This is a genomic window from Roseibium aquae (assembly GCF_008711285.1).
Taxonomy (GTDB): domain Bacteria; phylum Pseudomonadota; class Alphaproteobacteria; order Rhizobiales; family Stappiaceae; genus Roseibium; species Roseibium aquae.
Genome location: NZ_VXDC01000006.1, coordinates 285099 through 342769 on the forward strand (window position 1 = coordinate 285099; position 57671 = coordinate 342769).

Consider the following 57671-nt stretch of genomic DNA (forward strand, 5'->3'; position numbering starts at 1 on the left):
AGTTCAAGATCGGCGTAAGAGGGGTGCCCTCTCATCCCCGCGATCCGGACAGCGGCATAAGCGCCATCGATGCCGCCCTTGCTCTGATCGGCGGCCTTCGGCAGCTCGAGGCCCAATGGAACAGCGAAAAGACAAATCATCGGGGATTCGAGACCCTCAGCAACCCGGCGAGCTTGAACATCGGCACCATTTCCGGCGGAGAATGGCCCGCCTCTATTCCCTTCGGCTGCGAGTTCGAAGGCCGCATAGGCTTTTATCCCGGCGATGATCCTTGGCAACGCGCCAAGGCCTTCGAACAGCATATTGCCCTGCTGACGGATGCCGATCCCCGCCTCAAGCGGGCACATCCGAACATAGAATGGGTGGGTGTGATGCAGTCCGGGTACCGGCTCGATGGGGCGAGCAGCGCTGAAACCGCCCTCGCCCGGGCGCAAGAACAAGCCACGGGAACAGGTTTGGAGCGCTCGGTCATGGCCTGCTACCTTGACGCTGCCCTGTTCGTCAATCATGCAGGCGTTCCGGCTCTGACCTACGGTCCCGTTTCCGAAAACATTCACGGGATCGACGAGCGGGTGTCCCTATCCTCCCTGAAGCGGGTAACCAAGACCATCGCCCTGTTCGCGGCGGGCTGGTGCGGGCTGTCGGCCTGAGCCCGCGCGGCGGGCATTTCTGGCATGGCCGCTCCGACCCGTCGGTCCGCCGGCGCACACCTTGAAGGCCGTATCGGGAGGCCGCTGTGGCCCGGATGCATCAGGGGGCTCAACCGCTCTTGCCGCACCGCGCAATGCCTGTGGCCTTGTGCCGGCGTTTCATGGTAAGCGACCTCGCAATTCGGCCAAGCCTCTCTTTCGGATCAGGTTCGCCACGTTTTTCACAGTGAGGATTACGCCATGCGCGTCGCAATGATTGGCACTGGCTATGTCGGGCTTGTTTCCGGAGCGTGTTTTGCGGATTTCGGCCATGTCGTGACCTGCATCGACAAGGCGGTGGACAAGATCGACGCGCTGAACCGGGGTGAAATTCCGATTTACGAGCCCGGTCTTCAGCAGCTCGTCGCAAAAAACGTTGAGGAAGAACGCCTGTTCTTTACGACGGACCCGGCGAAGGCCGTGCGCGAAGCCGACGCGGTGTTCATCGCGGTCGGAACCCCCGCGCGGCGCGGCGACGGCCATGCTGATCTGAGCTATGTCTATCAGGCGGCCGAGGAGATCGCCCACCTGATCAATGGCTTCACGGTTGTCGTTACGAAATCGACCGTGCCGGTGGGCACAGGCGATGAGGTTGAGGCGATCATCAACCGGACGAACCCGTCGGCGGACATCGCTGTCGTGTCCAATCCGGAGTTCCTGCGCGAAGGCGCCGCCATCAACGACTTCAAACGCCCGGACCGGGTGGTGGTCGGCACCGAGGACGAGCGCGCCGTGAAAGTCATGCGCGAGCTCTACCGACCGCTCTACCTGAACGAGACGCCCATTCTGGTGACCAAGCGCCGGACATCGGAATTGATCAAATATGCCGCCAACGCGTTTCTCGCGGTCAAGATCACTTTCATCAACGAAATCGCCGACCTGTGCGAGAAGGTCGGCGCCAATGTTCAGGAAGTGTCCCGCGGGATCGGACTGGACAACAGGATCGGGGGCAAGTTCCTGCATGCCGGGCCCGGATATGGGGGCTCCTGCTTTCCCAAGGACACGCTGGCGCTCTCCAAGATCGGGACGGATGCCGGCTCTGAGCTGAAAATCGTCAACTCGGTGATCGAGGTGAACGCCGGGCGCAAGAAACGGATGGCGGAAAAGGTCATTTCCTTCCTGGGCGGCGACGTGACGGGCAAGACAATCGCGCTCTTGGGCCTCGCCTTCAAACCCAATACCGACGACATGCGCGAGGCGCCGTCCATCGACATCGTATCCCGTCTTCAGGAAGCCGGGGCCAAGATCCGCGCGTTCGACCCCGCCAGCATGGGCGAGGCCGGTCACATCATGGCCGATGTCCTGTTCTGCGACGGCCCTTACCATGCGATCGAAAACGCCGATGCCCTGGTGATCGTGACCGAGTGGGACCAGTTTCGCGCGCTCGACCTTGAGCGTGTCAAGTCGCTGCTGAAACAGCCGAATGTGGTGGACCTGCGCAATATCTACGAAACGGAAGACATGTTGCAGCGCGGCTTCCGCTATACCAGCATTGGCCGCGCCTATTAACGCACGCACCGCCGGTCAAGCCGGATCAACTCCGAGAGAAATTCACGGGCAAATTAAAGCGGTACGCGATCCAGTCTTGTGAGGAGATGCCCTACCGGCCGGCCGACAAAAGCCGCGCCATCCGCAGGACCGCCAGCTCGTACCCTTGCGTTCCGCAGCCGACAATCACCCCATCGGCTCTGGCAGACATGTGGGAGTGGTGCCGGAACGGCTCGCGCTGATGAATGTTGGATACATGCACCTCCAGGACTGGGAAGCTGCAGGCGCGCAAGGCATCGAGGATGGCAATCGAGGTGTGGGAATAGGCTGCGGGGTTGATGATGATCCCGGCCGCCGCTTCGCGCGCTTCCTGGATCCAATCGATCAGTTCATGTTCGGCATTGCTTTGAAAGAAACGAAGTTCAAGCTGGTGATGTCTTGCCAGATCCGCGCATGTCCGCTCCACATCCCCAAGGGTCTCATGCCCGTAAATCTCCGGTTCCCGATGTCCGAGAAGATTGAGATTGGGACCGTTGATAACATAAATCGGCTTGGACACGCAGCCTCCGCTGTAACAGACGACATGTTGGTCCGGCAGCTTTCTTTCCGCGCCGGTTAAGGCCGGACTATTGGGGATGGGATCGAGACCTGCAAGCCCATTCACCATCAAAACCGCTCGTCATTGCCATCGCGAGAAATCGGCGTCTTGCGTTTTACACATTCTTTACCGTAATAATTAACTATGGTGCGCAATGAAGCGTGGGGTGTGCCATGGGCAACTACAAAAGATCTCTTGTTTCGATTGACGGCTTTTTCAGAGCGATCGAGGGATATGAGCATGTGGACAGCGAGCTTCTGCTCGACTGGCTGCACGAGCATTTCGCGCTCGACCTTGATCTTGTTCCCGAATTCCGCATCGCGCTCGCGGATCTGCAAACGCTGATGGCGGCCGAAGACCTGGCCGCCTGAGGCGATTGCGCCCTTCCAGGCTGGTGCCCGCCCCGCGTACCTTCATCCCGTTTCGCTTCCCGATCAATCGAATCAGGAAAAGCTGCAGCAACGCTTCAGAAGAACGGGGACCCCGGCTTTCCGCCGCGCATGGTGGCGCGCCGATCCGATTGACATCTTTCCCGAACCGGCTGAGGCGAACGGCTGGCCATGCCGCCGCTTAACCGATCGACGTGACGTCCGCCTTCTCGCCCGGACCGCCCGACCCGCCCTGCCAGATTTTCTGACGGTTGCGGATTTCCCGAGGGGCGGGGCCGAAATAGGTCGCGGTCTTAATGAAATCACGCGGGTGCAAAATGACACTCGAAACGCGTTGGTAAAGCGCCTTGGCCGAAATCGGCTTTGAGAGCAGTTCGTGCACGCCAAGCCGCCGGGCCTCGACGATCCGGCTGCGTTCGGTATGCGCCGTCACCATGATGATGGGGATATAGGCAAACGGATTGTTCGGCGTGCGGATCATGCGCACCATATCCGCGCCGTCCAGGATCGGCATGACCCAATCGAGAATAAGAATGTCCGGATTGGCCCGGTCCATAGCTTCAAGACCCGAGGCGCCGTCCTCGGCCTCGACGATGCGCCGTGCCCCGAAACCCTGAAGCATTGTCCGGATAATCGTTCGCATATATGCGCTGTCTTCGACGAGCAAAAATGTCAGCGAGGCAAGATCTAGGCTCACCTGTCCCTCCATGTCTTGCCGACACCTTTGCAAGAAAGTCTGAAAAGAGAGTTAGAAACGGGCAGATATCCTGATAAATCGCGAGGCAAACTCCCGCAGAGCCCCTTTGCGTCGCGGCAGCCGCGATGCCGGATCCGGTTCCCGCGCCGGCAGAAGACACCTGGCACGGGTGCGTACGTCCGGCGGCAGACTCTGTTTACGTAGAGGAATTATTCCTCCGCGTTAACAGGCTTTCCGGTTTGGGTTTAACTTTCGCTTTAAATTTCATATGCATACGTGATCGCATTCGAAGTGCACGCCCACACCGGCGTTTGAAGAATCGGATGTTGATGAGAAAAAAGAACCTGACACCCGGGTCCGAGGAACCGCTCAATATCGCGCGATCCCCCTTTGCGATGAACGGTCCTCGCTCGCCTTATCGGGAAAACATCTTGCTGGCATCGGGGATCGGATTGGTGCTGATCGCGATCACAATGGTTGTCGCAACGGTCGTTTAAATGCCGCCCACGTTTTCGCTTGGCCAGTCCTGCTGGGACCATCCGGTCCGGTGCTCACACGGCCAAGGCCCTGCCGCGCGGCGTGGTCCGGGGATAGCCCCCTCGCAGCGTCACTTGTCGGGCAAATCGTCATCGTCCAGAATGCGCCACTTGGCCCCTTCCAGATCATCATACTGACCGCTCTTCAACGACCAAAGAAAGGCGGCCAGACCGAGAGCGCCAAGAAAAAGCGCAATCGGGATCAAGAACACCAGGACATCCATTTTTTATCTCCGTTCAGCCCTGTGGCTGAATCTGGTGGAACCGCTTCTTTGCCGAAGATGACATCCGGTCATCACCGAATTCAAGCGCCCGCTTTTCCCCCCACCGCAAACGAAGCGCGTTGGCGGTCACCGCGATGGACGATGCGGACATGGCAGCTGCCGCGATCGAAGGCGTGACAAATCCGGCAACGGCGATCGGAACGGCGATCAGGTTATAGATGGCGGAGATCCAGAGATTTTCCTCGATCGCGCGGCGCGCGCGTTTCGAAATCCGGTACGCATGCAAGACCGGTGCGAGCCGATCGCCCAGAAATATCGCATCCGCGGCCGCTTGGCTCAGGTGAACCGCCGTCACTGGGGACAACGAAACATGCGCTCCGGCAAGCGCGGGCGCGTCATTGAGGCCGTCCCCAACCATCAGCACCTTGCGGCCAGCGGCCTTCAACGCGTCAAGACGGGCGATCTTGTCCGCGGGTTGCATGGCGGCCTGCCAGGCCCCGACCTTCAGTTCCTCGGCGACGGCTGCGACCGCGCCGGGCTGATCGCCGGACAGGATTTCAATCTCCAGCCCAAGTGAGGAAAGGGCGGAAATCGTCTGGGCCGCATCGCAGCGGATTTTCTGGCGGAGCGCCAGCAGGCGAACCGGCTCCCCGCCGAGGCGAACGGCCAGGAGGGACGCACCCGGATGTGCGCGGAGCATGTCGCTGACCCGCGCCGGTTCGGCGCCGCAGAAGGCCGGACTTCCAAGGCGCAGCAGCTGGCCTTCCACATCCGTCTCCACGCCGGCGCCGGAGACTTCCCGCACCTCATCGAACGGCACCAGCGCGCCTGTCGCCCGCAACAAGGCGACGGACAGGGGATGGCGGCTGGACAAGGCCAGGCGCCCGCCGAGAGCCAGGACGGGATCCTTGGGGTCCACGGGATCGCAAAACTCCGGTTCGGCGGTTGTCAGCGTGCCGGTCTTGTCGAAGACGATCATGTCGATATCGGCGAGCCGTTCGATGGCATCCCCGGAATTCAAGAGGACGCCGGACCGGAAAAGCTGACCCGATGCCACGACCTGAACCGCCGGCACGGCAAGTCCGAGCGCGCAGGGACAGGTGATGATCAAGACGGAGATCGCGATGACGAGAGAGGGCTGCCAACCCAGTCCCCACAAGGTCCAGGCGGCGAAGGTCAGCGCCGCGGCCGTATGGACAACCGGCGCGTAGAGCCGGGCCGCCCGGTCGGCGATCTGGACATAATGCGACTTGGCCTGGGCCGCGGTTTCGAGCAGGCGGTTGACCTCATCCAGCAGCGTGGCACCGGAGGCCGCAGACACCCGGACCTTCAAGGCACCATCCCCGTTCAGTGTTCCGGCATAGACCCGGGCGCCGCCCGCGACCGGCACCAGAACGCTCTCGCCCGTCACGAGGCTCTGATCGATTTCGGAGACGCCCTCTTCAATCACGCCGTCGACGGGCACACGGTCCCCGGCCGGGACCAGGACCAGATCGCCCGGTTCGATTTTTGACAGCGGAACCTCGCGGATCAGTCCGTCCTCGCCGATCCGGGCAGCGACTTCCGCCTTCAGCGCCGCGATGTTTTCCGCGAACGAGCGGGTGCGTCCGCGCATGTTGTGGTCCAGATAGCGGCCGATCAGCAGGAAAAACAGCAGCATCACGGCCGATTCAAAATAGGCATGATGCTGATGCTGCATCGTCTGAACGATGGACAGTCCGATCGCCAGCGAAATGCCAATGGAAATCGGGACATCCATGTTCAACCGGCCGCTCCGGATAGCGGCAAAAGCACTGGCAAAGAAAACGCGTCCGGAATAGGCAACGGTCGGCAGCGCGATCAGGGCCGATATCCAGTGAAACAGGTCCCGTGTTTCCGGCGTGATGTCCGTCGCGTTTCCCGACCAGACGGAAATCGACAGCAGCATGATGTTCATGCTGGCGAAACCGGCAACCGCCATCGATCGCAGGAGTTCCTTGCCGATCGTATCCTGCCGCTCCTTCTGGCTCGCCGGATCGAAAGGATGCGCCTTGTAACCAAGCCGTCTCAGTTCACCCACGATGTCGTCGGCCCGGGTTGCCTCCCGGTCCCAATCGACGGCGAGCCGGTGAGAGGTGAGGTTGACCCGCGCCCGCTTCACACCGGGCAGACGCGAGAGGCCGCGCTCGATTTCCCCCATGCAGGCGGCGCAGGTGATGCCTTCAACCGCCAGATCCATGTGGACGGCTCCGTCGTCCGCCGGTGTGATGAAGGCATCCCAGTCACGCATATGCACGGTCATGTCAGTGCCCTAATCCGCAAGCCAGACACGGTTCTGGGAGCGGAAGACCGTCTCCCCATTGGAGGTTTCGCCATGCAAGACCAGGTTCCAGTTGCCGCTGTGAAGATCGGCAATAGACCCGGTATAGATCCCCGGCGCCGTCTCGCTCAAGACGATCGTGCGATCCAGATCCTCGGTGGTCGGGTGCTTCAGATCGACGGCAAAGACATGCTGAACGATGGGCCGGCCGTTCAGATCCAGCGCGGTGACCGACAACGCGGCTCCGTTGCCCGCGGTCCGTTCGATGGCGGTTTCGACCTGCCAGCCGCGTTCAGCCTGGGCCTTCGCAGCGGCGATTTCCTGATTGTAGGCTTGGCCGGCCTCGTAGGAGCTTTCGACCGCGACGCCCGGAAATGTGCCCAGGGCGAAGTAGAGAAAGACACCATTGACAGCGAAGATCACGCCGAAAAAGCAGAGCAGCCAGATGAGCACCGTCCGGCCCGTCACCGGCTTGGAGTGCTTCAGCTCCGGGTGGGTCATGGTCATGGTATTCTCCCGTTAAAGCGTCCTGCCTGAGCCCCTCGCCAGGTCCTGGGACGAAAATGGTTCCTCCCGCCCGATGCCGTCCGGGGCACCGGGTGGGAGCGTGACGTGGCCGCCTAGGGCGCTTTGAAGAAGTCCTTCGCCGTGATGACTTCGCCCATGACGGATTCGGTGATCCGGAACGTCACCGGCGTGCTTTCCGGCATGTCGACGCCTGGCGGAGACGTGACGATCACCCGGATTTCGCGAGTGGTGTCCGGCCCGACCTCGACAAGCGGACGGTCGGCGAACACCGTCTCCACACCGGTTGCCTGAACCTTCGTACCGTCGGGCATGCCTTCGACATGCAGCATGAAAGTGCGCGGATGCGTACGCTTGTTCGACAGACGGACGGTGTAGCCATTGCGGATCGTGCCATCGGACTGGGTCACGTAGACCGGATTGCGGTCATGCAGAACGCTGATATCGGCAAAGTCGCGGGTCAAGAGCGCGAACAGCATGATGGCTCCGACGATCGCGATAACCGCGGCATAGATCACGGTCCGGGGACGGACGATCTCGTAAACCGGTTCCTTGCCCTCGATCCGGCGCTGGATGTTCTCGTCCGTGTCGTAGCCGATGAGACCCGTTGGCTTGCCCACCTTTGTCATGATGTTGTCGCAGGCGTCGATGCACAGGCCGCACTGGATACAGTCGAGTTGGGTCCCTTTTCGGATGTCGACCCCGGTGGGGCAGACATGCACGCACTGGAAGCAGTCGATACAGTCGCCCGCGGGCATGCCCTTCAGCTCAAGCTCCTTGTTCTGCTTGAGCGATCCGCGCGGCTCGCCCCGGTCCCAGCGATAGGTGACGTTGAGCGCCTTTTCGTCGGTCAAGGCAGCCTGAATCCGCGGCCAGGGGCACATGTAGATGCAGACCTGCTCGCGCATGAACCCGGCCAGAAGATAGGTAGTCGCGGTCAGAATGCCGATCCAGACATAGGCTGCCATGGGCGCCTGGAAGGTCGCCAATTCATAGACAAGCGTCGGGGCGTCGTTGAAATAGAGAACCCATGCGCCACCGGTCCACCAGGCGATCATCAGCCAGAGGAAGTGTTTGGTTGCCCGCTTGGCGACCTTGGATCCGCTCCAAGGCGCCCTGTCGAGCGCCATCCGTTCCCGGCGGTCGCCTTCCACCTTCCGCTCGACGAACATGAACAGGTCGGTCCAGACCGTTTGCGGACACAGATAACCGCACCAGATCCGGCCCGCGATCGCATTCATGAGAAAGAGCGCCAGAGCCGCGATGATCAACAGGCCTGTCAGGTAGTAGACTTCCTGCGGCCAGATCTCGATGAAGAAGAAATAGGCCCGCCGCCCGTCAAGGTCGACAAGCACAGCCTGATCGGGCGCATTGGGACCCCGATCCCAGCGGATGAAGGGAAGGAAATAGTAGATGCCGAGCGTGAAGAAGAGGAGGCCCCACTTGATCCTGCGGAACAGGCCATGGGTGGCCATCGGATAGATCTTCTTTGCCGACGCGAACCACTCCTCGGAGTGGTCGGTCTTTTCGGCTTCGGTTTCGGAAACCATGCCGTCCGTCCTTTTTCCATGAGCGGGTTCTGCCCCAATAGAACCCTTTTTCTTGCCTCCGGCCGGTCTCCTTCTCCAACCGAAAACAATCAAACTATTCATAGAACCAGCGCACCAGCGTGGCTTTGCGCCGGATCAAACCGGAGCCGGGAGAGCAAGTGTCCCGGCTCCGGAAAGTCTCCTACTGCCCACCCCCGAAGGAGTGCACATAGATTGCCAGCGACTTGATCGTGGCCGGCTCCAGACGGTCCTTCCACCCGGGCATCACGCCGTTGCGCGGATTGGCCACCTGGGACGCGATCGCCTCGATGGACTTGCCATAGAGGTAGTTGGCGGAATTGAGGTTCGGCGCACCGACCTCCTGCATTCCGTTCAGATCATCCCCGTGGCAGGCCGCACAGTTGTCGAGATAGAGCTGCTCACCGGCGGCAAGATCGACGCCGGCTTCCGGCTCGAGACCCACCTTCGAGCCAACGTAGTTGGCGACCTGAGCGATCTCCTCCTTGGAGAAGATGTCGGCGTAGGCCGGCATGTCGCCAAAACGGGCTTCATCATTAGCGACCCGGATGCCATGCAGCAGCGTGTAGTGGATATCCTCCAGCGTTCCGCCCCACAGCCAGGTGTCATCCTGGAGGTTGGGATAGCCTTCGAACCCCGTTCCGCCGGCCCCATGACACGCCGCACAGTTGTCACCAAAGGCGGCCTGACCGGCCGCCATGGCGAATTGCTGCAGCTCCTGGTCCGCGTTGATGTCTTCCAGGGTGGCGTCAACGATCCTGTCGCCGAACACCGAACGCGCCGCGATCCCATCTTCATAGGCCGCGACCGCCTCCGCCCGCTGGCTCGATCCCAAAACACCCTTGGTGTAGGTGGAAACCAGCGGCCAGGACGGATAGAGCACCCAGTAGACGACGGCCCAGGCGATGGTCGCGTAGAAGGTATACAACCACCATTTGGGAAGCGGGTTGTTGAGCTCCTTGAGCCCGTCCCACTCATGCCCGGTCGTCTCGATACCGGACAGCTTGTCGACTTCCTTTTTATGTGTGTCAGCCATGGATCAGTCCTCCCGGAACGGGATTTGGGCGGCCTCGTCAAACTTCTTGCCGTTTCTCGGCCAGAGCGCATAGGCGAGGACGATTGCAAACAGCGCCATGAAGTAGAGCAGGCCCCATGTCTGAGCGAAGCCCGCGACGGCGGTATATGTCTCGTTCATAGCCGTTACCTCAGGTTTGCTTTGTCGTCATAGATGGAGAAGTCGACCAGCGTCCCAAGCATCTGGAGATAGGCCACCATGGCGTCCATCTCCGTGACTTTTTCTGGGTTGCCGTCGTAGTCTCGCACGATGGCCGTCGGCCAGCGTTCCACGAACTCGTAGGCCGCATCCGAATCCGGCATGGCCTGGGCCCGGATATCCATCTTCGCCGATGCCAGCTGTTCGTCGGTGTAAGGGACACCAACGAACATGTTGGCCTTCAGCATGTTCTCGATATCCCGGATTTCCAGTTCGTTCTCCGCCAGGAACGGATAGCCAGGCATGATCGACGCCGGCACCAGGGATCTCGGATCGATCAGGTGTTCCACATGCCAGGCATCGGAATACTTGCCGCCGACCCGGGCCAGATCGGGCCCGGTCCGCTTCGATCCCCACTGGAACGGATGGTCGTACATCGACTCGGCCGCCAGCGAATAGTGCCCGTAACGCTCCAGTTCGTCGCGCATAGGACGGACCATCTGCGAGTGACACAGATAGCATCCCTCGCGGATGTAGATCTCCCGCCCCGCCAGTTCCAGCGGGGTATAGGGCCGCATCCCCTCCGTCTTTTCGATGGTGCTCTTCAGATAAAAGAGCGGGGCGATCTCGACCAGGCCACCGATAGAGACCGCGACGAGGATACCGATGAGCAGAACGAAGGAGTTCTTTTCAAAGATTTGGTGTTTTGACCAAATGGACATGTCGTTCTCCCTTATTCCGCGGCCGCAAGGGAGCCGGTCGGTGCGGCTTCGGCTTCTTCAGCCTCGCCATACCGAACCGTCATCCACAGGTTGTAGGCCATGATCAGCGCGCCGATGACGAACAGTGCGCCGCCCAGTGCCCGGACCACATAGAAGGGATGCATGGCTTCCACGGTCTCGATGAAGGAGTACTCCAGGAAACCGAGGCTGTCGTAGGCACGCCACATCAGGCCCTGCATGATGCCGGAGACCCACATCGCCGTGATGTAAAGCACGATGCCGATGGTGGAGACCCAGAAGTGCCAATCCACAAGCTTGAGCGAGTAGAGGCTCTTCTTGTTCCAGAGCCATGGAACCAGGCAGTACAGCGCCCCGAAGGAGATGTAGCCAACCCAGCCCAGCGCACCGGAGTGCACGTGACCGATTGTCCAGTCCGTGTAGTGGGACAGGGAGTTGACCGCCCGCAAGCTCATCAGCGGACCTTCGAAGGTCGACATGCCGTAGAAGGCAACGGACACCACCATCATCCGCAGAACCGGATCGGTGCGCAACTTGTCCCAGGCCCCCGAAAGGGTCATCAGACCGTTGATCATGCCACCCCAGGACGGCATCCACAGAATGATGGAGAAGGTCGCTCCGAGGGTCGATGCCCATTGCGGCAACGCCGTGTAGTGCAGGTGGTGCGGACCGGCCCAGATGTAGATGAAGATCAGCGCCCAGAAGTGCACGATGGACAAGCGGTAGGAATAAACCGGCCGCTCGGCGCGCTTGGGCACGAAGTAATACATGATGGCGAGGAAGCCTGCGGTCAGGAAGAAGCCCACCGCGTTATGGCCGTACCACCATTGGACCATGGCATCCTGCACACCCGACCAGACGATCACCGACTGGGTCGAATAGATCGACACCGGGACGGCCAGGTTGTTCGTGATATGCAGCATCGCGATGGTGACGATGAAGGCAAGATAGAACCAGTTGGCCACATAGATATGCGGCTCCTTGCGCTTCCAGATCGTGCCAAGGAACAGGAGCAGATAAGCGACCCAGACGATGGTCAGCCACAAGTCGGCATACCACTCTGGCTCAGCGTATTCCTTGCTTTGCGTGACACCGAGCAGATACCCGGTTCCGGCGATCAGGATGAACACGTTGTACCCGACGATCACGAACCAAGGCAGGATCTTGCCCGGCATGCGGGCCCGCGATGTGCGCTGAACCACATACATGGAGGTCGCCAGAAGCACGTTGCCCCCAAACGCGAAAATCACCGCCGAGGTGTGCAACGGACGCAAGCGGCCAAAGTTGGTCCAGGGCAGATCGAAGTTCAACGCCGGATAAGCGAGCTGCAGGGCAATGATCAGGCCGACGGTGAAACCGGCAATACCCCAGAACATCGCCGCAACGGCGCCAAACTTGATCGGACCCAGGTTGTAGTTGGGCTTTCCATCGATTTCTTGCGGGATCTGCACCCCGCCGTCATCGAAGTAGTTTTTGAAGATATAGAACACGCCGCCTGCGGCGATAAGCGCGCCCACGCTCGCGTGAAACGCCATCACTTGATCGAATGTTTTTCCTGCCACGATCAGGCAGGCGAATGCCAAGAGCACGAGAAAGAGAGCAAATCCCCCCTCCTCAAGCGAAAGCATTCCGGCCTTTTGCTGTGCCATTTTCAGCGCCCCAGTCTAGAAAATCGTTACAAGGTGCCAACGATAGCCGCGACCATGCGCATGCCGGGGCCTGGGGGGCGTTGATTCAAATCAACAGAGCGCTTTTGACCGCCATTTGAAGGTGGACAGATACGTGGAGATTGTTTCGCAGAGGGAAAATACGTGATGCTCCTTAAGGATATCCCGCAGTGAATCCACTTGAGATGGCCGTTTTGGTGTCCAATTACGCCCCCCGGCGCGGCCCCCTCAACTGGATACCGGTTGTCCAAAAACGCGGGCCGGAATGGATCAGCGTGGCCCCAGCAACCGCCGCCCCCTCCCCTCTGCCCCTGAACTCTTGGCGGCGCGACAGCTGGCTCAACCGGCGGCTCGGGCGCAGGCGGGCGCGCCGGCCGCCCTTCGGCATTCCGGACCACGTGATATTTGCCCGCCAGCGCGCGGCGGATTGAGCGATATCAAAGCGCGCCTTAACCAAACCGGCAAAGCTGCCGGTCATGAACGAGCAAGATCTCTCCTACGCCATGCGGACGGTGCCGCGCTACACCAGTTATCCGACCGCGCCTCATTTCCATGAAGGCGTGACCGGCGACACCTACGCGCGCTGGCTCGACAAGCTTGGGCCCGCAGATACGCTGTCCCTGTATCTCCATGTGCCCTATTGCCGGGAGATCTGTCACTATTGCGGCTGCCACACCAAGGCAACGCGGCAGGATACGCCGCTGGCGGCCTATGCCCGCACGCTCGGCCAGGAGATCGAACTGGCCGGACAGCATTTGAAAGCCGCAGGCCCCGTCAGACATATTCACTGGGGCGGCGGGACACCCAGTCTGCTCAGCGAGGCCTCGTTTCTGGATCTTGCCGGATTGCTGCGCGTCTTGTTCCGGTTCGCCCCGGATCTTGAGCACGCGATCGAACTCGATCCACGCAATGTGACGAGGTCTCTGGCCGAAACCTTGGCGGAAATCGGCGTGAACCGCGCCAGCCTTGGCGTCCAGGACTTCGATCCGGGAGTCCAAGTGGCCATTGGCCGGATCCAAAGCTACGAGGTTGTCGCATCGGCGGCGAGACACCTGCGCGAGGCCGGGATCACGGCGCTCAATTTCGATCTCATGTACGGCCTGCCGGGCCAGTCCGCCAGGACGATCCGCGATACCGTTTCAAAGACGGTCGAGTTGCGCCCGGGACGCGTGGCGCTCTTCGGCTACGCCCATGTTCCCTGGATGCGCAAGCACCAGCGCCTGATCGACGAAAAGCGGTTGCCAAACGCGCAAGACCGGCTGGCGATGGCAGACATTGCCCGCGAGGACCTGATCTCCGCAGGCTATGTGCCGATCGGTCTTGATCACTTCGCGCTGCCCGATGACCTGATGGCGATTGCCCTCCAAGACGGCAGCCTGAAACGGAACTTTCAAGGCTACACGACCGATCAGGGCGATCAACTGATCGGTCTGGGCGTGTCCTCCATCGGCCGGCTCGATCAAGGCTATGTGCAGAACATGCCGGATGTCGGGAACTGGCGCCGGTCCGTCGAAGCCGGGCAGCTTCCGATTTCAAAGGGCTTGGAACTGACGCGGGACGACCTTGTGCGTGGCCGGATCATCGAGCAGTTGATGACCGACTATCGTTGCGATCTGGCGCAAGCCTGCGGCCAGTTCGGACTGGATGTTGCCACCTTGAACGGCTCGCTCGCCGACCTGGAGGATCTCAGACGGGACGGTCTGGTCAATGTCGGCTCAGGCCGAGCGGGCCAAACCGAGATCTGCGTGACCGAACGCGGCCGCCCTTATGTCCGTTTGGTGGCCGCTGCATTCGACGCGTATCTTGCCGAAAGCCTCTCCAGCGGCAAGGCGAAGCACTCGGTCGCAATCTAGCCCACTTCCCTGTCTGGCTGTGAAGCGGCCCGCTCCGATCTGACCGGTAAAGGCGCGCTCCTGTTCGTGCGCGGGTCTCCTTTCCTGGTCCGATTGAACGCGAAGCGATCCAGTCTTGTCAGGAAAGATTCAACGGCTCCGGTGCCATGGGAACAGGGGTTTTGCCATCGGGCATTGGCGCGATCCGGCGCGTGCTGCCCGGACTACCGCAGCAAAAAGCCGGCAAAATTCTGCCGGCCCGTTAAGTTGGGGAGGGTTTGAAGAACCTCAGTGGAAGCCCGTCATCTGACAAAGGCTGCAAACCTTGTGCAAGTGTATCCGGTCGGCCCTGTCGACCCGGATGATACCCCGCCGCTTCAGATCGGAAACCACGCGACTGACCGTTTCGATCGTCAGTCCCAGATAGTCCGCGATTTCCTGGCGCGTCATGTGCAGTTCAATATCGAAGCCGTCATTGGTTTCGTCCGCGGGGCCGACGCATTCGGTCCCGCCCCGGCCCGGCACCAGATACATGAGGAAACTCGCAACGCGCTCGACGGCTGACTTGCGGCCAAGCAGGACCGCATGCTCGTGCAGGACTTTCATCTGATTGGTCAGGCACTTGGTCAGCTTGCGCTGCAGTTCCGCCGAGCCATCGACCAAGCGCAGATCAAGCTCGTGGATCTCGGAAGAGATCAAGGTTTCGGCCGTGCAGTCATATTCATCGGCGGCGGAAAAACCGAAGATGTCCCCCGGCCGCAGCACTTCGACGACCTGACGCCGGCCATCCGGAAGCAGCTTGAACAGCATCACTGTTCCCGATGACAGTTCATACAAGCGGCGCGCGGCATCTCCCTCGAAATAGATCACCGAGTGGCCATCGTACTTGCTGGTCTTTCCGCCAAAGCTGGCAAAGGACGCATAAGCCTTGGGATCGGCCACACCTGCCCCGGCTCCGGGCGAGTTCCGACCGCCGAATTGTGTGCCAAGTTCCCGCTCCAGATAAGCCATAATTCCCTCCTTGGCTGCACGGCAGCCGCCCGGTCTTACCGACCTGATATCTCAGGAGAAGCGATTCGAGCTTTCCGATACGGCTTGGTCCAGCAGCACACCAACAAGCCCGGAAACAAACCCGGATCGACGTTCGCCTGAGCTTGAAAGCTGCCCCGTCCGACAGTTTCCAACGTCATGCGAACTACGTTAGTCCTATGATCTATATCAAGAAATTCGGTCGAATGCGTAAGGTCTACTACATAGGGACTTGCATAGGCACCGGTGATGTAGGTTTCGATAACCGGCTATGGCGAAAGCAAGGAACCCCGCAAACCCTGGTTCAGACCCGCGCTTCCAACGCCGGGCTGCGGCGAAGCGGGACATGCCCAAAATGCTCGGACAATTCAGACAGGCTGAGAGGTTTTCTGAGAACGACGATGCCACTCAGACCCCGGATGCTGTCTTCCAGCAGGACTTTCGGCTTGCCGGAAATTGCAATGATGCGAGGGGGGGCAGCCATCCCCTGGAGCCAATTGATGACCGACCGGCCGTCTACGCCCGGAAGGCCGACGTCCACGATAACAGTGTCTTCCCGTTTGGGAAGCCCAGCCTTGAAGAAGGTTTCGGCATCTTCATAAGCCAAGACGTAATGCCCCAACTCCTGCAAGAACAGGGTCAAGGCATCGCAAACCGCGAAATCGTCTTCTATGATGTGAACTGCCAAACGAGAGATCCAATTATGAAAGGCGTATTACGGCGAAGATACAGGAAACCCGCCGGATCCGATGTACGCACAAACACTTCTAATGAGTCACACGGATGCTGTTTTTATCGCGGATTCCGATGAAGAATCGCGCAAAGGACCACTGCAATCGTTTACCCGTGACCCAGAACAATGCGCACCAGATCCGCCGCATTGCGGGCACCGAGTTTCTCCATGATCCTGGCCCGGTGGACTTCGACCGTTCGGGGGCTGATCCCAAGAATCCGGCCCGCCTCCTTGTTCGAAGCCCCGCCGGTGATCTCATTGAGAACCTCGCGCTCGCGGCGGGTCAACAAGTCGGCTCCTTCGAACCCATTTCCGGTTCCCTTGTCGGCACGGTTCTGCATGGCGGTGATGCCAAGGTTGATCCGCTCAATCACGGAATCCGCATCGAACGGCTTTTCGATGAAATCGAAGGCTCCGCTGCGAATCGCCTCCACCGCCATCGGGATATCGCCCTGCCCCGAAATGATGAAAATCGGCGCCGGATAGTCTTCAGCATTGAGTGATTTGAGGATTTCGATCCCGGAACGGCCCGGCATGTGCACATCAAGAAGGATACAGGCGGGCTGCGTTCTGCTGGCCGAGCGGATGAAGGTGTCACCGTCCGAGAATGTTTCCACCGTGAAGCCCTCGGCCTCAAAAACGACGGACAGCGCATCCCGCACCGCGGGGTCGTCGTCAACGATGTAGACCGCCTTGTTTTGCTTCATCATCGCATCCATTCCTTGGCCCCTCACAAAACGAGAGCTGAACTGCCCTCTTGTTTATTCATCGTCGTCATTGGCAGCGGGAAGAGGCGCGGTCTTGTCGAGCGGTATCCTCAGGACGAAAACCGCTCCCGCCTCCTGGCCGTTATCCTCCAGCAGGAGATCCCCGCCATGGTTCTGTGCGATCGACCGCGAGATGGCCAGGCCCAGACCCAGGCCCTTGCGCTTCTGCCCCCGGAAGGCGCGGAACAGTTCCGAGCGCATTGCTTCCGGCACACCCGGACCGGTGTCGCAAACCCGGAACTCCAGTACTTTATCCACCCGGCGGATCTTGAGCGTGACGCGTTTATTGTCCGAACTGGCGACGGCTTCGCGGCCATTGCGCAGAAGATTGACCAGGATCTGGCGGATCTGCACCGGATCGGCGGACAGGGTCGGGAGGTCCGGGTCAACCTTAAGCCGGAATTCTGTCTTGCCCGTGCCGCTGCCCAATTGTACCAGTTTCAGGCACTCGGCCGCGAATTCGGCTACGGCAATATCCTCGCGTTCCGGTTCCTTTTTTTCAACCAGCTGGCGCATGCGCTGGATGATGTCTCCGGCCCTCTCCACTTCCTTGATCGCCTTGTCGAGGACGCTTCGCACCGCTTCGTCGGAGGACGTTGAATTCAGCCGCCGGGAGGCTGTCTGAAGATAGAGGAGCAGCGCGGTCAACGGTTGATTCAACTCGTGCGCAATGGCCGCGCCCATTTCGTCCATCGCGCTGATGCGGGTCATATGCACCAGCTGCGACTGCGCGTCAGCGAGCTTTTCCTCGACCGCGCGGCGCGGGCGCAGATCCCGCATGATCCCGATAAATTGCCGTCCTTCCGGCGTCTCCGTTTCGCCGACAGACAACTCAATCGGGAACTCGGTGCCATCCTTGTGACGGCCGCGCACTTCCCGCCCAATGCCAATGATGCGTTTTTCACCGGTATCGAGGTAGTTCTGGACGTATGTGTCATGCTCAACGGCATAGTCGGACGGCATGAGCTTGTGCACGTTTTTGCCAATCAACTCCGAGCGCTGATATCCAAAAAGACGTTCACAGGCCTTGTTGAAGGCCAGAACCTGCGCGTTTTCGTTGATCACGACGATCCCGTCTGCCGCCGTGTCCAGAACGCTGGCCAATCGCGCGTCCGACACGGTCAAAGCGCATTCGTCATGATCAGAGCCGACATTATGGTCCATACCTTCACCCGACAAGTCACCGCAGCTTTCGGTTCTAAGGGTATTCACTTAAATCGGCAAGGCTATCAAAAAGCTAATCGCGCTGCATAAAAGCCTGAATCCGACCGACGGCGTCTTCCAGGTGGTCGTGCCGCCGAGCAAAGCACAGCCGCAAGAATCCTTTCCCTGCGTCGCCGAAAGCGCTGCCTGGCGCCAATCCCACGCCCGTTTCCCGCAACAGATCGAGAGCGAAACGGCGCGTATCCGTAACACCCTCGATCCCAAGAAACAGATAGAACGCGCCCACTGGCGGCGCGAAATGAATGCGATTTACCGCCGAAAGGCCATCCATCACGATCCGCCGTCCCTGTTCGGCCCTTGAAATCTGGGCCGACAGGAAGTCCTCGCCTTCCGTAAGGGCCGCAACAGCACCGCGCTGCACGAAAACGGGCACCCCGGAGGTCGAATACTGGATCATGTTTTCAAGCACCTGGCCAAGGACGCGGGGAGCGCGGATCCATCCGATCCGCCAGCCTGTCATTGCCCAATTCTTGGACATGCTGTTCACATAGAGGATCGGATCCTGCGGGCCGCTGACGTCGTGGAAGGACGGTGCCCGGTCCCCGGCGCCGAAATGGAACCGTCCATAAATCTCATCCGCGATGATCCACAGACCGCGCTCGCGGGCGAGAGCCAGGATCCCGTTGAGCGTCTCGAGCGAGGCGACCCAACCGGTCGGATTGCAAGGCGTGTTGAGAAAGATGGCCCGGGTCCGCGGCGTGACCGCATCGCCAAGCCTGGCGAGATCAAGCGACCAGGCACCATCGGCATAATCCATCGGCACGGGAACGGCCTTGGCGCCACGGATTTCAACGGCGGCCGCCATGTTCGGCCAGGCCGGCGTTGGCACGAGGACCTCATCGCCAGCGCTCGCAACGCAAGCCGCGGCAATCTGGATCGCCTGCATGCCCGAGCCGGTCACGAATATCTCCTCCGCCGGAACATCCATGCCATAAACGCGGCTGTGATAGGCGGCCAGCGCCTCACGGAGCGCGGGGATGCCGCGCTGATATGTATAGAAGGTCTCGCCCGCGGCCAAAGAAGCCGACGCAGCGTTCGAAATGAAATCGGGTGTCGGCAGATCCCCCTCCCCAACCCAAAGCGGGATCAGGTTTTCCTGCTCCCGGCCGCAATTGACGAGTTCCACAATGCCGCTTTCCGGGGCGTTGCGGGTTTCCGGTGTCAGAAGGTCGAGCAAATTCAAGACGGTGTTTCCCCAGAAATGGTTTTGGCCGAAGCCGTACATACGACGCCCGGCGCGGGAAAGCTCATCAAAGGATGTGAAGCCTCCATCAGCATTCGTCATGAATGAAAGCAACCTGCCTTGGCCGCAAGGCGAATGGACAGTTGTTCGCACTTATGGTCCCCTGTTGCCGCCGGATGCCTGACCACAAGCAGCACTCAAACCGTGCGCAACAGGCATTGGCCCGGGGAGGAACCGCGAGACGCAATGATGCATGGATGGCTCGTCTTAATCGCGGCGACCGCGTACATCCTGTTGCTGTTTGCCATAGCGAGCTACGGCGACCGCATGTCCCGTGCCATCCGCTCCGGCGGCCGCGGGCGGCCCTTGATCTATGCCCTCTCGCTGTCGGTCTACTGCACGTCCTGGACGTTCTTCGGATCGGTGGGAAATGCCAGCCGGACCGGTATCGAATTCCTGACGATCTACATCGGTCCAATGCTGGTCTTTGCCATCGGCTATCCCTTGATCAGGCGGATCATCCGGATCGCCAAGGCCGAACGGATCACCTCCATTGCCGACTTCATCGGCGCGCGCTACGGCAAAAACCAGTCGGTCGCAGCCGTCGCGACGCTCATCGCCGTCATCGGCATCATTCCCTATATCGCCCTTCAGTTGAAGGCCATGTCCCAGTCGATCGCGGCCATGGTGGGGCCGTTGATCCTGCCAGAGCCATTGACCATGCTGGGCTTTGCCGACATCGGCTTTGTCATTGCCCTGACCATGGCGATGTTCGCATGGGCCTTCGGGACCCGGCACATTGACGCGACCGAGCATCAGGACGGACTGATGCTGGCGATCGCGGCCGAAGCGGTCGTCAAGCTGGTGGCCTTCCTGGCGGTCGGGCTTTGGGTCACCTTCGGCCTGTTCGACGGGCCTTTCGACTTCGTTCTGTCGATCTCCAAGGCACCTGAGGTGGCCGCGGTCTTCGAACAGCCGATCAATACGGGCAACTGGCTTTTGCTGACAATGCTGTCGGCCTTCGCCATCCTGCTGCTGCCGCGCCAGTTCCACGTGACTGTCACCGAGAATACCTCGGAAGCAGAGCTCAAAACGGCGGCATGGCTGTTCCCGCTCTATCTCGTGCTGATCAACCTGTTCGTCGTGCCGATCGCCGCCGCCGGGCTCTTGCGGTTTGGACAGGAGGTCAATCCAGACACCTATGTGCTGGCCCTGCCACTCGACGAAGGGCATCCGGCTCTGGCTTTGCTGGTGTTCCTTGGCGGTCTGTCCGCGGCAACGGCCATGGTGATCGTCGCGACCATCGCTCTGTCCGTGATGATTTCGAACGACATCGTCGTTCCGTTGTTGCTGCGCCGCCGGAAGGGCGGAGAACTGCTGGCCATGAGCAACCGCGACATGAGCGGCGATCTTCTGACCATTCGCCGCCTGTCCATCCTTGCGATCCTGGTGCTTGCCTATGCCTATTACAAGTCGGCCGGAGACACGGCCGCCCTCGTTTCGATCGGACTGCTGTCCTTCGCGGCCATCGCCCAGTTCGCCCCGGCATTTTTCGGTGCCCTGATCTGGCGTCAGGCCAATGCGCGGGGAGCGATAGCCGGAATGACCGCGGGCTTTGCCCTTTGGTGCTACACACTCCTGCTGCCGACCTTCGCCGCCTCCGGCATTTTCCCGCCGTCCATCATCGAGGCGGGCCCGGCCGGCATCGGGATCCTGAAGCCGGAGGCCTTGTTCGGGATCCAGATGGACCCGTTCATGCACGGAACGCTTTGGAGCCTGGGGGCCAACCTGTTCTTTTTCATCATCGGATCGTTGAGCCGCGCCCCCCGCCCGGCGGAGACGCTCCAGGCAAACTTGTTCGTTCCGGCCGGGCTCACGCCCGCACCCAGCATCCGGCTGTGGCGCAGTTCGGTGACGGCTGGCGACCTTCAGGCGACCGTGGCCCGTTACCTTGGCGAAGCCCGGACGGAACGCTCCTTCCGCCGCTATGCCCGCGAGCGGGGGACGGACTTTGCCCAGACCGACCTTGCGGATGCCGGGCTCTTGCGGTTTTCGGAACAGTTGCTGGCCAGCGCCATCGGAGCGGCCTCCTCGCGCCTTGTCCTGTCCCTGATGCTGAAACGGCGGGACCTGTCCACCAAGGGAGCAGTCAAGCTGCTCGACGATGCGTCCGCCGCCCTGCAATACAATCGGGACCTGCTGCAAACGGCCCTGAATCAGGTCAGCCAGGGCATTGGGGTCTTCGACCGCGATCTGCGGCTGATCTGCTGGAACCGGCAATTCCGGGACCTTTTGGGGCTGCCGGCCGAATATGGACAAGTCGGCACGACGCTCGACACCATTTTGCGGTTCAATGCCGAACGGGGCGAACATGGCTCCGGCCCGATCGAGGCCGCGGTCAACGAACGGCTGCACAAGATGGTGGGCGCGAACGAGACCTTCCAGGAGCGGCTTCTTCTCACGGGAACCGTTCTGGAAGTCCGGGTCAGTCCGATGCCGGACGGCGGGATCGTGACCACCTACACCGACATCACCGAACGCGTCATGGCCGAAGAGGCACTGGCGCGGGCCAACGAAACGCTTGAGCGCAGGGTTCGCGAGCGGACCGAAGAACTGACCCGGGTGAACGAGGAACTGCGGAAGGCCAGCCGGGCCGCAGAAGACGCCAATATCGGCAAGACACGGTTTCTTGCGGCGGCCGGCCACGACATCCTCCAGCCGCTGAACGCGGCCCGCCTTTATTCATCGGTCCTGGTCAACAAGCTCCAGGACGGGGACAACAGCGACCTGGTCCACAATATCGACGCGGCACTCGGCTCGGTCGAGGACATTCTCGGCGCGGTTCTCGATATATCGCGACTGGACACCGGCGCCTTGAAGCCGGAATGGACCGTCTTCAATCTCAACGACATCCTCGTGCCGCTGATGCGCGAGTTCGAACCCATTGCCGAGGAAAAGGGGCTCGACCTTCGCTTGGTTCCAACCAGCCTGTCTGTCCGGTCCGACCGGCGGCTGTTGCGGCGCCTGTTGCAGAACCTTGTGTCCAACGCATTGAAATACACGAGCCACGGGCGCGTTCTCTTGGGCTGCCGCCGCCGCGGGGATCGCGTGGTTGTCGAAACCCATGACACCGGGATGGGGGTTCCAGAGGCGCAAAAGACCCGGATTTTCCAGGAATTCCTCCGATTGGACGACGGCGTGCGCATCGCGAAGGGCCTTGGCCTCGGCCTGTCGATCGTCGAGCGGATCAGCAACGTGCTGGACCATCCGATCGACCTGCGCTCTACCGTCGGAAAAGGATCTTGCTTTTCCGTCACTTTGCCGGTGGCGGCCGCCATTCCCGTCACGCCTGCTGGTCCGGCCCCCATGCCGGTCACGTCGCAACTCGACGGACTGTGCGTCGTTGCAATCGACAACGAACCGGACATTCTCGATGCGATGCAACGCCTGTTGGAAGGCTGGAACTGTATTTCGGTGACCGCGAGCACGGACGCGGAAGCCAGCCGGAAGTTGTCGCAAGCCGGTCTCCGTCCGGACATACTGCTGGCGGACTACCACCTCGACGCCGGCACGGGCATCGAAGCCGTGCTCCGGCTGCGGTGGAAATTCGGCGCCCATTTGCCGGCCATCCTGCTCACCGCGGACCGGAGCCGGGGCGTCGCGGCCGAAGCCAGCGCAAAGGACATCGAGATCCTCAACAAGCCCGTCAAGCCGGCAGCCCTGCGGGCCCAACTCGCCCGGTGCCGTGCCGGCCTGTCCGCGGCCGAATAAGCCCGGAACGCCCGCTTCGAACCCCAGTTGGACAACTCAGGATCCGAACCCGGCCAGCTTGACCGGCGGCGTCCGGCTGATCGCTTCAATCAGCTTGGGATCAACAGTCATGACGGGCTCGGGCTGCGGCCGGCCGAAGTAAAAACCCTGAAGGCTGTCGCAGCCAAGGGTCCGCAAGGCTTCCGCCTGGAACTTCTTCTCGACCCCTTCGGCGGTGACTTCCAACCCGAGATTATGCGCCAGGGCGATAACGGCCGCTATGATCGCCAAACCGTCGCTGGTGATGCCGATCTCATCGACAAAGCATTTGTCGATCTTGATCTTGTCGAAGCGATACTGGCGCAGGTAGCTCAGCGAGGAATAGCCGGTGCCGAAATCGTCCAGCGCGATGCGAACCCCGAGATCGCGAAGGCTTGTCAGCATGTCACGCGCGGCATCCGCATCCCGGATCAGAACGGATTCGGTCACCTCCAGAACAAGTCTGCCCGCATCGAACCCGGTTTCCATCAGCGCGTTGCGAACCAGTTCGGGGAGATTGGCACTCATGAACTGCATGGGCGACAGATTGACAGCCACGCTTTTCAAGTCCGGGTAGCGCGCGGCTGTCTCGCAGGCGCGTTTGAGCACCCATGATCCGAGCGACAGCATCAACCCGGCCTCTTCGGCAATCGGAACGAACTGGGAAGGCGGGATTTCGCCCCGGACGGGATGATACCACCGGACCAAGACCTCGGAGGACACCACCTCGCCGGTTCGCGCATCGATTATCGGCTGAAACTCCAGCCGCAACGCCTCTTCGGCAAGGGCGAGGCGGAGATCGTTCTCGATTTCCCGGCGCGAGCGCACCTCTCTTTCCATGTGAGGCTTGTAGGACAGCGCACCACCGCGATCGATCCGCTTTGCCTCATAAAGCGCAATGTCGGCGTTGCGCAGAAGGTCGTCAACGGTCTGTCCGTGGTCTGGTGAAAGCGCGAATCCCACAGTCGCACTCAACGAAAAGGATCGGCATTGAAGTTCAAAAGGCTCCTGGGCAACCTCGATCAGGCGTTCGGCAAACAGTTGTGCTTGGCCGGGCTTTGCGAAATCCGCCAGCACCGCGAACTCGTCGCCACCGAAGCGCGCCAGTTCAGCTCGTCCGCCCCCAACCGCCTTAAACCGCTCGGCAACATAACGCAGCAGCCTGTCGCCGGCAGGTTGTCCGCAGGTATCATTGACGACTTTGAAATTATCGAGATCGATCAGCATCAAGGCCGTATGCTTGCCGTCCCCGTCCGTCCGCCGCGCAAGATGCTCATGCAGGCGCTGGAGGAACCAGCTTCGGTTCCCCACGCCGGTCAACGAATCGTGCACAGCCAAGTGTGCGACCAGCGCTGCCGACCGCGTGCTGTCGGTTACATCCGACCCAACACCGCGATATCCGCAAAAACGTCCCTGGTCATTGAAGAAGGGCCTGCCGGATACCGACCAATATCGCTGATCGCCGTCGACATCGACCTCGATCACGACATCCCGAAATCCTTCCTTGGCCGCCATCGCCTTGTCGAGAGCCAGAGCGGCGCGTTGGGCTTCATGGGTCTTCACCGACCGGGCCAGGTCGCCGATCCGTTGCGCCTGAAGCTCGTTGGAATGCCGGCCGCTGACCTGCAAGAAGCGCTTCGAAATCCTTTTGAAGAAACCGGATTGATCGGTTTCCCAAAGCCAGTCGCTGGCTGTTTCCTGGAACTCGTTCAACAAGAGCGAGATCAGCTCTCCCCGCTTACCGACCTCGAATTCACCGACAAAATGCGCCACGAAGAGCCACCCGGTCGAAACCGAACACAAGGCCACGATCGCGGAATAGGTGAACAACAAGGCAACCATCGGCCAGACTTGCGGCTCCGGCTGAAGAAACAGCGCAAGCAACGAGCCCAGGGTGAGGATGGCCACCCAGTACAAAGCGGCCTTGGGAAGCGTCGACAAGGCGAATCCACCGGCGCAGATCATGCCGGTCATCAAACAGGCGACCAAAAGGGCGGGTTGCTTTTCCGCCAGACCGAAGGCCGCAAGGGGCACAAGAGCCCAAAGAGCAGAGAGAATGGTTGCGTGCTGGACGGCCCGCTGCATCGCACGCTTTGAAGCCGACCGGATCGGGTTGCGCAGGGCGATCCACCAGGCGCGCGCTCCGCGCATCATCAGATAGCCAATAGCAAGGGCCCATACCGCCAGCACCGGCGCGGCTACACTGCCGGCAAGCGCGAAAACGGTGGCCAGACCTGCAACCGCATTTGCGATCACCGCGAAGGGTGTCATCCGCAAAACGCCGGAAATCTGGGCCGCCCGCACACGTTCCACCAGATCGCGATCGGCCGTTTGGTGTCCGAAAGCCAACTCCAGAACCCGGGATGGATCCACCCTTTTGGCGGGGTTTTCATGAGGGCTCCCGCTGCCGGTTTCGGCAGGTATTGACTTCACCGTAAGATCGGAAAACAGAGTTGCCCGCTCCAAAAGTGTCATGAGGGCGTTCAAACGCATATTATTGCCTTGACACACAGGCCGGCGCACAGATCACGCAGACCAAATTCTGCACAGGCCGAAAGTCTAACTGCGAATGACTAAACGTTAGGTAAAGTATAATCCGGGCTATGGGCCAGCCAAATGCGCGGCATGGCTCTCAGCCTATTCGGCCTGTGGCACGGAATGGAGCTGCATTCATGCGTCCGGTGCATTCATGCGTCCGGCATGAATACCTTGCGATATGTCTCGGATCATGCCCGCGCTATACAGCCTCGTCGGACAAGATACGCCACGCTTCCAGCAGCCAGCCGGGGGCGTCCGGGCGTTCATGCGGCGGTTCGGATGGCCTCTACCCGCGGCAGAGTCAAGCCGTCGGGCTTGCCGCTTCGCCATCGCCGCCGAGCTGCCATTGCCCGGCTTCAATCTTCGAGGCGGCAATCACCGCTTGCGTGCGGCTTTCAACACCGAGTTTCTGAAGGATCGCGGATACATGGGCCTTGACCGTCGCCTCTGAGACCGAAAGCTCGTAAGCGATCTGCTTGTTCAACAAGCCTTCGGACAGCATCATCAGCACCCGCACCTGTTGCGGCGTGAGAGTGGCCAGACGCTTCACCAGATCGCCGCCACCGTCGTCGGCCGAAAGGTCCACTTCCGGCGGGGTCCAAACCTGGCCGTCCATAATCGCGGAGATCGCGGTCTTGATCACTTCAATGCCATGCGACTTCGGGATGAATCCCGAGGCTCCAAACTCCACACAGCGGCGAACCGTCTGCGGATCCTCGCTCGCCGACACGATCACAACCGGAACCGAGCCGTGCTGCGCGCGCAGATACATCAGACCGGAAAACCCGCGCATCCCCGGCATGCTGAGGTCAAGAAGAATCAAGTCAACATCGCCGCCGGCATCCAGTTGGGCCGTGACGTCTTCCAGCGCGCCGGCTTCCTCGATCCGCGCATTCGGATACTGATGCTCAAGCGTTTGCCGCAACGCCCCTCTGAACAACGGGTGGTCGTCGGCAATGATGAAGTGAAAACCGGTCTCTCCCACGACCTTACTCCTCCGTTCCGCCAACGGCGTCATTGCGCTCGGCAATGGTTAAGGCCGCTGGCGTTTATTATTTTGGCGAAAGTATGTGTGCACCGATGGGACGGCGCAAGTCAAACGTTCCATTGCTCCCGCGAGGCCAAGCAGGGTTCACCGCTTGGCAACCTGGACCGCTCGCGACCAAAATCGCCACAAACGTCTCGACATCCCGCGCTTCACACCCGCGCTACCGTCGACCGGACACCTCTCCAAATTCCGTAAAGTCACCGAGATCAGCACTTTTCATATACGTATAAATTACAATAAAAATTGAAAGTTGGAATGGCCGCATGAATATCTATTGGAACTGGAAAAGATCTTGCCCTATCAAACGGACATGCGGCCACACCCCGGGCCGAATCGTCAGAACAATTTTGGATTGCGCACACAAATGAATGCTCTCGAGACGCTGTTTTCTTTTGTAAACCCTTGGGAATGTGACGAAAATAACCACTCGAACGTTCAATTCTATTTCAGCCGGTTCGAAGAGGCGGACCGGCAATTCCAACTCTTGTCCGGTCTTAGCGAAACCCTTGTCGGCAGCCGCCGGGTCCGGCATGTCCGCTACCATCGGGAACTGCGTGTTGCGGACCTGATCACGGTGACCAGTCACATCGCCTTCGACGGGCCGCATATGCTGACGGTCGTCCACGAGATGCGGAACGGCGCGAACGGCACCTTGGCCGCGACGGCAACCGATGGATATGAGCCATCCATATCAGCCCTCAAGACGCTTCAATCCCGGCTCAAGGCCTTTCAGGACCCCATGCCGGAGGAAGCCGCGCCGAGGGGGCTTGCGGTGTCCCCCTATTCCCAGCGTCCGACGCCGGCTGCCCTCGTTGAGGCGGGCGCAAGGGTCTGCTTCCGGGGCACGGTTCTTGCCCGGCATCTGGGTCCGGGCAACAAGGCGGACGACAAATTCGCCATCGCCTGCTTCACCGATGGCGTCGCCCATGTCTGGGAGCGCACACCGATGACCCACGCCTACCTCACCGAAAACGGGTACGGCCGGGTCGCGGTCGAAATGAAGCTGACCTGGATCAGCCCCCTCAAGGCGGGTGATCCCGTGAAGGTCATCAGCGGCCTTACCGGGGTGGCGGACAAGACCTTCACCATGCGCCACCATTTGTTCGAGGCGCGCACCGAGCGTCTGGCGGCGGTATGCGATGTTGTCGCTCTTGTGATGGATCTGAAAAAGCGGGGTGCCGTTGCCTTGCCAGACACCGCAAGAAAGCAGATCTCAGGCCTTCTCATAGACTAAGGCAACCGAGACCGCATCCGCGGACGAGGCGCTTGAGGAAAGGGTCCGCCCGGCCCTCCAATCAGCCCCACAACCCGGCTTCTTACTGGGCGGGATCTGCGCCGTCCAATTCGCCCTGCAGTTCCTTCATCAAGCCGAAAAAGCGGCGCATCGCCATCTCGGTGAAGTCAAGGATTTCCTCCAGTTCCTCTTCGTCCGTTTGGGACAGTTGCGGCTCCGGTGCTCCCTCCCCCGCCTCGGGCCGAGCCGGATCGTCGGCTTGCCCATCGCCTTTTCCAGGCTCGCCAGAGGGAGCCTCACCGGACTGGGCACCGGCTTGCGGCGGAGCGGACGGGGCCGTTTCCGGCGCGCCCTCACCCGATTGAAGACCTGGCGTTCCAGCGGCACCGGGGCCCGATTGCAAAGCCGATGCGAGGTCGGCCTGAAGCGCCGCGATCCGGGCGTTCAAGGCCGAAATTTCCGCGTTCAATGAGTCGATTTCGGCGAGGTAAGCCTGCTCTGCCTGCGGGACAGGCACGCACCGCCAGGCCCCATTGCGGTCTTCACAAACGCTGACGGTTCCAGCTTCCCTGTCGACGCGAAGAATATCCGTACCCAGCTCGACAAGGGCATATCGGCCGGACTGTTCCAGTTCGCGCCTGGCCGGTTCGCGGTTGCCGGCAACATCCGGGCCCGCGTCGGCCACGTCTGCCGTTTCGCTTGTCTCCGCCGTCCCTGCCTCGGGCGCCCGTACTTCTGCCGTCTCCGCTTCCGCCGTTTTCGCTTCTGGCACTTTCGCTTCTGGCACTTTCGCTTCTGGCGCGACATCCGCCTGCCCGGCCGCCTGCGCGTCGGCCTGTGCGACAACCTGCGGGGCGGGTTCGGGTGGCACGGTCGCATCCGCCGCCGGAGTATCGGGGGCGGCGGACATGTTCCGCGGCTTGGGAGACCGAGGTGTCAAGAGTTCGAGCCGTGGCACCGTGCGCGTTTTGGTATAGTCCCCCGCAACGACGGCCCAAACCGCCGTCTCCGGCTTGGACGCACCGGCCGCAAGCACTGGACCACCGGCCATTAGGGCAATGGCCGACAGAGCACCGGCCAAGCCCAAGACTCCCACCAATCGGCTACCTGTCCCCATGTCCCTTCTCCCGGGTTTTCGACTTCAGTCGATCATAACGCTTTGTTAACCGTGTTGCCACACATCGGCGGCCAGCGCACGGGTGGGGGAGCAGGTTTTGCATGTCATGCACAAGGGATCGGGCAACCGCAGGCCAGACCGGCAAGGCTGAGGGGCGGCCGGCGCAACCGGAAATCCAGTCAGGCCTCTGATGATGGCAGGAATGCGTTCAGGGTTTCGATCCAGTCAGCCTCCGATGGCGGCTTGTCCCATCGCAGGCGCGAAATCCGGGGAAACCGCATGGCGAGGCCCGACTTGTGGCGCGGCGAGCGGTTCAGCCCCTCGAAGGCCACCTCCAGAACAAGCCCCGTTTCCGCCGTGTGTTCCACTTCCCGGACCGGACCGAACCGGTTGACCGTGTGGTTGCGCACGAAGCGGTCGATCTGCTGAAGCTCTTCGTCGGTGAACCCGAAATAGGCCTTGCCGACCGGCACGAGTTCCTCACCTCCAGCGCCGCGGCGCCAAACCCCGAATGTGTAATCGGAGTAAAAGGATGACCGTTTGCCGTGACCGCGTTGCGCATACATCAGAACGGCATCGATGAGAAACGGGTCCCGCTTCCACTTGTACCAAAGGCCTTTTGGACGGCCCGGAACATAGACACTGTCCAGACGCTTGAGCATCAGACCTTCCACGGCCTCGGCATCCTCGCGGGGCAAAAAGGTCGCGGGGCTCTTGCGCGCCCGCGCCCAGCCCGCCCAGTCCCCGGCCGGTATTTGCGGCGACAGGTCGATACGCGGCTCGCCAAGTCCGGCCAGGAAATCCTCCAGCATCCGCCGGCGTTCCGCCAAGGGCCGGTCCCGCAGGTCGACACCGTCCAGAGCCAACAGGTCATAGGCACGGATCGCGGCCGGATAGTCCTTCTGCAGTTTTGCACCAACCGTCTTTCGGTTGAGCCGTTTCTGGAGGTCGCCAAACGGGCGCACCGCGCCATCCCGCTTGACAAGGAGCTCGCCATCGATGGCCGCATGAAAATCGAGAACCGCCAAAATGTCGGGAAATGTGCCAGAAATATCCTCGCCGGTGCGCGTGTAGAGCCGCCTGACATGCCCGGCACCGCCGGCGGCTGGTGCGCAGACGGCCTGGACGCGAATACCGTCCCATTTCCATTCCGCCCGAAAGGACGAGGCCGGCAAAACGCCAATATCCTTCTCCTCGTCCAGAGGGTGGGCGAGCATCGCGGGACGGAATGGAACGGGATCGGTTGTCTCCGGCTTGCCCGCTCGGCCTTCCACCCACGCAAACAAGTCTTCATAGGGCGGGGCAAGACCGTGCCAGACCTCCTCCACCTCGTTCGGATCGACCCCGCCGAGTCGGGCAACGGCCGTCTTCGCAAGGCGCGCCGATACGCCAACACGCAGCCCGCCGGTCACCAGTTTCAACAAGGCCCAGCGGCCGGTTTCGTCCAGGCCATCCAGCCACGTTTCCAAAAGCCGTGGCGTCTCGGCCTTCCCGGCACTTGCCAGCCGCTCGACAACAACGCGCAAGGGCGGCGGCGCGGCGGGCGGAGTGTCGTCCACGGCGGCCGAGGGCCACATCAACGCGATGGTTTCCGACAGATCGCCGACGAAATCATAGGACAGCGCGAACAACACCGGATCGGTCCGGTCCGCGATGAGCGTGCGAAGCATGGCCGGCTTGGCATTCTTGAAGGACAGGTTGCCGGTCAAGGTTGCCAGCGCGTAGCCCCGGTCCGGATCAGGAGCCTCGGCGAAATAGGCTTTCAGCAGCGCTTCCTTGGCCAGCCGGCGCGGCTCATAGGACAACCGGTCGAGCAATTGGGCGAAGGCGAGCATGAGGTGCGATAGGGTCCGGGCTGCGAAACATTTGGGCGTGAACAACACTTGCGGCGGCCAGCATGGAATTCAAGCCCCGCTTGCAGCGGCGGGCAGGCATGCGGGATCATGCTGGACGCAAGGGACCGAAAAGCTTATAGAGAAAGAAAATACCGTGCGGGATGCCCGTTTGGCCGGCTTCGAAGCCCTCCCCGCCTTGCATTTTCACGAAAGCGACACATGAACGAATTGACCTCCCTCCCGCAGGCCTTGCAGGCCGCGCTGGAGAAAAAAGGATATGAAACCCTCACCCCCGTGCAGCAGCAAGTGCTGAGCGACGCGCCCGGTGACGCCGACCTTTTGGTCTCGGCGCAAACCGGATCCGGCAAGACGGTCGCCTTTGGGCTTGCGCTGGCCCCGACCCTGCTCGACGAGGCCGATCATTTCGGTCCGGCCGGCGCGCCGGTTGCCCTCGCCATCACGCCGACCCGGGAACTCGCCCTGCAGGTCAAGGAAGAGCTGAGCTGGCTTTATGGCGAGGCGAACGCCCAACTGGCGTCATGTGTCGGCGGCATGGACCCGCGCATGGAGCGGCGTGTTCTGGAGCGGGGCGCGCATATCGTCGTCGGCACACCGGGGCGCTTGCGCGACCATCTGGAACGCGGCGCGCTCGATCTGTCGCAAATCAAGGCCGTCGTTCTCGACGAAGCCGATGAAATGCTCGACATGGGGTTCCGCGAAGATCTCGAATTCATTCTCGATGCCGCGCCCGAAACCCGCAGAACCTTGATGTTCTCGGCAACCGTTCCAAAGCCGATCGCAGATCTCGCACGCCGCTTCCAGAAAGATGCTGTCCGGCTGTCGTCTGTTTCCGGCAAGGACCAGCACGGGGATATCGACTACATCGCCCATCCGGTCGCGCCGAACGAGCGGGAAAACGCGATCATCAACGTCCTGCGCCTGCATGAAGCGGAAAAGTCGATCGTCTTTTGCTCCACCCGGGAGGCTGTCAAACGCTTGACCGGACGGCTGGCGAACCGGGGATTTGCGATCGTCTCGTTGTCCGGCGAACTCAGTCAGGAACAGCGCTCGGCCGCTCTCACCGCCATGAAGACCGGAACCGCCCGCGTGTGCGTGGCGACGGATGTGGCCGCGCGCGGGATCGACCTGCCCAATCTGGATCTTGTGATCCACGCGGATCTTCCCACCGGAAAGGCCGCGCTTTTGCACCGCTCCGGCCGGACCGGACGCGCGGGCCGCAAGGGCACCAGCGTTTTGATGGTGCCGTTTCCGCGCCGCCGGGCCGCTGAGCGCACGCTCCAATTCGCCGGTGTGAAAGCCACCTGGCAAAGCGCCCCCACTGCCGATGACATTCACGCCAAGGACAAGGAACGCCTGTTCAACGCCTCGGTCCTGAGCGAACCGTTGCAGGAGCAGGAACGCGAGCTGGCGCAGGAGCTTCTTGCCCGGCACGACGCTGAATCCCTCGCCGCCGCATTCGTGAAGCTGTACCAGTCCCGCCTGCCGGCGGCCGAAGACGTCACCCCCGCCTCCGAAGACGCGATGCGCGGGCGCGACCCCGGCTCCCGCGGCGGGCGGGTCGAGGAAGTCAAGGGCAAGTTCGAGGATGGCGTCTGGTTCCGCCTTTCCCTTGGCCACAAGCACCGCGCCGATCCGCGCTGGCTCCTGCCGATGATCTGCCGGGCCGGACATGTCACGAAGCGCGAAGTCGGGGCGATCAAGATCTATCAGAACGAAACCCATTTCGAGATTGCCGGGACCCACGGCGAACGCTACGCCTCGACCGTCAAACGGGATGGCACCGGCGAGGACAACGTCAATATTGCCCTGCTGGATGCGCGCGGCGGCAAGCCTCCGGCACCTTCCGCCCCGCGCAAGCCGCGCAACCGGCATGTCGATTATGAAGACATGGGGCGCGAAGACAGGCTCGATGGACAGGAGGCCAAACGGGGCCGTCCGCAAAATGCGGCTCCGCAACGCGGCAAGAAGCGGCGCCGTTTTGACGATGAGGATGTGGCACCGAACCATCCCGCCTACGAACCGCTCGACATGAAGGCCTTGGAGGGCAAGACCGAGCGCATGCTGAAACCGCAGGCCGATGGCGAAAAGCCAGCCAATCGGGGGGCGCCCAAATCTCGAAAAGCGGCTCCCAAGCCAACGGGGAAACCGCCCAAGAAGTCGAAGCCCAAGAACAAACCCTCCCGGGCGGAGCGCAAGGCTGGCCGCACCAAGCCGTAACCACGCACGGCAAGGGAGAAACGATCATCCTGGCCGGTCTGGCCGGACTATTCGTTGACCACCATGGCGATGCCCCAGTCGGCACCGTCCTGCAGAAGATGATAGTGGCAGGTGAAATCGGTAACGATTTCACCATCCCCGTTCGATTGCTGCCAATCCAGCGTCACCATGGCGGACGTACCGCTGATATGGCTGGACGACACATGGAAATCCGACTGGACGATGCCTTCCTTGTCGAGCACGCTCAACAGGGCTTCTATGTTTTCCATCAATTCGTCCGCATCGGCGAAAACATGCCCTTTTTCCTGCTGCCAGATCACCACCGGCAACGTGAAGCAATCGCAGATCCGGTCGGCCTCGTAGTCGTCGAAGCCAGTCTTGTAATCGTCGAACAGCGCCGCGATCGCTTCCTCGGCACCAGTGCCGTTGTCGGGACCCGCGCCGTTTGCCGAACCGTTTTGAGCAGATGAATGATCGTTGTCCTCAGACATCAAAAGGGGTCCCTTCAGGAAGCCGCGTGAGCCTCTCCGCCGGCACTGGGTCCCCCAAACGGTCCCTCGCCCGACTCATCGCCATCGTCATAGCCTATCATATTCAGCGGCTTGGCTCGCCGTCCTTGGGCCATGCACCAATGGACCAGGGCTTCCTCGGCCCCATGGGTGACCCAGATTTCCGCCGCGCCGGTCTCAACGATCGTCCGGCAAAGATCGTCCCAATCGGCGTGATCCGACAGGATGAGCGGCAGTTCCGCCCCGCGCTGGCGCGCGCGGGCGCGCACCTGCATCCAGCCGGACGCCATGCAGGTGACCGGATCGGTGAACCGCCGCGCCCAGCGATCGGCCAGCTGGCCCGGGGGGCACAAAACCAATTCGCCCGCCAGATCCTTACCCCGCCGCCCCACCGGTTCCACCGGGCCAAGGTACACGCCCTGGCTTTCATAGTATCGCGTCAGTTTCTCCAGGGCCCCGTGCAGGTAAATCACGCGGTCATAACCGGCCGCCCGCAGCTCCGCGATCACCCGTTGCGCCTTGCCCAGCGCATAGGCGCCGACCAGATGCGTCCGGTCGGAGAACAGCGACATGGATTTGCGGAGCTTCTCGACTTCCCTGGCCGCAGGCGGATGGCGAAAGACAGGCAGGCCGAAGGTCGCCTCGGTGACAAAGGTATGGCATCGCACCAGTTCGAAGGGCGAACAAGTGGGATCGGCGTGGCGCTTGTAGTCCCCTGAAACCACCGTGCGATGTCCGCCAGCGTTCAGCAAAATCTGCGCCGATCCCAACACATGCCCGGCCGGGTGAAGGGTCACCTCCACCCCGTTCAGGGTCACCGCTTCGCCGTAGCCCACCGCCTGCTGGCATCCGCAAAATCCCCGGCCGTAACGGATCGCCATGATGTCCAGCGTCTGCCGCGTGGCCAGAACCGCGCCGTGGCCGGCCCGGGCGTGGTCGGCATGCCCATGGGTGATTACCGCCCGCTCGACCGGGCGGACCGGGTCGATATGGACTTGGGCCGCCGGGCTGTAGAGGCCTTGCGGGGTCAGCGTGAGAGGCTCGGTCATGGCACCAACTATAGAAACTTGTCCCGGATTGGCCAGAGCGGCCGGCAAGCCATCTCGCCTTGGACGGGAAAGCGCCTTACCTTACCCGGCCATGGACCCCGCTTTGCTGCCTTCCCGATTCCATGACTGGTTTGCCTCCCGCGGTTGGGAACCACGGCCGCATCAGCTTGAACTTGTGCAGAACCTGGCGGCGGGGCGATCCACCCTTCTGATTGCCCCGACAGGGGCGGGCAAGACGCTAGCCGGTTTCCTGCCCAGCCTTGTCGAGCTCGACGGCAGGTCCGGGCGTCCGCCCGGCATGGCGGGCAGCCGAGGATTGCACACGCTCTACATCTCGCCGCTGAAAGCCCTTGCCGTAGATATTGCCCGCAATCTGGAAGCGCCCGTCGCCGAGATGAACCTTCCCGTGCGGATCGAAACCCGCACGGGAGACACACCGGCGCACAAACGGCAAAGACAAAAGACAAAACCGCCCGATATCCTGCTGACCACGCCCGAGCAGATCGCGCTCTTGTTGTCGGACCCGGGCTCCGCCGAGCTGTTCGGGTCCTTGAAGACCGTGATCCTGGACGAACTGCATGCGCTCGTCACGTCCAAGCGCGGGGATCTTCTGGCCTTGGGGCTTGCCCGTCTGCGGCGCCTCAGCCCCGGAATGCGGACCATCGGCCTGTCCGCGACCGTGGCGCAGCCGGAGGATCTTCAAGCCTATCTGGTTGGACAGCCCGACCCGGCGCGTCGGGTCCTGTCCTCTCTCGTCCAGGTGACCGGCGGCGCCAAACCCGACATCACCATCCTGAACACGGAGGAGCGCCTGCCCTGGTCCGGGCACACCTCGCGCTATGCCATGGGCGATGTCTACACGCTGATCAAGCAGCACCGGGTGACGCTGGTGTTCGTCAACACCCGCAGCCAGGCGGAAATGGTGTTTCAGGAGCTTTGGCACATCAACACCGACACCCTGCCGATCGCGCTCCACCACGGCTCGCTGGACGTCGGCCAACGGCGCAAGGTGGAAGCCGCGATGGCCTCTGGGTTGCTGCGCGCGGTTGTGGCCACGTCATCGCTCGACATGGGCATCGACTGGGGCGACATCGATCTGGTCATCAACCTGGGAGCGCCCAAGGGCGCCAGCCGGCTGGCTCAACGGATCGGCCGGGCCAACCACCGCATGGACGAGCCTTCCAAGGCCGTGCTTGTGCCTTCGAACCGCTTCGAGGTGCTCGAGTGCCAGGCCGCGCTTGCCGCCTCGAAACGGGGCGACCAGGACACGCCTCCCTTGCGCAAGGGCGCCCTTGATGTGCTGGCCCAGCATATCCTCGGCCTTGCCTGTGCCGCCCCGCTCGACCTGACGGAGACATTCGACGAGATCCGCTCTGCGGAAACCTACAAATACCTGACCTGGGAGACATTCGAGCGGGTGGTCAGCTTCGTGTCGACCGGCGGCTACGCCCTGAAGAGCTACGAGCAATACGCCAAGCTGAAAAAGGGCCAGGACGGCCTGTGGCGGATCGCCCATCCGAAGATCGCCCAGCAATACCGCCTGAACGTCGGCACCATCGTTGAGGCACCCATGCTGAAAGTGCGCCTTGGAAAATCCCGGGAGCAGGGACGGCGGAGCCCGGTCGGCCGCGGCGGACGGATGCTGGGCGAGATCGAGGAATGGTTCATCGAACAGCTCACCGCCGGTGACACCTTCATGTTCGCCGGCGAGATCCTGCGCTTCGAAGGCATTCGCGAAAATGAGGTCCATGTGTCCCGCTCGCGGGCGGACACCCCCATGGTGCCCTCCTATCAGGGCGGAAAGTTCCCGCTGTCCACCTATCTGGCCGCAAGCGTGCGCGGGATGCTGGCCGATCCGCGCAGCTGGCGCCATCTTCCCCACCAGGTGCGGGACTGGCTCCGCCTGCAGCAGGAAAAATCGCGCCTGCCCTCCCGGGACGGGCTGTTGGTCGAAACCTTTCCACGAGGCGACCGGCACTACCTTGTCTGCTATCCGTTCGAAGGCCGGCTGGCCCACCAGACGCTCGGCATGCTGCTGACGAAACGCCTAGACCGGCTGGGCGCCCGGCCGATGGGTTTCGTCGCCAATGACTACGCCCTGTCGATCTGGTGCGTCAGTGACCTGTCCGGTTTGGTCTCCAGCGGCCAGATCCCGGTCGACACGCTGTTCGAGGAAGACATCCTGGGCGATGACCTCGACGCCTGGCTGGCCGATTCATTCCTCATGAAACGCACATTCCGGTATTGCGCGGTGATTGCCGGGCTGATCGAGCGCCGCCATCCCGGCCAGGAGAAGACCGGGCGCCAGGTGACCGTGTCCTCCGATCTCATCTACGATGTCCTGCGGGCGCATGAGCCCGATCACATCCTTCTTGAAGCCACCTGGAACGATGCGGCCGAAGGACTTCTGGATATCTCCCGGCTCGGCGAACTTCTTGCACGGATCAAAGGTCGAATCACGCATATTGGTCTGCAGAAAGTTTCGCCGCTAGCTGTGCCCGTTCTTCTGGAAATCGGCAAAGAGCCGGTCTATGGCGAAGCAATGGACCAAATCCTCGCGGAGGCCGCAGGGGATCTCGTTCTGGAGGCCATGGAATGAGTGCGCTCACCTCGCACATGGACAAATTCATCGTTGCGCCGGTGTGCCATGATATCCAGATCAACGACCAGCTCGTCGGGCTGCATGACAGTGGCGTGATGTGGTGGCCGGACCAGTCTCTTCTGGTTGTGGCCGATCTTCACCTTGAGAAGGGCTCATCTTTCGCCCGCCGTGGCGTGATGTTGCCGCCCTACGACACCGCCGCGACCCTCGAAAAGCTGGCAGCCGTGGTCGATGCGTTCGATCCGGCGGGCGTCATTGCCCTTGGCGACAGCTTTCATGACGCTGGCGGTTCCGACCGCCTGCCCCCGGCCTACCGCGCCTTGCTGGCCACCCTTCAACTGAACCGGGACTGGATCTGGGTGACGGGCAATCATGACCCGATCCCGCCGGTCCGGCTCTGTGGCGAGACGGTGGATGAAATCACGGTGGGCGCACTGACCTTCCGGCACCAGCCGAAGGAGCACCTGGTGCCGGAACGCGTCGCCGGCGAAATCGCGGGGCATTTGCATCCGGTCGCAAGGGTTCGCCGTTATGGACGCTCCATCCGGCGCGCCTGTTTCGTGACCGATGGCAACCGCATGGTTCTGCCGGCCTTTGGTGCGCTGACGGGGGGCCTGAACGTCGCCGACCGGGCATTCAGCATGGTGTTCCGGCCACGCCAGTATTCGGCCTTCATGCTCGGCAACGACCGGCTCTATCCATTCACCGCCTCACGCCTGATCGGCGACTGATCCCGATCCACGTCTCCAGCCGCAAGCCGGGCCGTGAACCATGCTCGGCGCGGGTACGTATGGAAGTGGTCGCGCATGCCGGTTGGAGCTCTGAGATGTTGCCAGTCAGACAATGGGCCGCCATATGTCTCGTTTTTGTTTTCGGACTTGCAATCCCGCCCGCCGTCGAGGCTGAGGAAGAAGCTTGGCTGGCTCTTTCGGATGGCGGCATCGTGCTTTTCCGTCATGCGCTTGCGCCGGGAACCGGCGATCCACGGAACTTCCGGATTGGCGATTGCGAGACCCAGAGGAACCTCGACGCGGCCGGCCGCGACGATGCGCGGAAAATCGGAAACACATTCCGGGATCGCGGTATTCGAGTCGATCAGGTGTTGACGTCCGAATGGTGCCGCTGCTGGGAAACCGCCGAGCTTGCCTTCCCCGGACAATGGACGAGAGAACCGGCCTTCAACTCCTTCTTCCAAAACAGGAGCGCGGGACCTGCGCAAACCGCCGCGGCCCGAACGATCCTTGAGCAATGGCAAGGACCGGGCGCGCTCGTTGTCATCACCCATCAGGTGAATATCACGGCGCTGACGGATATCTTTCCGGCTTCGGGCGAAGGCATCGTGCTGCGTTCGGGACCGGACGGGCTGGTCCTGGCAGGGCGCCTGCCGGTCTCGGCTTTCCGCTAATCCTTCTTGAAGATAACACCCGCCAGCCAGCCGGTGAACATGGCCAGCATGACAGCGACAATCCCGTAGACGAACGAGTACTCGCGGGAAAAGTCGAAGGTGAACTGCTCAAAGCCGGTTTTTCTCACAAACAAGTCCGATTCGGTCCGGGACAACAGAACGCCGTCTTGAAACAGAAAGCTCTTCACAAGGTAGTTGCCAACCGGGATGTTGGCCGGCAGCGGAATTGTCGTGCGGAACATGGTTTCGGTCAGAAACTCCACCGCGCCATGGCGCTCCGAGTAAAGCCCCTGCTGCTGCCGCAAGCGCAGGAAGGCCTCCCGGAAATCATCCCGCTCCGACAGGGGAACAGCCGAACTCCCGGAGACAGCCAGATTGAGGTGGTTGAGGCCGATTTCATGCTCGTCGAGAACAACCCGATCGGCCATGTCACCGATGCGGACCGTGCTCGTGACCGCATAAAAAGCGGGAACATCCCGAAACTGCTCATAGTCCCGGTTGACCCAGACACCGGCAAACCGGCCCTTGCGGCGGGCGGTGATATCCTGAGGCGGTCCCTGAACGACGACGGCCAGTTCATAGGTGCCGCGGCGGCCAATGGTGTTGGTGTCGCGGATCACCTGGCCGAAGATCACGATCTCGGTGCCGGTGAAGTTGGACTGAATCGACACTGTGTCAGAGGATACGGAGGCGACAAGCTCCTCCGCCCTGCCCGGCTGCGATCCGGCCAGAGCCCAGCAGAGGATCAGAGCGGTGGCCATCCGGACAATCATGCCCCTGCCCCCATGGTGATTGCGATGGAATACAGATCGTCGGGCACGATCAGAAGATCGATCGCGAAGCGCAGACCGACGCCGAGCACCAGCAGCGCCAGCAACAGCCGCAACTGGTCCCCCCTCAGGTTTTGTCCGACCCGGGCGCCGAACTGCGCCCCGATCACGCCGCCAATCATCAATGTCAGAGCCAGAACAAGATCGACCGTCTGGGTGCCGATGGCATGAAAGACGGTGGCGGCCGACATGGTGAACAGGATCTGGAACAAGGATGTCCCGATGACGATGCCCGTCGGCACCCGCAGAAGGTAAATCAGCGCCGGGACCATCATGAAGCCGCCGCCGATCCCCAGAACCGTGCCCAGAAATCCGATGCCGGCCCCAAGCACGAGGATCGGAATGACGCTGACATAGAGCTTCGAGCGCCGGAACCGCATCTTCAATGGCAAGCCGTGGATCCAGTTGTGCTGCCCGGGTCTGCGGGCGCGCACGGCCACGCCCGTTTTCCGCCGGCGGATGGCGCGGATCGATTCCACGAACATCAAGGTGCCTATGGCCCCAAGAAACGTCACGTAGGAGAGTGAAATCACCACGTCGAGCTGACCCAGGGACTGCAAGAGATCGAACAAGAGCACACCGAGCGCCGACCCGGCGATGCCGCCGATCAGAAGCATCGTGCCCAGTTTCAGATCGATCGCCTTGCGCCTGAGATATGTCATCACGGCCGAAGCCGAGGACGCCACGACCTGCGTGGTGACGGTCGCCACCGCGACCGCCGGGGGGATGCCGGAAAAAATCAAAAGAGGCGTCAACAGAAAGCCGCCGCCGATCCCGAACAGGCCGGATAGAAACCCCACAGCTCCACCCATCCCGAAAATGAGGAACATATTGACCGGGATTTCGGCGATAGGCAGATACAGTTGCACGGGACTTGCCGATGGTTGTCAGGCGCCAATGGGCGCCTGATCTGCTAGCATGATGGTTGTAAAACCTTAAGCGGACGCTGTGTCAATGGATCGTGTGCGGACGATGGCCGAGTTTAGCCCCCGGCCCGCTCAGATTGGCTGGCTCGCCAGTTCCTCCATCAGGGCCGCGTCGATTTCGCCCGTCTCGGGCAATCCGACACTGCGCTGGAAGGCTTGAACCGCGCTGCGCGTGCGGGGCCCGATCTGACCATCCGGTGTTCCCGTGTCGAATCCCAGCGCATTCAGCTTCGTCTGCGCGGTCCGGACCATGGCTTCATAGTCCACCACATTGTCCAGATTGACGGGCGTCGCTCCCGCCGCTCCCCCGGACGAGGCCCAATCCGGCTCCGTCGCGACCTTGTTGGCGGCCGGTGCCGGGGTCTTGAGCGTAAATGTTTCGACGGCCAGGCGTGCTTGGTTCAACGCTGTCTCATCCATGGTATTGGCCACATCGTCGCGCTTCTTGGCTGCATCCTGATCGCCCTCGCGGGCCGCAATCGCGAACCACTTGTAGCTCTGGATCAGATCCTTCTCGACGCCCAGTCCCCGGGCATACAGAATACCGAGATTGAAGAGGCTATCCTTCACCCCGTATTCGGCCGCCCGCTCGAACCAGTCCGCGGCCTTCTCGAAATCGGGTGCCCCGCCTGCGCCTTCGGCATAAAGAACGGCGAGGTTGTGCATGGCCTTCGCATTGCCGGCATCGGCTGCCTTTTCGTACCAGGCTCTCGCCTTGTCCAGATCCAGCTCGACGCCGCGGCCCTTTTCATAAAGGCTGGCAAGGCGGTACTGGGCCGGCGCCAGCCCCTTGTCGGCCGCGATCTGATACCACTTGGCAGCCTCGGCCAAATCCGCCGGCACGCCGTCACCTTCCGTGAATTTGACCCCAACCAGGAAGGCGGCACGCTCATCGCCACTTGCGGCCGCACTGCGCAAGGCGATGGGGCCAACCCCCTCCGGCGGCAGGCTCGCGATCAGGCTCGCCGACTGGACGGTCCCGGCGCCGGACAGATTGAAGTCATCAGAGGGCATGGACACAGCGTCAAACCCGTTGTCCACACCGCTGGGCGGGGCAAAGGCGATTTCCGGCTCGGGCAAGGCCGCCCCCGCCTCGCTGGCGGCACCCGCCAAAACTCCGGGGCCGTCAGCCGAAACGGCGCTTCTGTCGGGCTCCGGTGCGCTGGCCGCGGCGGTCTGCTGCTCTCCGGCACCGGTTCCGGCAGGACCTGCGTCCAAGGCTGTCACGGCGCTTTCCGCCACATTTCCAGCCGGATCGGCGGGCAGCCCGGCGGCAATGTCCGGTTCGGGGGTAGCCTGGTCGCTGACGGCAACCGCGTCCTCATCGGAGGCAGGCCCGCTGACCATATTGAACACTTGCAGCGTGCCGATGGCCAGCAGCACCGCGGCGGCGGCATACAGCAGAGCCTTGCGGCGGCCACCGCCACTTTCGGCTTCAGCCTCCTTGCCTTGAGAGCCCGCGGATGGATCGCCCGCAAGAACCGGCTCGCGGTCCATGACACCGCTTCCCGCCAGCGTTGGCTCCACCGGATCGGAGGTTTCCGCGCCTTCGTCTTCCTTTTTGCCGCGTCTCAAAACATTGCGGAACCAACCGGCCCGTTCCCGGCCACGTTCTTCTTCGGAGTCGTCCCGCGCGGCGCCCCGCAAGAGATTCGGCTCCAACCGGGACGCCTCCGCCGAGGCGGCTTGGGCCGCACGGCGGGCGGCCGCGATGAAGTCGGCTTTCCGGTCCCGGCCTGTCTCGCCGGCCTGCTGCGGCTCGGTGGGCGGCGTGACGGCGGCCTGCGGGTTCCGGCTCAATTTCCGCAGCAATTCCGCCTGCGGACCAGAGCCCCCGCCCGGTTCCGTCTGCGGCGGATGGGAAGCGGCCGATACCGGTTTTGACACATTCGAGCGTTCCAGGGATTCCAGCCGCTCGGTAACGGAACTCAAGACCGATTTCACACCTTCAAAGGTGTTGCGCGTCCGCTCCTCGCTGCCTTCGGCGGCATCCAGGAGCCGTTTGAGATCGTTCTGCAGCCCGGAAATGGCCGCATCATACTCGGTCGAATGGGGGACTTGCCGAGAGGATTGTTCCGCAACCACTTCAGCGGCCGCCGACTTGGCAATGTCGACGACGTCACGGCGCGTTTCCTGCAACCCGGTTTCGATCCGTTCCAGGGCCGTCGTGACAATGTCCAGATGGGACTCCCGTCCACTGTTGTTTTCCAGTTGCTCCGCAAGCGCGGATACTTTCGAGGCGAGCTGCTCAAGGCGGCTCTCATTCAGATTGTCTCCGCCCCGCGCGACCGCATCGGCCAGATCGCTGATGCGCTGCTCCAGCGCCTCGGTGGAGGACGGCGCGGGAACGGAGGCCCGCATCGCCCCGATTTCAGCCCGCAACTTGTCGAGATCAGCGGTGGTGACGGTATCCTTGGGCGCTTGCAAACGGTCGCTGAGTTCATTCAGCCGCGTTTGCAATTGCGCGAAGAGTTTCGCATCCGCCGCCGAAGACCCCTTCAACGAAGATGCGTCAAGCACCGGCATGGGCCGGTTCGACCGCTTCTCGATCAACTCGATCTTGGTGTTGATCCCATCCAAACGGTCCGCAAGGGTCGCAAACGCCTGAGCATCGGTTTCCGCCATCGCGGCAGGCTGGCTTTCGATCCGGTCCAGCCGGCCGACAATCTCATCGAGCTTGTGGCCGACATCGCCGAGCCCTTCGACATCAACCGAAGCGCGCTTGTCCTCGGCCATCATGCCGACGATGTCCTCAAGCCGCCCCTGAAGTCTGGCGAGCGTTTCGGGCGCGGGCATGCGCTCTTCCATCGCGCTCAGGCGCGTATCAAGCCCCCGCTGCTCGCGGGCAAGGGCTTCGAGATCGTCCAGCCGGCCGGAGACAAACTTCATCCGGTCGTCGATCCCCTCCAGAAGTCCCGAAATGTCGATATGCTCAACGAACTGCCGGACCTCTCGCAGTTCCGCGCGCAGCGGTTCGATTTCCTGATGGCCGCGCTGCCGCAGCAGCTCTTCCATCCGCTCGGAAATGGTGCCGACACGGTCCTCCAGCAGCAGAATGTGCTCGGACCGGGGCAGCACGGCAAACGCGTCTTCGATCTCGTTCAGCCGGGCAGTGACGCCTTTCAAAATCCGCGGATCGACCGCCCCGCGGGACAACTCGTCAAGCCGCTGCAAGATATGCGCATAGCCGTGTTCGAGGCTCGCCAGCGTACCTTCGACATTGGTGCGGCCGACAAGCGTCTTCAGTTCGGCCACTTCCTTGCGGATTTCCTTGGCGAATTGCTCGTTGTGCCGGTCTGCCCGCAAGCGCTCGACCATGTCGCCCAGGCGGCGAAGCTCCGCATTCTGACGGTTGACCTTTTCATGGGTGCCTTTGGAGAAGCCGCCCAGCGCGCTTCGCAGGGAGCCAAGTTCCTCACGAACCTGGTCGAACGCTTCTTCTTGCGGTTTGCGCAAGGCATCGATGCGGCGCCCCAGCTCCTTGTACATTTTCATCGGCGCATCTTCGCCCGCGGGATGACGGCGGCGATCCGGCCGCATGCGCGGCGCGTCCCAGTCGTCGTCGTCATCGCTCCGGACCGGGCGCTGGCCGGCATCGCCGAAGTCATGGAGGTAGGGATCGATCTCGTCTCTTTCGAAGAAGCGTTCATCGGTTCCGCGCCGGCCCGGGCGGGCATGTTCGGTGCGGCTCTCACCGTAACGCCCGTCGAACCGGGCAGGATCAGAGCCAGCTCCCGAGCCGGGGACAGCCTGATTGGCGGCAAGATCCTGAACCTGCCTGTCCAGCCGTTCCAGGGCGCCCAGCACGGTTTCAAGACGATGATCGGCACCAGGTGCAGGATCCGCGTGCCGGCCCCGGGCGGTGCGGTGCGCACGCTCGCCACGGGTTCGATCACCATCGTTCCGCGCCGCCTCGATCCAGGGCGCGGCCGGTGCAGCGGTGGACCGGGACCGGTCTTCACGCTCATTGAGCAGCCGGTCGAGTTCATCGGCCACTTCGTCAAGGTCATGGTCGGCCTCGAGCTCGTGGCCACCCTGAACACTGCGCCCACGGCCGATTGCGGTCGCTGTGCGGGTCAACCGCTCGGCACGGGCACGCGGTCCATCGGACCGCGCCGGCTCTCGCGCGGAAAAGCCATCCGATTCGTAATAGTCCGCACCCTCAACATGGTCGCGTCCGCGGCGTCCTGCATCGCGGTTTTTCCAAGTCGGCATATCATGACCCTAGTGTTGCGGTCTTTCTGACCGCGCGGAAAATCGGCCTGCTTGGACGGTGAAAAATACTTTGCTCAAGCAGATGCTTGGAAATTTTTGTCTCCTTAGGGTAAACAGCGCGTTAATTCCCCTTGCCAAATGCAAAATCGCGCTTCGGTGGATTCGCATAAGGGCGGAAACCGGCCAGTTTCATGGTTAATCCGGGCAACCAAAAAATTCACCAAGACAAAGCCTAGATCTTTACGCAAACGTAAGGTAAGGATACCGCCAAGCATTGCTGGCCAGCGACGGCAAGGATCTGCGCATCCGCCGCGTGGATTTTGGTGGTGTCAGCACCCTTAGAATAAGCGGATCACGGACAAAACGTGACCTTGATCGATCAAGAGTAGACCTAGTATGAGCGAAGCCCTTTCCATTCTCAGCGACAATGAAATCGTCGATGTCCTGCCCGCCAGCGACGACACAACGAAAAAGACCCATTTTTCCATCGGCGATCTGGCGAAGGAGTTCAATTGCACGCTTCGGACGTTGCGGTTCTACGAAGACAAGGGTCTGATCAACCCGAAACGGGATGGAATGAACCGGGTTTATACCCGCCGCGACCGGGCCCGCCTCAAACTGGTCCTGATGGGCAAGCGAGTTGGTTTCTCGCTGACCGAAATTCGCGATATGCTTGATCTTTACGATCTCAGAGACGGTCAGGTGACCCAGCTTCGAGTTGCCTTGAACAAGTTCAACGAGCAGATCGACGTGCTGAAAGACCAGCGCAACGAAATCGAACAGGCTATTGAAGAACTGTCCCGTACTGTGGAAATCGTGTCCGGCATGCTCAAGCAGAAGGAAGCCGAAGAGGCCGCCAACTCCTGACCCCGGTCCGCCGCGCCGCCCGGTTTCATGCCTGGGCAAGTGGCGCGGCGGCCGAACATGGGCCTCGTTAATAGCCCTCCCGGCCGCCGCCAAGGTCCCGCTGCCCCGGCGGGTCTCGAACCGATATCGCGGGGAATTCGACCACGGCGGCCACGGCTCCGGGTGGCACGAAACGGCAACCGGCCGGGCGCCGCACATTTTTCAGTCGCGGCCCAAAAGATAATGCCGGCCCAGGCCCCGCGCTCCCGGCCCTTGTTTCCAAGGACTTCTTAGTCAAAGCCTTGTCTTTTCCGCGCCGGCCTTTCCCAGAACTGACCTTCCTATCTTTTTTGCCAGCCCTCGCCAGAACCAGCATTGCGCCGCGTTGTTTGCGTTGCCCCGCTGAAAAACGGCCCGGAAGGCCACCGTAGACACATTTTTTCGGCATGCTTCCCCTAGGATACCACTTGCTGATACCCGGGGAGACCCGTATATGTCGGTCAAGGTGACGTTTACGGAAACGTCATGAGAAACTCTGGACGGCTCATCTGGGAGGATTTCCATGCCGAGTTACCGCGCCCCCGTCGACGACACTCTTTTCCTGCTGAAAGATGTTCTGGGATACGAACGGTTTTCGAACCTGCCCGGATTCGCAGATGCGACACCGGACGTTGTGGAAGCCATTTTGCGCGAGGGGGGAAAGTTCTCCGAGGATGTCGTCCATCCGCTGAACCAGAGCGGCGACCGGGAAGGCTGCACGCGCCACGGCGACGGCCGGGTCACAGCCCCGAAAGGCTTCAAGGAAGCCTATGACGCCTTTTGCCAAGCCGGCTGGGGCACCTTGTCCGCGGATCCCGACTACGGCGGCCAGGGATTGCCGCACACGCTGGCAGCCTGCTTCAACGAATTCGTCTCCTCCGCAAACATGGCTTTCGCCATGTATCCGGGATTGACCGCAGGCGCGGTGGCGGCGTTGACGTTGCATGGCAGCGACGAACAGAAGCAGCGCTATCTCCCCAACATGATTTCCGGCAAATGGACCGGCACGATGAACCTCACCGAGCCGCATTGCGGAACGGATCTTGGGCTCATCCGTACCAAGGCGGTGCCGCAGCCGGATGGCAGCTACAAGCTGTCCGGTACCAAGATATTCATCTCTGCCGGCGAGCACGATCTGGCCGAGAACATCATTCACCTCGTTTTGGCGCGGATCGAAGGCGCGCCGGCGGGAACCAAGGGCATTTCGCTGTTCGTGGTGCCGAAGCTGGCGGTTCACGATGACGGGTCCGTCGGTGGCCCCAACGGGGTGAGCTGCGGGTCGATCGAACACAAGATGGGGATCCATGGCAACGCCACCTGCGTCATGAACTATGACGAGGCGACGGGCTGGCTGGTCGGCGAGGAGAACAAGGGTCTGCGCGCCATGTTCACCATGATGAACGAGGCCCGCCTCGGGGTCGCCGTTCAGGGCCTGGCACAGTCGGAAATCGCTTATCAGAATGCCGTCGAATACGCCAGGGACCGGCTGCAAGGCCGCGCGCTGACCGGACCGAAAAGCCCGGACAAGGCCGCCGATCCGATTATCGTGCACCCGGACGTGCGGCGCACGCTGATGCAGATCCGCGCCTTCAATGAAGCCGCCCGTGCTCTTGTTCTGTGGACCGCTCTGCACGGCGACGTCTCGCACCGGTCGGAAGACGAAAAAGCCCGCCAGTTCGGCGAGGACATGATGGGGCTGATGACCCCGGTCCTGAAGGGCGTCCTGACCGACACCGGGTTCGCGAACGCCGTCAACGCGCAGCAGATGTTTGGAGGCCACGGCTACATTCAGGAATGGGGCATGGAGCAATTCGTGCGCGATGCCCGCATCGCCATGATCTACGAAGGGGCAAACGGCATTCAGGCGCTTGACCTCGTGGGCCGCAAGCTGCCGGCGAACGGCGGCCGCGCTGTCATGTCCTTCTTCAATGAAGTCAACGGTTTCCTGAAGGAAAACGGCGAGATCGAAGAGCTTGCCGCATTTACAAAACCCCTCAAGAAGGGCATGGACGACCTGCAGGCGGCGACCATGTGGTTCATGAACAACGCCATGGCCAAGCCGGACAATGCCGGGGCCGGGTCCAACGACTACATGCACCTCTTCGGCCTGGTCGCCATGGGATACATGTGGGCAAAAATCGCCAAGGTGGCCCACGACCAGATCAAGACCGGGGCCAATGGCAAGGCCGACTGGCTCCAGACCAAGCTCGCGTTCGGCACGTTCTTCATGGAGCGGATGATACCGGAAACCGGCGCTCATCTGGCCCGGATTTCCTCCGGCGCCGATACCATGATGGCCGTCAGCGCCGACGCATTCTAATGGCCGGCCGGGTCTGGCGTGGCGGTCAGGCCCGTTTCCCGCGCGTTTCACGCGCTCAGCGTGTAAAGTCACGTCTTGTTCGTGAGGTGACGAGGGGATCAAGATCGATGGCTGAGTACGTTCTTCACTGCATGGCCCAGTCGGGCCACTCCTACAAGGTCGCGTTGATGCTCGAACTGTGCGGCGCGGATTGGGAGCCCAGCTGGGTCGACTTTTTCAACGGCGAAACCCGATCGGAGAAATTCCGGGCCGAACTCAACGCGATGGGAGAAGTTCCGGTTTTGGATCACAACGGCCGGCTGCTCACCCAGTCAGCGGTGATCATGGACTATCTGGCCGAAATCTTCGGCAAGTTCGGGTGGAGCGACGATGACGAACGGCGGGAAATCCTGCGCTGGACCATCTTCGACAATCAGAAGCTTTCCGGCATGATCGGCCCGCTGCGCTTCCTGCGCGCGATCGCGCGGACCGGGGAAACAGATGTCACCAAGTTCCTGGAGGGACGGGCCCGCGGCGCGCTGGCCATACTGAACAATCATTTGGCCACCCGCGCCTTCGCCACCGGCGCCAAGCTGACGACGGCCGATTTCTCGCTTTGCAGTTATCTCTACTACGACGGGGAATACGGTATCGACTTGAGTGAATACGAGAACATTCAAAACTGGCTGGAGCGCATCAAGGCCCAGCAAGGATGGAAACACCCCTACGACCTCATGCCCGGACATCCGCTGCCGGATGCCGCCTGAGGCCCGCCGATCTAGAGGAGGATCTGATGCCTGAAGCCTTTATTTTCGATCACGTGCGCACCCCGCGCGGCCGCGGCAAGAAGGACGGCGCCCTGCATGAAGTGCCGACCGTGCGTCTGGCCGCAACCGCCCTTGAGGCCCTGCGGGACCGCAACGAACTGGACACCTCCCGGCTGGACGACGTGGTCCTGGGCTGTGTCGATCCGGTTGGCGAAGCTGGCGGCGATGTGGGGCGCGCCGCCGTGTTCGCCGCAGGCTATGACAGCTCCGTTCCGGGCATGCAGATCAACCGCTTCTGCGCCTCCGGCCTCGATGCCGTCAACATGGCGTCCGCCCAGGTCATGTCGGGCCAGCACAAGCTGGTCGTTGCCGGCGGTGTGGAAAGCATGAGCCGCGTCGGCCTCGGAGCCTCCGGCGGGGCCTGGCCGATCGAGCCGCAGGTCGCGATCCCCTCCTACTTCATGCCGCAGGGCGTGTCAGCGGATCTGATCGCGACGAAGTATGGCTTCACCCGGGACGAATGCGATGCCTATGCGGTCGAAAGCCAGAAACGCGCCGCCAAATCCTGGGAGGAAGGCCGCTTCGACAAGTCGGTGGTCCCGGTGAAGGACATCAACGGGATCACGATCCTTGCCAAGGACGAGCACATGCGGCCGGAGACCGACATGCAGTCGCTCGCCTCGCTCAATCCGTCCTTTGAACTGATGGGCGCCATGGGCGGCTTTGACGCGGTCGGCATTCAGGCGCACCCGGAAGTGGAAAAAATCCGGCATGTCCACCATGCTGGAAACTCCTCCGGGATCGTCGACGGGGCCGCCGCCGTCCTGATTGGATCGCGGACCGCGGGCAAGTCAGCGGGTCTGAAGCCGCGCGCCCGGATCAAGGCCTTCGCCAATATCGGCTCCGATCCGGCGCTAATGCTGACCGGTCCGGTCGACGTGACGGAGAAGCTGCTGAGAAACGCGAAGATGGAGATGAAGGACATCGACCTCATCGAAATCAACGAGGCGTTCGCCTCCGTCGTCCTGCGCTACCAGCAGGCTTTCGACCTTGATCCGGAGACCGTCAACGTCAATGGCGGCGCCATCGCGCTAGGCCATCCGCTCGGGGCCACCGGGGCGATGATTCTCGGCACGGTGCTGGACGAGCTGGAGCGCCGCGATCTGAACACCGCGCTCGTGACCTTGTGCATCGGCGCGGGCATGGGCACCGCCACCATCATCGAGCGCGTTTGACACCGGGCAGGAGGAGACAACACCAATGACATACACGAACTTCACCCTCGAAACGGATGCGGACGGGATTGCGGTGGTGACCTGGGACATGCCCGGAAAGTCCATGAACGTCATCGACATGAGCGTGATAGATGAGCTTGAGGCTCTCGTCGGCGCGGTGGTTAGGGACGACGTGATCAAGGGTGTGGTCATCACATCCGGCAAAGCCGCTTTTTCAGGGGGCGCGGACCTGACCATGCTGGAAGGCCTTTTGAAGGATTTCCATGTGAAACGCGCGCAGGATCCGGAAGCCGCGGCCAAGATGCTGTTTGACGGGTCGCGCAGGCTGACCCTCGTCTACCGTAAGCTGGAAACCTGCGGCAAGCCCTTCGTGGCAACCCTGACCGGCACCTGCATGGGCGGAGGAACCGAGCTCGCCCTGGCCTGTCACGCCCGGATCGCCGCGGACGATGACAGTTTCAAGATGGGCTTGCCCGAGGTCAAGGTGGGGCTGTTCCCAGGGGCGGGCGGCACACAGCGCGTCATGCGCATGACCGATAGCCAGCAAGGCATGCAGTTCCTGCTCCAGGGGCGCACTTTGCGGGCCAAGCAGGCCAAGTCCATGGGCCTGATCGATGATGTTGCCGCGCCGAAGAAGCTTGTCGAAGCCGCCAAAAAGATGCTCAAGGCCGGGGTCGATCCGGTCAAGCCGTGGGACAAGAAGGGCTACAAACTGCCGAATGGCCAGATCTATTCGCCCGCCGGATTCCAGTTCTGGCCCGCCGCCAATGCGATCTACCGGCGCGAGACCTTCGACAATTACCCAGGTGCCCGCTACTTGTTGCATTCGGTCGTCGAAGGCCTCCAATTGCCGATGGATCTGGCGCTCCAGGTCGAGAGCCGATACTTCGCGAAAGTCCTGCAAACGCCGGAAGCCGCAAACATGATCCGGTCGCTGTTCGTCTCCATGCAGGAGTTGAACAAGCTGGCGCGCCGCCCCGCCGATCAAAGGCCGAACAGGATCAAGAAGGTCGGCATCCTTGGGGCCGGCTTCATGGGGGCCGGCATTGCCTATGTCACGGCTCAGGCCGGTATCGATGTGGTTCTGATCGACCGCGACCAGGCCGCTGCCGACAAGGGGAAGGCATATTCCGACGAATTGCTGACCAAGGCGGTTCAACGCGGCCGCAGCACGCAGGAGGCGAAGCAAAAGGTGCTCGACAAGATCCTTCCGACCACCGACTACGCGGAGCTGTCGGACTGCGACCTTGTGATCGAGGCCGTTTTTGAAGACCGCGAGATCAAGAAGACCGTGACGGAAAAGGCCGAGGCGGCCATGAAGCCCAGGGCGATCTTCGCCTCCAATACCTCGACGCTGCCCATCACCTCTCTGGCCGAGGCGTCCCAACGGCAGAAAAGCTTTATCGGAATCCATTTCTTCTCGCCAGTCGACAAGATGATGCTGGTCGAGGTGATCATGGGCAAGAAGACCTCCGACCGGGCTCTGGCCATGGCCCTCGACTACATCAAGGCCATCAGGAAGACCCCGATTGTCGTGAATGACAGCCGCGGTTTCTACACGTCCCGCGTTGTCATGACCTATATCCGCGAGGGCTTGATGATGCTGGCCGACGGGGTTCCGGCCGCCATGATCGAAAACGCGGGCAAGATGGCCGGCATGCCGGTTGGGCCTTTGTCCCTGGGCGACGAGGTGGCCCTGGATCTGGCCTGGAAGATCGTGTCCGCCACGCGCAAGGATCTTGGTGTGAAATATGTAGAGGGTCCCCTCGACAACATTTTGGAGGACATGGTCGTCAAGCAGGAGCGTTTCGGGCGCAAGAACGCCAAGGGCTTTTATGACTACAAGGGCAAGGAAAAGAGCCTTTGGCCGGGGATCCCGGATGTGGTCGGCCAGCCAAAACCGGCAGAGTCCTTCAATATCGAAGAACTCAAGCAGCGGCTTCTGGTCATGCAAGCTCTGGAAACAGCCCGGATCTTCGAGGAAAGCTGCCTCACGGACGTGCGCGAAGCGGATGTCGGCTCTATCCTGGGCTTCGGCTTCGCGCCCTATAGCGGCGGAACGCTAAGCTACATCGACACGATGGGCACGGCGGCATTTGTCGAGCTTTGCAAGAAGTTCACCCGCAAATGGGGCCCGCGCTTCAAGCCGAACAAACTGCTTCGCGAGATGGCGAAAACGGGCGATACCTTCTACGGACGTTTCCCACCGAAGGCCAACGACGGCGAAAGCCAGGAAGCGGCCTGATCCATCGGGGGAACCCGTGAAATGACCCGCGCCCTCAGGCGCGGGCCTCCGCCCAGTTGAAAAGAAGCGCCGTCACCCCAGAGGAATTTTGCAAAACACGCCAACACGTTGCCAGTACGCGCCAAGTCTGCCATGATCCAGCTCCGACGCCACTGCACATGTCAGAAGCTATGGACCGATCAAAGTTTTGGGTTCGATCAGACTATTTGAACTTCCTACGGCCTCATGCTGCAACCAAGGATATAAACTGGCCGAAATTGCTGAAGGATCACGGCTTAACACCTGAAAGCCTATGTCATCCATACAGCACCGTGCCAGCGTCGACTTTTCGCTCTATTCTGGAAACCTTGTGCAGAGAAATCGATAACGATGCGATATTGTTCGATATCTTTCACGATGTCGAAGCTGGTCCATTTTGCACATGGGACTATTTGTTCGTCTATGCCCCGACATTGCGGGCCGCCATCGAATCCATTGTCCAGTATGGAGCGACAAGGACAAACGCAATCGATTTCCATTTCGAGGAGACCGGGGAACAGGGCATCTTTTCCTGGCGGTTCATGGACGCTGTCGGCCCTTGGCGGCAAAGCATGTATATCTGCGCCGCAATCTTCGTGCGCAGGCTCGAGCGGCTCCTGCAGATGCCAACCCCGCCGTTTCGGTTGGAATTCGCAACGACAGCGCCCAAAAGCACTTGCCGCTTCATCTCAAAGTATGCCGGCCAACTCGATTTCGACGCATTGGAAAACCGCATATTATTGCGCAAACAGCTGCTCGACACCGAAAACCAGACCTATGAAGAGAACCTCTACTCGCTCATCGCCAGGGCAGCAGCGCTGGAGAGTGAACGGCTTCTGGACCAGGGACCCCAGCTCGTTCGCGTGGCGGCTCAAATCAAAACAAACCTGAGATCCGGAACCTGCACGCTGAATGGCGTCGCCCACGACTTGAACATGTCCGCACGTGCTCTGCAGCGCCTGCTGGAACAGGACGGCAAAAGCTTTCGCACCATGGTTGAGACGGTCCGGCGATCAATGGCGGAACACTACATTGTCGAAAGCAACCGGCCGCTGAAGGAGATTGCCTATTTGACCGGATTTTCCGAACTCAGTACCTTTTCCCGGGCGGTAAAGGGCTGGTTTGGGATTTCGCCCCGGCAACTGCGGGACCGCAAACGTCCAGCGCCATCGCCCGTGGAGACCATCGAGCCTTTCCTGCGCAAGACGTAGATCTGCCTGGTCACACGAGTGTATTGTGAAGTTAACCTACCCTTGGCAGCCGGCACCACACATGGCCCCTCTGCCCAACACAAGCGGTTGTCATGCCCCGTTCCGATCCGCAGGAAATGATCAGAGCGCCCCGTTCCCAGTCCGGCGAGGATGCCAAGGAGCGAACCGGGGGACCCAGCCGCGAGTGGGCCCAGGCGGAGCAACTGCGCTACATCATTCCGTTCGTTGAATCCAAAGGGTTCCGGTGGATCGATATTGCCCGGAAATTCGATTTGCCGGCCCGTCCGGAAAAGCTGAAAAACGAACGCATCGAAGCGGCGGTTCTACTGGCGGCCTTCGAACATGTTGCCGAACTGACCGGCGACGATGCGGCGATGCTTGACTATTATTCTGGGCTTCCGCATGGCTCCATCCCGATTTTTGACTATGTGGCGCTCTGCGCCGGATCGGTGCGCGACGGCTTGAAGAATTGGGAACGTTTCATTGCGATCCGAACAAACTGCTACCGGATGGAGTTCACCGAAGACGCTGATTTCGGCTATCTGACCTGGCACATACCCGACCGCCTTGGCCCGCGGACGCAAAACATGTTCGCGAAGATCGCATGGGCCACGAGCAGGATCGAGCACATGATCGGCCAGCCAACGCCGGAATTGCGGATCGACCTGACCTCTACCGCGCCCCGGTGCGGGTCCTGTTTCCAGCACAGATATGGAAACAGACTGAAATTCGGACAACCTTACGACCGCATTCTGATCCCCGTGCGGTTCCTGGATCTGCGCCCACCCAAATCAGAAACGAACCTTTATTCGATTGTCGAAAGCGCGGCTTTGGCGGAAATCGACGAGGCCAATGCGCTGAACGACCCGCTGATCAAGGTCAAAACGGTGATCGGTGAGCAAATGAAATCCGGCACCTGTACCCTTGAAACCGTAGCTGCCCAGATCGGCAAGTCTCAAAGAAGCCTGCAACGTCTGCTTGAGGAAAATGGCACGAGCTTTCGCGGCCTGACGGACGACATCCGAAGAACGATGGCATCGCGCTATCTCAAGGAAACTGATCTCGGCTTGAAGGAAATCGCATTTCTGCTGGGCTTTTCAAATCTCAGTTCCCTGTCACGCGCCGTCCGCGGATGGTTTGACATGACGCCGAGCGAGGTGCGGCGGGAGGCAAGAACAAGGACGCGCAGGGAGCGATAACCGGCGGAGGGAAAAGGCACGGGCCCGGCAGTGCCGAACCCGTGCAAGAATCGCGGGTCATGCGTCAAGTGGGTGGGGCAACCTGACGAAAAACCCAACGATATTCGTCGCCACACTCTGCGCGCGCTGTTCCATTAGCATCGTTCAATGCAAGATCGACGGGGCATTACACAGAGTCAGTATCATCAAGATCGGATAATTTTCAGTGGCTTAGGATTTAGCCAGCACAACCGGTGGGATCGAATTGTGCCCGCAGCACCCATCTCTTTTGCGTAGTACATCTCACCTTGCCTGTAATTGGCATACGTATTCATTTCTTAGCATAAAACGCCAAACTTTCATGATCCGGAAGACAAGAGGCCATCGGGACCGGGCTGCTTGAGCCCAATCTCCCCGGATCAGCAGGCGTTCAATCGGAACCGGTTTCACACCCTGAGCTGATCGCTTCTTGAGGGGCCGCGCATCTTTGGGCGTTTCAAACAAAACGCCCGATACGCAAGCCAAACACCTCAAGGCACTTTGCATTCCGCGCCCGCGTCCCTTACATCGACATGGCGCAGTTCAGGGCAGCAAGGAGCCAGACGATGTCCAACAGCAGCCTTTCCCGTTTCATGGGCGGATCGCCGGGCCAAGTCGTCCTGCGCCTTGTCTTTTTGTCGTTCGTCGTTGGCGTGATTCTGGCTGCCCTCGACCTCGATCCGCGCGATCTTCTGTCCTATGCCTATGAGATCGTTGAGCGGATCTGGAACATGGGGTTTGACGCCCTCGGATCGCTCGGGCGGTATTTCCTCATCGGCGCGGTGATTGTCGTGCCGGTCTGGGTGTTTTTGCGCATTATCCGGGTCGTGACGGGACGTTCGTAATCCCTGCGGTTGCCTCCTCTTCAAGGGCTGCGCCGCCCGCAATTTTCGATGCGGCCCTGTGAAGGGTCAGGTGCCGGTCGGCCAGTTCGTCGATATTCTGACTGTAGCCGCCCCCGAGAACGCCCGCGACGGGAATCTGCCGGGCCCACAGAGTGGACAGAACCAATTCGTCCCGTTGCCGCAGGCCTGTCCGGCTCAGCGCGAGGCGCCCAAGACGGTCGCCCTCGAACGGATCGACCCCGGCATTGTAGAAAACCAGATCCGGCACGAAGCTTGCCAGCAGCTCGTCCAGTACCTTGCCCAGATGGCCCAGATAGACCAGGTCCCCGGTGCCGTCGGGCAAACCGATGTCGTGATCGGACGGCACCTTTCGGACCGGATAGTTCTTCTGCGCATGCATTGAAAAGGTCAAGACGCTGGGATCGTCCTGGAAGATATCGGCGGTTCCGTCCCCCTGATGCACATCAAGATCAATCACCAGGGCGCGGCGGATCGCTCCGGCGGACTGGAGAACCCGGATCGCGACGGCAACGTCGTTGAACACGCAAAACCCCGCGCCCTGTTTCCGCCGTGCATGGTGGCTGCCCCCGGCGGTGTTGCAGGCAATGCCATGCTCGAGGGCCAGATAGCCGGTGAGCACGGTTCCGGCGGTGGCGCATCTTGCCCGCATCGCGATATCCGGCCGGATCTCGAAACCGATTTCCCGGCTGACCGCCACCGTGACATCCGCGTTGAAAACCCGGTCCACATACTCCGTGTCATGAGCGAGGCAAATCCACTCGAAAGGAGCCGGCCTTGGCCGGTAGAAGCCGTCGTTGCCCAGCAGGCCGTCATGGCGCAGCCGCTGCGCAACGGCGCGGAACTTGTCCATGGGAAAGCGATGGTTCGCAGGTAGAACCGCGCAATAGTCGGGATGATGAACAAAGGGCACGCGCATGGCGTGAGTTATAGCTGCCCTTTGCGCTTCGGAAAGACCGCGCGCGCACAAACTGCGGGATATCGACCTTGACGGCCATGCGTGCCTGCGCGAAGACGAGCCACATCAACAGGCGCCCCCCCACATCCCAGGCAACGAATGTCCCAGGAAACTGACGCCCCTGCCCCCCGCGCGCTTCTTCCGGTCACGCATCGCGCGGTGCTGGCGATCGCGGTGCCCATGACGCTTGCCTACCTGTCCACGCCAATCCTGGGCATTGTCGACACGGCCGTCATCGGACGGCTCGGCGATGCGGCGCTGGTTGGCGGAATCGCGATCGGCGGCGTCATTTTCGATCTGGTTTTCACAACCTTCAATTTCCTGCGCTCCGGAACGACCGGCCTGACGGCGCAGGCGCTCGGCGCCGGAAACACCACCGAACAGCGTGCGACCTTGCTGCGCGCTTTGCTGATCGCAGTCGGAGCGAGCCTTGCGGTGATCCTTCTACAGGCTCCCTTGAAGCAGGCTGGCCTGCTCTTTCTGGGCGGCAGCGCCCAGGTCCAGGCAGCCACATCCGACTATTTCGACGTCCGGATCTACAGCGCGCCCTTCCTGCTGGCCAACTATGCCATTCTCGGCTGGTTCATCGGCCTGGGACGGGCGGGGACCGGCCTGTTTCTCCAGCTCGTCCTGAACAGCCTGAACATTGCCCTCAGCCTCTGGTTCGTTCTGGGCCTCGGCTGGGAGGTCCGGGGGGTGGCGCTCGCCACCGTCATCTGCGAGGCCGCGACCGTCGCGCTCGGCGGGCTGCTCGTCCTGTCCGCCGGCAGATCCAGCCGCTGGCCAGCGTTCAGCCAGGTGTTTCACCGCGCATCGTTTCAGCGCATGATGGCGCTCAACCGCGACATCATGATCCGTTCCTTCACGCTCCTGTTCGCCTTCGCGTTCTTCACCGCGCGGTCGGCCGAACAGGGCGACACGATCCTGGCCGCCAACGCGATCCTTCAGAAATTCCTGCTGGTCAGTGCCTATTTCCTGGACGGATTGGCGACGGCCGCCGAACAGCTCGCCGGCCGGGCCGTTGGCGCGCGCGACCGCAAGGCCTTCGACAGAACCGTGCTGCTGACGGCGATCTGGAGTTTTGCCGTCGCCACGGTTCTTTTTGCCATTCTTGCGGTTTTCGGCCCGGTCTTTCTCGATTTGATGACGATCGCGGAAGATGTCCGCGAGACGGGCCGCCAATTCCTGGTCTGGGCCGCTCTCGGGCCGCTGTTCGGGGTTCTCGCCTATCAGATGG

The 57671-nt window shown here is 61.5% G+C and carries 45 protein-coding genes (2 of these 45 cut by a window edge); 20 read left to right on the top strand and 25 right to left on the bottom strand.

The window, feature by feature from the left end:
* Both F0184_RS11785 and F0184_RS11790 read left to right on the top strand, forming a co-directional pair.
* Positions 1 to 650 carry the 3' portion of an ArgE/DapE family deacylase gene (locus tag F0184_RS11785; protein WP_150496369.1) on the top strand. The gene continues 637 nt to the left of window position 1, outside the view, so only the last 650 of its 1287 coding nucleotides appear in the window; its start codon lies beyond the left edge, outside the window; it ends in the stop codon at positions 648 to 650.
* Positions 651 to 890: 240 nt separating this feature from the next.
* Positions 891 to 2198 carry a UDP-glucose dehydrogenase family protein gene (locus F0184_RS11790; RefSeq protein WP_150496370.1) on the top strand — a complete coding sequence of 436 codons (1308 nt, stop codon included), beginning with the start codon at positions 891 to 893 and terminating at the stop codon, positions 2196 to 2198.
* Between the two features lie 91 nt (positions 2199 to 2289).
* On the opposite strand, the gene aroQ is transcribed toward F0184_RS11790, so the two are convergent.
* A complete protein-coding gene (aroQ, locus tag F0184_RS11795; RefSeq protein WP_150496371.1) occupies positions 2290 to 2736 on the bottom strand; it encodes a type II 3-dehydroquinate dehydratase in 447 nt (148 codons plus the stop codon).
* Positions 2737 to 2948: 212 nt separating this feature from the next.
* Between aroQ and F0184_RS11800 the strand changes: the two genes are divergently transcribed.
* Positions 2949 to 3146 carry a hypothetical protein gene (locus tag F0184_RS11800; RefSeq protein ID WP_150496372.1) on the top strand — a complete coding sequence of 66 codons (198 nt, stop codon included), beginning with the start codon at positions 2949 to 2951 and terminating at the stop codon, positions 3144 to 3146.
* A gap of 199 nt (positions 3147 to 3345) precedes the next feature.
* Here the strand turns inward: F0184_RS11800 and F0184_RS11805 are convergent, their stop codons facing one another.
* On the bottom strand, positions 3346 to 3861 hold the full coding sequence (locus F0184_RS11805; protein ID WP_208998441.1) for a response regulator: 516 nt from the start codon (positions 3859 to 3861) through the stop codon (positions 3346 to 3348).
* 323 nt (positions 3862 to 4184) lie between these two features.
* Here F0184_RS11805 and F0184_RS20550 point away from each other — a divergent pair, with 323 nt between their 5' ends.
* Entirely contained in the window at positions 4185 to 4358 is a 174-nt protein-coding gene (locus F0184_RS20550) for a hypothetical protein (RefSeq protein ID WP_172972088.1), read from the top strand.
* Positions 4359 to 4468: 110 nt separating this feature from the next.
* Here the strand turns inward: F0184_RS20550 and ccoS are convergent, their stop codons facing one another.
* The 8 genes from ccoS to ccoN form a co-directional block, all read right to left on the bottom strand.
* On the bottom strand, positions 4469 to 4621 hold the full coding sequence (ccoS, locus tag F0184_RS11810) for a cbb3-type cytochrome oxidase assembly protein CcoS (protein ID WP_150496374.1): 153 nt from the start codon (positions 4619 to 4621) through the stop codon (positions 4469 to 4471).
* A gap of 13 nt (positions 4622 to 4634) precedes the next feature.
* Complete coding sequence (locus F0184_RS11815) at positions 4635 to 6902, bottom strand: heavy metal translocating P-type ATPase (protein WP_150496375.1); 2268 nt, start codon at positions 6900 to 6902, stop codon at positions 4635 to 4637.
* A 9-nt stretch (positions 6903 to 6911) separates the two neighbouring features.
* Positions 6912 to 7427: a FixH family protein gene (locus F0184_RS11820; protein ID WP_150496376.1), complete on the bottom strand. Its 516-nt coding sequence runs from the start codon at positions 7425 to 7427 to the stop codon at positions 6912 to 6914.
* Positions 7428 to 7540: 113 nt separating this feature from the next.
* Positions 7541 to 8995, bottom strand: a complete 1455-nt coding sequence (gene ccoG / locus F0184_RS11825) for a cytochrome c oxidase accessory protein CcoG (protein ID WP_150496377.1) — start codon at positions 8993 to 8995, stop codon at positions 7541 to 7543.
* A gap of 181 nt (positions 8996 to 9176) precedes the next feature.
* Positions 9177 to 10049, bottom strand: a complete 873-nt coding sequence (gene ccoP / locus F0184_RS11830) for a cytochrome-c oxidase, cbb3-type subunit III (protein ID WP_150496378.1) — start codon at positions 10047 to 10049, stop codon at positions 9177 to 9179.
* Between the two features lie 3 nt (positions 10050 to 10052).
* The gene (locus F0184_RS11835) at positions 10053 to 10208 is read right to left on the bottom strand and encodes a cbb3-type cytochrome c oxidase subunit 3 (protein ID WP_150496379.1); all 156 of its coding nucleotides are present in this window, start codon (positions 10206 to 10208) and stop codon (positions 10053 to 10055) included.
* Between the two features lie 5 nt (positions 10209 to 10213).
* Positions 10214 to 10948 carry a cytochrome-c oxidase, cbb3-type subunit II gene (gene ccoO / locus F0184_RS11840; RefSeq protein WP_150496380.1) on the bottom strand — a complete coding sequence of 245 codons (735 nt, stop codon included), beginning with the start codon at positions 10946 to 10948 and terminating at the stop codon, positions 10214 to 10216.
* A gap of 11 nt (positions 10949 to 10959) precedes the next feature.
* Entirely contained in the window at positions 10960 to 12615 is a 1656-nt protein-coding gene (gene ccoN, locus F0184_RS11845) for a cytochrome-c oxidase, cbb3-type subunit I (RefSeq protein ID WP_150496381.1), read from the bottom strand.
* Between the two features lie 494 nt (positions 12616 to 13109).
* Between ccoN and hemN the strand changes: the two genes are divergently transcribed.
* A complete protein-coding gene (gene hemN / locus F0184_RS11850) occupies positions 13110 to 14486 on the top strand; it encodes an oxygen-independent coproporphyrinogen III oxidase (RefSeq protein WP_150496382.1) in 1377 nt (458 codons plus the stop codon).
* 267 nt (positions 14487 to 14753) lie between these two features.
* Here hemN and F0184_RS11855 read toward each other — a convergent pair whose 3' ends face one another.
* The 5 genes from F0184_RS11855 to F0184_RS11875 form a co-directional block, all read right to left on the bottom strand.
* Positions 14754 to 15476 carry a Crp/Fnr family transcriptional regulator gene (locus F0184_RS11855; protein WP_150496383.1) on the bottom strand — a complete coding sequence of 241 codons (723 nt, stop codon included), beginning with the start codon at positions 15474 to 15476 and terminating at the stop codon, positions 14754 to 14756.
* 322 nt (positions 15477 to 15798) lie between these two features.
* The gene (locus F0184_RS11860) at positions 15799 to 16182 is read right to left on the bottom strand and encodes a response regulator (protein ID WP_172972089.1); all 384 of its coding nucleotides are present in this window, start codon (positions 16180 to 16182) and stop codon (positions 15799 to 15801) included.
* 152 nt (positions 16183 to 16334) lie between these two features.
* Positions 16335 to 16934, bottom strand: a complete 600-nt coding sequence (locus tag F0184_RS11865; protein ID WP_150496434.1) for a response regulator transcription factor — start codon at positions 16932 to 16934, stop codon at positions 16335 to 16337.
* A 54-nt stretch (positions 16935 to 16988) separates the two neighbouring features.
* Positions 16989 to 18158: a two-component system sensor histidine kinase NtrB gene (locus tag F0184_RS11870; RefSeq protein WP_150496385.1), complete on the bottom strand. Its 1170-nt coding sequence runs from the start codon at positions 18156 to 18158 to the stop codon at positions 16989 to 16991.
* Positions 18159 to 18231: 73 nt separating this feature from the next.
* Positions 18232 to 19443 carry a pyridoxal phosphate-dependent aminotransferase gene (locus F0184_RS11875; protein ID WP_172972097.1) on the bottom strand — a complete coding sequence of 404 codons (1212 nt, stop codon included), beginning with the start codon at positions 19441 to 19443 and terminating at the stop codon, positions 18232 to 18234.
* Between the two features lie 204 nt (positions 19444 to 19647).
* On the opposite strand from F0184_RS11875, the gene F0184_RS11880 reads away from it, so the two are divergent.
* On the top strand, positions 19648 to 23172 hold the full coding sequence (locus F0184_RS11880; protein WP_172972090.1) for a PAS domain-containing hybrid sensor histidine kinase/response regulator: 3525 nt from the start codon (positions 19648 to 19650) through the stop codon (positions 23170 to 23172).
* A gap of 36 nt (positions 23173 to 23208) precedes the next feature.
* Here F0184_RS11880 and F0184_RS11885 read toward each other — a convergent pair whose 3' ends face one another.
* Together F0184_RS11885 and F0184_RS11890 are read right to left on the bottom strand one after the other, a co-directional pair.
* On the bottom strand, positions 23209 to 25665 hold the full coding sequence (locus F0184_RS11885) for a putative bifunctional diguanylate cyclase/phosphodiesterase (protein WP_172972091.1): 2457 nt from the start codon (positions 25663 to 25665) through the stop codon (positions 23209 to 23211).
* A gap of 364 nt (positions 25666 to 26029) precedes the next feature.
* On the bottom strand, positions 26030 to 26746 hold the full coding sequence (locus tag F0184_RS11890) for a response regulator (RefSeq protein ID WP_150496387.1): 717 nt from the start codon (positions 26744 to 26746) through the stop codon (positions 26030 to 26032).
* Between the two features lie 394 nt (positions 26747 to 27140).
* Between F0184_RS11890 and F0184_RS11895 the strand changes: the two genes are divergently transcribed.
* Positions 27141 to 28010 carry a thioesterase family protein gene (locus tag F0184_RS11895; RefSeq protein ID WP_150496388.1) on the top strand — a complete coding sequence of 290 codons (870 nt, stop codon included), beginning with the start codon at positions 27141 to 27143 and terminating at the stop codon, positions 28008 to 28010.
* 82 nt (positions 28011 to 28092) lie between these two features.
* Here the strand turns inward: F0184_RS11895 and F0184_RS11900 are convergent, their stop codons facing one another.
* Together F0184_RS11900 and F0184_RS11905 are read right to left on the bottom strand one after the other, a co-directional pair.
* Positions 28093 to 29127, bottom strand: coding sequence for a hypothetical protein (locus F0184_RS11900; RefSeq protein ID WP_150496389.1), 1035 nt, complete (start codon positions 29125 to 29127; stop codon positions 28093 to 28095).
* Between the two features lie 179 nt (positions 29128 to 29306).
* A complete protein-coding gene (locus tag F0184_RS11905) occupies positions 29307 to 30962 on the bottom strand; it encodes a cisplatin damage response ATP-dependent DNA ligase (protein ID WP_150496390.1) in 1656 nt (551 codons plus the stop codon).
* A gap of 219 nt (positions 30963 to 31181) precedes the next feature.
* Here F0184_RS11905 and F0184_RS11910 point away from each other — a divergent pair, with 219 nt between their 5' ends.
* The gene (locus F0184_RS11910) at positions 31182 to 33200 is read left to right on the top strand and encodes a DEAD/DEAH box helicase (RefSeq protein WP_150496391.1); all 2019 of its coding nucleotides are present in this window, start codon (positions 31182 to 31184) and stop codon (positions 33198 to 33200) included.
* A 47-nt stretch (positions 33201 to 33247) separates the two neighbouring features.
* Here F0184_RS11910 and F0184_RS11915 read toward each other — a convergent pair whose 3' ends face one another.
* Positions 33248 to 33691 (bottom strand): hypothetical protein, encoded by a 444-nt coding sequence (locus F0184_RS11915; protein ID WP_172972092.1) that lies wholly within the window; start codon positions 33689 to 33691, stop codon positions 33248 to 33250.
* 14 nt (positions 33692 to 33705) lie between these two features.
* Positions 33706 to 34758, bottom strand: a complete 1053-nt coding sequence (locus tag F0184_RS11920) for a ligase-associated DNA damage response exonuclease (protein ID WP_150496392.1) — start codon at positions 34756 to 34758, stop codon at positions 33706 to 33708.
* A 91-nt stretch (positions 34759 to 34849) separates the two neighbouring features.
* On the opposite strand from F0184_RS11920, the gene F0184_RS11925 reads away from it, so the two are divergent.
* The 3 genes from F0184_RS11925 (at position 34850) to F0184_RS11935 (ending at position 38765) form a co-directional block, all read left to right on the top strand.
* Complete coding sequence (locus F0184_RS11925; protein WP_150496438.1) at positions 34850 to 37357, top strand: ligase-associated DNA damage response DEXH box helicase; 2508 nt, start codon at positions 34850 to 34852, stop codon at positions 37355 to 37357.
* The gene (pdeM, locus tag F0184_RS11930; protein WP_150496393.1) at positions 37354 to 38091 is read left to right on the top strand and encodes a ligase-associated DNA damage response endonuclease PdeM; all 738 of its coding nucleotides are present in this window, start codon (positions 37354 to 37356) and stop codon (positions 38089 to 38091) included. Before F0184_RS11925 ends, pdeM begins: the two co-directional genes overlap by 4 nt.
* 95 nt (positions 38092 to 38186) lie before the next feature.
* Positions 38187 to 38765 (top strand): histidine phosphatase family protein, encoded by a 579-nt coding sequence (locus tag F0184_RS11935; RefSeq protein ID WP_150496394.1) that lies wholly within the window; start codon positions 38187 to 38189, stop codon positions 38763 to 38765.
* On the opposite strand, the gene F0184_RS11940 is transcribed toward F0184_RS11935, so the two are convergent.
* The 3 genes from F0184_RS11940 to F0184_RS11950 form a co-directional block, all read right to left on the bottom strand.
* Complete coding sequence (locus tag F0184_RS11940) at positions 38762 to 39538, bottom strand: TIGR02186 family protein (RefSeq protein ID WP_150496395.1); 777 nt, start codon at positions 39536 to 39538, stop codon at positions 38762 to 38764. The two genes, F0184_RS11935 and F0184_RS11940, sit on opposite strands and share 4 nt — an antisense overlap.
* Positions 39535 to 40464, bottom strand: a complete 930-nt coding sequence (locus F0184_RS11945; RefSeq protein ID WP_150496396.1) for a sulfite exporter TauE/SafE family protein — start codon at positions 40462 to 40464, stop codon at positions 39535 to 39537. Before F0184_RS11945 ends, F0184_RS11940 begins: the two co-directional genes overlap by 4 nt.
* A gap of 129 nt (positions 40465 to 40593) precedes the next feature.
* Positions 40594 to 44736, bottom strand: coding sequence for a peptidoglycan-binding protein (locus F0184_RS11950; protein WP_150496397.1), 4143 nt, complete (start codon positions 44734 to 44736; stop codon positions 40594 to 40596).
* Between the two features lie 396 nt (positions 44737 to 45132).
* Here F0184_RS11950 and F0184_RS11955 point away from each other — a divergent pair, with 396 nt between their 5' ends.
* The 8 genes from F0184_RS11955 (at position 45133) to F0184_RS11990 (ending at position 55458) form a co-directional block, all read left to right on the top strand.
* Positions 45133 to 45603 (top strand): MerR family transcriptional regulator, encoded by a 471-nt coding sequence (locus F0184_RS11955; protein ID WP_150496398.1) that lies wholly within the window; start codon positions 45133 to 45135, stop codon positions 45601 to 45603.
* 541 nt (positions 45604 to 46144) lie between these two features.
* A complete protein-coding gene (locus tag F0184_RS11960) occupies positions 46145 to 47941 on the top strand; it encodes an acyl-CoA dehydrogenase C-terminal domain-containing protein (protein WP_150496399.1) in 1797 nt (598 codons plus the stop codon).
* Positions 47942 to 48048: 107 nt separating this feature from the next.
* Positions 48049 to 48687 (top strand): glutathione S-transferase family protein, encoded by a 639-nt coding sequence (locus F0184_RS11965; protein WP_150496400.1) that lies wholly within the window; start codon positions 48049 to 48051, stop codon positions 48685 to 48687.
* 26 nt (positions 48688 to 48713) lie between these two features.
* Complete coding sequence (locus F0184_RS11970) at positions 48714 to 49922, top strand: acetyl-CoA C-acetyltransferase (RefSeq protein ID WP_150496401.1); 1209 nt, start codon at positions 48714 to 48716, stop codon at positions 49920 to 49922.
* 25 nt (positions 49923 to 49947) lie between these two features.
* A complete protein-coding gene (locus F0184_RS11975) occupies positions 49948 to 52167 on the top strand; it encodes a 3-hydroxyacyl-CoA dehydrogenase NAD-binding domain-containing protein (RefSeq protein WP_150496402.1) in 2220 nt (739 codons plus the stop codon).
* Between the two features lie 170 nt (positions 52168 to 52337).
* Positions 52338 to 53396, top strand: coding sequence for an AraC family transcriptional regulator (locus F0184_RS11980; RefSeq protein ID WP_244299138.1), 1059 nt, complete (start codon positions 52338 to 52340; stop codon positions 53394 to 53396).
* Positions 53397 to 53488: 92 nt separating this feature from the next.
* Positions 53489 to 54595: a helix-turn-helix transcriptional regulator gene (locus tag F0184_RS11985; protein ID WP_208998442.1), complete on the top strand. Its 1107-nt coding sequence runs from the start codon at positions 53489 to 53491 to the stop codon at positions 54593 to 54595.
* Between the two features lie 584 nt (positions 54596 to 55179).
* Entirely contained in the window at positions 55180 to 55458 is a 279-nt protein-coding gene (locus tag F0184_RS11990) for a DUF6460 domain-containing protein (protein WP_150496404.1), read from the top strand.
* On the opposite strand, the gene F0184_RS11995 is transcribed toward F0184_RS11990, so the two are convergent.
* On the bottom strand, positions 55430 to 56395 hold the full coding sequence (locus F0184_RS11995; RefSeq protein WP_150496405.1) for a histone deacetylase family protein: 966 nt from the start codon (positions 56393 to 56395) through the stop codon (positions 55430 to 55432). The genes F0184_RS11990 and F0184_RS11995 overlap by 29 nt on opposite strands.
* 138 nt (positions 56396 to 56533) lie before the next feature.
* Between F0184_RS11995 and F0184_RS12000 the strand changes: the two genes are divergently transcribed.
* On the top strand, positions 56534 to 57671 hold the 5' portion of the coding sequence (locus F0184_RS12000; protein ID WP_150496406.1) for an MATE family efflux transporter. Its footprint extends 218 nt past the window's final position; the window shows 1138 of its 1356 coding nt (coding positions 1-1138); it begins with the start codon at positions 56534 to 56536; its stop codon lies beyond the right edge, outside the window.

What these genes read in the sequence shown, in the direction of transcription:
- F0184_RS11790 (WP_150496370.1), top strand. Translation starts at nt 891, where the DNA reads ATGCGCGTCGCAATGATTGGCACTGGCTATGTCGGGCTTGTTTCCGGA.
- F0184_RS11800 (WP_150496372.1), top strand. Translation starts at nt 2,949, where the DNA reads ATGGGCAACTACAAAAGATCTCTTGTTTCGATTGACGGCTTTTTCAGA.
- F0184_RS20550 (WP_172972088.1), top strand. Translation starts at nt 4,185, where the DNA reads ATGTTGATGAGAAAAAAGAACCTGACACCCGGGTCCGAGGAACCGCTC.
- ccoS (WP_150496374.1), bottom strand. Translation starts at nt 4,621, where the DNA reads ATGGATGTCCTGGTGTTCTTGATCCCGATTGCGCTTTTTCTTGGCGCT.
- F0184_RS11815 (WP_150496375.1), bottom strand. Translation starts at nt 6,902, where the DNA reads ATGACCGTGCATATGCGTGACTGGGATGCCTTCATCACACCGGCGGAC.
- F0184_RS11820 (WP_150496376.1), bottom strand. Translation starts at nt 7,427, where the DNA reads ATGACCATGACCCACCCGGAGCTGAAGCACTCCAAGCCGGTGACGGGC.
- ccoG (WP_150496377.1), bottom strand. Translation starts at nt 8,995, where the DNA reads ATGGTTTCCGAAACCGAAGCCGAAAAGACCGACCACTCCGAGGAGTGG.
- ccoP (WP_150496378.1), bottom strand. Translation starts at nt 10,049, where the DNA reads ATGGCTGACACACATAAAAAGGAAGTCGACAAGCTGTCCGGTATCGAG.
- F0184_RS11835 (WP_150496379.1), bottom strand. Translation starts at nt 10,208, where the DNA reads ATGAACGAGACATATACCGCCGTCGCGGGCTTCGCTCAGACATGGGGC.
- ccoO (WP_150496380.1), bottom strand. Translation starts at nt 10,948, where the DNA reads ATGTCCATTTGGTCAAAACACCAAATCTTTGAAAAGAACTCCTTCGTT.
- ccoN (WP_150496381.1), bottom strand. Translation starts at nt 12,615, where the DNA reads ATGGCACAGCAAAAGGCCGGAATGCTTTCGCTTGAGGAGGGGGGATTT.
- hemN (WP_150496382.1), top strand. Translation starts at nt 13,110, where the DNA reads ATGAACGAGCAAGATCTCTCCTACGCCATGCGGACGGTGCCGCGCTAC.
- F0184_RS11855 (WP_150496383.1), bottom strand. Translation starts at nt 15,476, where the DNA reads ATGGCTTATCTGGAGCGGGAACTTGGCACACAATTCGGCGGTCGGAAC.
- F0184_RS11865 (WP_150496434.1), bottom strand. Translation starts at nt 16,934, where the DNA reads ATGAAGCAAAACAAGGCGGTCTACATCGTTGACGACGACCCCGCGGTG.
- F0184_RS11870 (WP_150496385.1), bottom strand. Translation starts at nt 18,158, where the DNA reads ATGGACCATAATGTCGGCTCTGATCATGACGAATGCGCTTTGACCGTG.
- F0184_RS11875 (WP_172972097.1), bottom strand. Translation starts at nt 19,443, where the DNA reads ATGTACGGCTTCGGCCAAAACCATTTCTGGGGAAACACCGTCTTGAAT.
- F0184_RS11880 (WP_172972090.1), top strand. Translation starts at nt 19,648, where the DNA reads ATGATGCATGGATGGCTCGTCTTAATCGCGGCGACCGCGTACATCCTG.
- F0184_RS11885 (WP_172972091.1), bottom strand. Translation starts at nt 25,665, where the DNA reads ATGACACTTTTGGAGCGGGCAACTCTGTTTTCCGATCTTACGGTGAAG.
- F0184_RS11890 (WP_150496387.1), bottom strand. Translation starts at nt 26,746, where the DNA reads ATGACGCCGTTGGCGGAACGGAGGAGTAAGGTCGTGGGAGAGACCGGT.
- F0184_RS11895 (WP_150496388.1), top strand. Translation starts at nt 27,141, where the DNA reads ATGAATGCTCTCGAGACGCTGTTTTCTTTTGTAAACCCTTGGGAATGT.
- F0184_RS11900 (WP_150496389.1), bottom strand. Translation starts at nt 29,127, where the DNA reads ATGGGGACAGGTAGCCGATTGGTGGGAGTCTTGGGCTTGGCCGGTGCT.
- F0184_RS11905 (WP_150496390.1), bottom strand. Translation starts at nt 30,962, where the DNA reads ATGCTCGCCTTCGCCCAATTGCTCGACCGGTTGTCCTATGAGCCGCGC.
- F0184_RS11910 (WP_150496391.1), top strand. Translation starts at nt 31,182, where the DNA reads ATGAACGAATTGACCTCCCTCCCGCAGGCCTTGCAGGCCGCGCTGGAG.
- F0184_RS11915 (WP_172972092.1), bottom strand. Translation starts at nt 33,691, where the DNA reads ATGTCTGAGGACAACGATCATTCATCTGCTCAAAACGGTTCGGCAAAC.
- F0184_RS11920 (WP_150496392.1), bottom strand. Translation starts at nt 34,758, where the DNA reads ATGACCGAGCCTCTCACGCTGACCCCGCAAGGCCTCTACAGCCCGGCG.
- F0184_RS11925 (WP_150496438.1), top strand. Translation starts at nt 34,850, where the DNA reads ATGGACCCCGCTTTGCTGCCTTCCCGATTCCATGACTGGTTTGCCTCC.
- pdeM (WP_150496393.1), top strand. Translation starts at nt 37,354, where the DNA reads ATGAGTGCGCTCACCTCGCACATGGACAAATTCATCGTTGCGCCGGTG.
- F0184_RS11935 (WP_150496394.1), top strand. Translation starts at nt 38,187, where the DNA reads ATGTTGCCAGTCAGACAATGGGCCGCCATATGTCTCGTTTTTGTTTTC.
- F0184_RS11940 (WP_150496395.1), bottom strand. Translation starts at nt 39,538, where the DNA reads ATGATTGTCCGGATGGCCACCGCTCTGATCCTCTGCTGGGCTCTGGCC.
- F0184_RS11950 (WP_150496397.1), bottom strand. Translation starts at nt 44,736, where the DNA reads ATGCCGACTTGGAAAAACCGCGATGCAGGACGCCGCGGACGCGACCAT.
- F0184_RS11955 (WP_150496398.1), top strand. Translation starts at nt 45,133, where the DNA reads ATGAGCGAAGCCCTTTCCATTCTCAGCGACAATGAAATCGTCGATGTC.
- F0184_RS11960 (WP_150496399.1), top strand. Translation starts at nt 46,145, where the DNA reads ATGCCGAGTTACCGCGCCCCCGTCGACGACACTCTTTTCCTGCTGAAA.
- F0184_RS11965 (WP_150496400.1), top strand. Translation starts at nt 48,049, where the DNA reads ATGGCTGAGTACGTTCTTCACTGCATGGCCCAGTCGGGCCACTCCTAC.
- F0184_RS11970 (WP_150496401.1), top strand. Translation starts at nt 48,714, where the DNA reads ATGCCTGAAGCCTTTATTTTCGATCACGTGCGCACCCCGCGCGGCCGC.
- F0184_RS11975 (WP_150496402.1), top strand. Translation starts at nt 49,948, where the DNA reads ATGACATACACGAACTTCACCCTCGAAACGGATGCGGACGGGATTGCG.
- F0184_RS11980 (WP_244299138.1), top strand. Translation starts at nt 52,338, where the DNA reads ATGGACCGATCAAAGTTTTGGGTTCGATCAGACTATTTGAACTTCCTA.
- F0184_RS11985 (WP_208998442.1), top strand. Translation starts at nt 53,489, where the DNA reads ATGCCCCGTTCCGATCCGCAGGAAATGATCAGAGCGCCCCGTTCCCAG.
- F0184_RS11990 (WP_150496404.1), top strand. Translation starts at nt 55,180, where the DNA reads ATGTCCAACAGCAGCCTTTCCCGTTTCATGGGCGGATCGCCGGGCCAA.
- F0184_RS11995 (WP_150496405.1), bottom strand. Translation starts at nt 56,395, where the DNA reads ATGCGCGTGCCCTTTGTTCATCATCCCGACTATTGCGCGGTTCTACCT.